The sequence below is a fragment of the Micromonospora sp. WMMD730 genome (assembly GCF_049178955.1).
GTDB classification, from domain to species: domain Bacteria; phylum Actinomycetota; class Actinomycetes; order Mycobacteriales; family Micromonosporaceae; genus Micromonospora; species Micromonospora wenchangensis.
On the sequence record NZ_JBMHML010000002.1, the window covers coordinates 6,472,097 to 6,529,432 of the forward strand.

The following is a 57,336-nucleotide window of genomic DNA, read 5'->3' on the forward strand; positions in this document are numbered from 1 at the left end:
GCTTCTGTCAACGGCGGAGTCGGTGGATTTCTCGGCCGTAGGCGGCTGAAAAAAATCGGGGCCCAGACCGCAAGCTTGGGATGGCGCACCATTGTCGGCAAGATCTCTGCCGTCGTGGACTGGCGCGACTGACCCCGAGCGGGGAGCATCAGTGGCTGGCAGTGAATAGACCGGTGTCCCGGGAGGAGGACGACGCCTTGGCGCTCGTGCGCGTGTACTGCGGTCTGGCCTCGGCAGATCCGACCGACCGACCGGCCTCGGCCGGATCGACGCTGACGTCCGCCGTGGTCGACGACGCAGGCCGTCTGCTGCATGTCCACGAGATCAGCGACGACGCGGCCGGTTACGCCCGGCTAGTCACGCTGTTCGTGGAGCGGTCGGGCGGGCCGAGCGGCGTGGCGATCGCGGCCGACAGCGACGACCACGCGGTCACCTCACTGCTGAGCGCGGCCGGCCGTCCACTCGCGATCGCCGACGACGACTCGGTCGACGACTTCGCCGAGCGGTTCGCCGACGACGACTCCCTGGAGGAGATGCAGTCCGCGCCGGCCGAGCGGCGGGCGGTGGGCCTGGCCCGTGCCCTCCAGGCGGGCGCGCTCTCCGCGGTCACCCTCCCGGCACCCCGGGACCTGGCCGGGTTCAAGCAGGTCCTCTCCGCCCACGCCGCCCTGTCCAGCGGCCGGCACTCCGCCGCCGTGGCCCTGCGCGAGGTGCTCCGCGAGCTCTACCCGGCGGCCCTGCGGGCCTACCCGGACCCGGCCGAGCCGGTGGCGCTGGCCGTCCTCGACGCGTTGCCCGAGCCGAACATGCTCACCGGCACGTCGGCCCGGGGCCGGGACATGTCGGTGGCCGCCGAGGCGGTCACCGCACGGCTCACCGCCGACGGGGTCGCCGAGGCCGGGGAGATCGAGGCGGCGGTCACCGCGCTGCGGGTGGCCGTCTCCGAGACCCCGCGCCGGGCCACCGTCAACCGTGCGCTCACCTCCGCCGTCGCCGAGACCGTCCGGCAGTCGGTCGCCGCGGTGCGCGCCTGTGACGCCGGATGCGAGGCCCTGGTGGGCGCGCTCGCCACCCGGGTCAGCGTCCCGAGCCCGTTGCCCGGTCGCCGCGCCGCCGCCCGTCGGGGCGAGCAGGTCGCCGAGCTGACCGGGATCAGCGGCACCGGCCCCGGGCTGCGTCCGGTCCGGCCCGCCGAGCCGGCGCCGCCGGTACCGACCGGCCGCCGTAGCCGTCCCGAGCCGGTCCCCGGCAGTGGCATGCCGGCCGCGCCCCGACCGCTCGGCCCGCCGCCGGTGGCACCCGCCCCGATCACGCCGCCGCCGGTAGCCCCGGCACCGGTCACCCCGGCCGCTGCGGCCGGCCTGCCGACCTCGGTGCCGCCCGCGCGTACCGACCCGGGCATGCCGGCGGCCCATCGCGGGTCGGATGCTCCGACCACCATGATCCCGCCGATCCGTCGCGGGATGGACGCCCCGACGAACCGGCCGGTCTCGGCTCCGCCGCCGCCTCCCCCGGGGATTACCCCGATCGCTCCGGCACAGCGCGGCACCGTGCCGCCCGCCGAGGCCGGTGAGCCGTTCCGGCCGACGCTGACCACCGCCGCGATCAACAACGCCCGCGCCGAGCGGCAGCGCACCGTGATCCCGCCCCGGCCGAAGACCGCCGGTGCGCTCTCCGCCCCCACCGGCGGATTCAGCGCCACCGACCTGAACGTCCCGGTGCCGGTCAGCCGGCCCGAGCCGGAGCAGCCCACCGCCCCGCCCGGCTCGCGGGCGAACTGGCCGCTGGTCAACAACCCGGAGGATCCGGCCGACAGCTCCGCCAACAACCCGGTGGTGCCGGCGTACGGCGAGCGGGGCGGCCGGTCGGCCGACGCGCCCACCGACGCCGGTGCCGGCCGTCGCATCACCCCGCCGTGGCTCGCCGACGACCTGCCGCAGGAGCCGCCGATGTTGCGGCTGGTGGAGCCGCCGCCGCTGGCCGACCGGGCCCTGCGCGACGGGCTGGACACCCCCGCCGACCCGCACCTGGACACCCCGCCGCTGCGGCTGGTGGACCGGGACGAGGCCGGCCGGGCCGGACGGCCCCACCGGGCCGACCGGGCGGAGCAGCTGGACCGCCCCACCCGGGCCGAGCGGCCGGGTCGGCTGGACCGCCCCGCCGACCGGCTGGACCGCACTGACCGCCCGGAACGTCTGGACCGGGCGGAGCGGCCGGAGCTGCTCGACCGGGTCGAGCGGCCGGCGCGGGGTGAACGGCCGGGCCTGGAACGGCGACCGGAGCCGGTCGAGCGCCGTCCCGCACCGATGGAGCACCGCCCGCCGCCCGTCTCCGACGAGGGCGACGGCGACCTGCTGATCTTCGCCCAGGCCAAGTCGGCCTGGTTCGTCGGGCACAGCGACGAGAGCGACCTGGAGTGGTCGTCGACCGCCGACACCGGCTGGCAGGCCGCCGAGAAGGTGGCGCAGCCGGCCGTCGGCGCGGAGACCTCCGCCGGGCTGCCCAAGCGGGTGCCGCAGGCCAACCTCGTGCCCGGGTCGCCGCTGCGCGAGGAGCGTCCGCTGCGGATCGTCCGGGACGCGGCGAGCCTCGCCGAGAACACCACCGGTTACTTCCGTGGTTGGCGTCGCGGCCAGGAGATCGGCGGTTTCGCCGTCGGCGGCCGGCCCGGCCGCGAAGCAGCCGGCGGCTGGGACTTCAGCCGCGACCCGACCGAGCGGGACGACGACCGGGAGTACGAGTTCCGCTCCGCCGGCTACCGGTCCTGACCCTCTGACGGCTCACCGCTGGCCCGACCGGTTCATCCGGTCGGGCCAGCGCCGTTGTGCGGCCCTCAACGCACCCGCCCCACCCCCAAGGGGTCCTCCCAGGCCTCGATCCGCGCAGCGGCCCGCAGAACCGGCCCGCAGAGCCAGGGCACCGGCTGGGGCGCCACACCTCTGCGCCCAGCCCCGGGCATCCCCACCACGCCATGCGGACACGACCGCCGGGGACCTGCCTCTCGTGGCGCGTGGGCCGCCAGCCGCGCGGGGCACGGAGAGCCGCCAGCCGGCTCCCGGCGTACCGGGCCGGGAAACACGGACGCGCCCGGTCGCGGCCGAAGCCGCCACCGGGCGCGTACGGAGTCGGTCAGGCCGGCGCGACCGCTCGCGAACGGCGCATGGTCAGCACATACTCGACCAACGAGATCAGCACGTGCTTGGTCGACTCCCGGTTACGGGCGTCGCAGGCGACCACCGGCACGTCGGTCGAGATCGCCAGCGCGTCCCGGACGTCCTGCGGATCGTGGTACTGCATCCCGTCGAAGCAGTTGATCGCCACCAGGTACGGCAGCCGCCGGTGCTCGAAGAAGTCGATCGCCGCGAAGCAGTCGGCCAACCGGCGGGTGTCGACCAGCACCACGGCACCGATGGCACCCCGGACCAGTTCGTCCCACATGAACCAGAACCGTGTCTGGCCGGGCGTACCGAACAGGTACAGGATCAGATCCCGGTCGATCGAGATACGGCCGAAGTCCATCGCCACCGTGGTCGTCGTCTTGCCCGGCACCTGCCGGGTGTCGTCGACGCCCACACCGGCAGAGGTCATGATGGCCTCGGTGGTCAGCGGCGTGATCTCCGAGACCGAGCCGACCAGCGTCGTCTTGCCGACGCCGAACCCACCGGCGATAACGATCTTCGCCGACGTCACGCGCCCGTTCGGGGCAGGCGGCCGCTGCGACATGTCAGAGCCTGCGAAGTCCACTCAGCACCCTCTCCAGCAGTTCAGTGCCCACCGCGTCGTCCGAGTCGTCCAAGATGGTCGGCTCGTGGACCGCGACCAGGCCGTCCGTCGCCATGTCGGCGATGAGCACCCGGGCCACGCCGAGCGGAAGCTGCATCCGCGCCGCGATTTCGGCGAGCGACTGCACACGTCCGTCACACAGCGCGGCGATGTACTGGTGCTCCCGGCCCTGACCGCCGTTGCCACCGGCAGCAGCGCGACCGCGCACCGTCGTCTCGACGAGCGCCTCCAAGGCGATGTCGAGCCGGGGACGGGTACGACCACGGGTCACGGCGTACGGTCGGACCAACGCCCCTGTCGGTTCGTCACGATCGACCATGTCGCCGCTCACCTCCTTCGTCCCCGGCACCGGCTCTCACCCGGTGGAACCCGTCGTTCTTGTCGTCCCGTGCCGACCAGGCGGTCAGCCCGGTCAGCCCATCATCCCGACAGCCGTACGGGCCTGCGGCGTGAGCGCGTCACCGACCCGGTCGACCAGTAGCGCCATCTCGTACCCGACCTGACCGACGTCGCAGCTGCGCGCGGCCAGGACGGCGAACGACGACCCGTCCGAGATGGACATCAGGAACAGGAAACCGTTGTCCATCTCGACGACGGTCTGCAACACCGCGCCGCCCTCGAAGCAGCGGGCCGCGCCCTGGGTCAGGCTGACCAGGCCGGACGCGATCGCGGCCAGCTGGTCGGCCCGGTCCCGGGGCAGGTCACGCGACGAAGCGAGGAGCAGGCCGTCGGCGGAGACCGCGACCGCGTGCGCGACACCCGGCACCCGGTCGGCGAAGTTGGCCAGCAGCCAACCCAGATCCTGCGTAGTTGTCATCCTTCATGCTCCTTCTGCCCGCTCCCGCCCGCCAGGCCGGAGCCAGACGACGAGGATTGCTGCCCGCCCGGAGTCGCGTCCGGGTTGGTGGGGTTGTCCGAGGTGGTCCGGCCGCGTTGCACACCTCGATGGTAGGCCGAGAGCAGACCCCTGACCGCTTCCGGCGTCCGCCGCTGCACCGACGTGGTCGGCTTCTCGATAGCCCCCGGCACGAGCTGCGCCATCGGCGTCCGCTTCGGCAGACCGGTCTGGGTGGTGCCGGAAACCGGTGCTTCGGTCGCAGCCACCGCGGCCCGCCAGCCCTCGTCGGCGGCGGTCTGCCAGCCGGCGGGCGGCGCGGCGGAACGTCGGTTCGCCGGGCCCTCGCCCCGACCGGGGAACCCGCCACCGTTCACTGTCGACCCGTTGTCACGCGGCACGCCCCCGGCCGGCGCAGTGTCTGCCATCGGTGCGCTACCTGTCGTCCCTGGTGCGGTGTACTGGGCCGGGTGACCGGCGGTGTCGACGGCTGCGTGGGCCGCCGTCGTGCCGTTGGCCGCCTGCTTGGCACCGGCCGCGTCCTCGGGGCCGGGCTTACGGGTACGGAACCAGGCCGACTCCAGCTCCCGGAAGATCGGCAGCTCCATCGTCTCGTCCGCGTACCGCTGCTGGGGAACCTGCTGCGGTGCCGACGGCCGGTTGGCCGGCGTCGTCTGGGCGGTCCGCACCGGCGGGGCGGGCTGCCGCGTGACCGGTGCTGCCGGCTCGGATCGGGGCACCCGGGGCAGCTCGGTGGTCATGTCCAGCGCGGCGGCGAGCCGCTCGGGAACCGGCGGGGTGGCCGTGTCCCGGTCCGGGTTCGCGACCGGCGGCCAGGCCGGCGGGGCGGCGGCGCCCGGCGCGGCCCCGCCCGAGGTGGGCCGGGACGGCAGCGGACCGGTGGGCGACCCGGAGACCGGCGCGACTGGGCCCGGCTGACCGGCGTACGGGGACGCCGACACCGGGTAGCCCGGGGCGGGCTGGCCCGACACCGGGTAACCGGACGTCGGCTGACCCGAGACGGGCTGACCCGAGACCGGTTGACCGGACACCGGGTAACCGGAGACCGGCTGGCCCGAGACGGGCTGGCCGGACACCGGGGCGACCGGGTACGCGGGCGGCAGCGGCGGGGCCGACACCGGCGGCACCGGCGGGGAGCTGTACGGACGGGCCTCGGGGCTGCTCGGCAGCTGGCGCGGAATGACCGGCTGCTGCCCGGTGCTGTCCGGGTCGTCGGTGCTCCGCCGCTGCGGCAGCGGGTCGATCGCGTGCCCGTTGGTGGCCCGTGGGTTGGTGAAGCCGTCGCCACCGTTGATCCCGCTGGCGCCGGTGAGGTCGGACCAGGCGGGCATTCCGCGCCCGCCGTTGGCGGGGGCGGGCGAACCGTTGCGCGGTGCCGGGTCGAAGGGCCGACCGCCGAGGGTGACCTGGTTGCCGGAGTCGCCCGCCCGGGGGGCCGGCGGCTGGCCGTTGCCGAGGGCGGGAAGCGCGCCGAAGGCCGGTGAGGTGCCGGCACCGCCGAAGGCCGGCGCGGCACCGGAGCCACCGAAGGCCGGGGCCGCACCACCGAAGGCCGGGGCGGACCCGCCGCCGAACTGCGGGCCGGCCGGCAGGCCCGGCGTGCCGGGGGCCCGGCCGGTGAGCGCACGGGGCACCAGCACCGACGTGGGCAGGACGACCTCGGCCACGGTGCCCCGGTCGGTGCCGGGACGCAGCTCGACCTTGACGCCGTGCCGGGACGCCAGCCGGGCCACCACGACCAGGCCCATCATCCGGGAGACGGCCACGTCGACCTGGGGTGGCGTGGCGAGCCGCTCGTTGAGGTCGGTCAGCTGCTCGGCGCTGATGCCGATGCCCCGGTCCTCCACGTAGAGCGACGCGCGGTCGCCGACCCGACGGGCCTCGACCATCACCTGGGAGTCCGGTGGGGAGAACGCGGTCGCGTTGTCGAACAGCTCGGCGACCAGGTGCACCAGATCGTTGACCGCGTGCGCGGAGACCTCGATGTCCCGGTCGATGACCCCGAACTCGATCCGGGTGTAGTGCTCGACCTCGGACTGGGCGGCGCGCAGCACGTCGATCAGGGCGGCCGGTTCGCGCTGCACGCGGGTCGAGTCGGCACCGGCGAGGACCAGCAGGTTCTCGTCGTTGCGGCGCATCCGGGTGGCCAGGTGGTCGAGCTGGAACAGCTCGGCCAGGCGGTCGGGGTCCTCCTCGCCGCGTTCCAGCCGGTCGAGGTGGCCGATCAGCCGGTCGACCAGGATCTGCGAACGGCGGGCGAGGTTGACGAACATCGTCGCGACCGAGGAGCGGAGCGCAGCCTGCTCGGCGGCCGTCCGGACGGCCTCCAGGTGGACGGCGTTGAACGCCTCGGTCACCTGGCCGAACTCGTCGCGGCTGCGGACCGGCAGCGGCTCGGCGATCTGGTTGGCCAGCTGGTCCGGGGACTGCTGACCGGTGAACTGCGGGTCGCGTAGCCGCGCCACGGCCTGCGGCAGGCCGAACTGGGCGATGGACAGGGCACCCTGGCGTAGTTCCCGCAGGGAGCGGGCCATCGACCGGGCGACCAGGTAGGCGAAGAGGATCGCCAGCAGCAGCATGCTCAGCAGCAGGCCGGTCTCCAGGAAGACCTGACGCTGCACGTCGGAGCGCAGCTCGTCGGCCTTGGCCACCACGTCGCTGTCCAGGCGCACCTCGACGGCCCGGTTGAGCTGGGCGTACGCGACCATGGCCGCGTCCCACTGGTCGGTGCTGAAGGTGATGCCGTCGAGCTTGTCGCCGTTGAGCGCGCTGACCTGGCCGGCGTAGATGTCGGCCTGCCGCCGGTCGGAGCCGGAGACGGTCTGGTCCTGGAACTCGCGTTCGGCGCGGCTCGCCACGGCCTGGAAGCTCTGCAGGGCCTGCTGCTCACCGGTGTTGCTGGAGATGTACAGCTCACGCAGGGCCGGGGTGTACGCCTTCTGGAGCAGCACCTGGTGCACCGCGATCCGGCGGACGGAGGCGTACTCCTTGGCGCGGGCCATCGCGGCGGCGGCGCGCATCTGGTCGCTGAGGTCGTTGTCGCCGGCGAGCTGGGTGGCCGAGTCACGGATGGTGATCAGATTGTTGATCAGGCCGGTGTACCGGCTGACCGCCTCGCTGAGCCGCAGCTTGCCGTTGTAGACCTGGCTGCGGATGCCGGGCATCTCGGTCAGGTCGCTGTCGATCCGGTCGAGCTGCGTCTCCAGGGAGGACGGCAGTCCCTCGATCTCGGCACGCTGCTGCGAGTACGGCGCCTTGGACTGGTCGACCCGCTGGTTGACCCGGTTGTACGCCTCCTGGTATTGGGCGCGGGCCTGCCCCTTGGGCGAACCGAGCAGGAGGACGGCGTTGGTGCGCTCGTCCTGGAGGGTGTTGACGAGGTCGCCTGAGTAACCCACCAGGTTGGCCAGGTCACCGGCCCGGTTGGCGTTGTTGAGCGTCTGCAGGTGGTCCACCAGTCCGCTGGTGCCCACGACGACCGTGGCGATGGTCGGCACGATCATGATCAGCCCGAGCTTGGACCAGATCGGCATGTCACGGAGCCGACCGGCCGGCCGACGCAGACGCGACAGGAAGGAGTTCGCCGTCGTTGGCCGTTTGCTCACGTCACCGCCCTCGCGATTACAGCGTCTCCGCGTTGCCACGGGCAACGCCCAGCGGCCGACCCGGCGGGTCGGACCTCCGAGATTCCATCACGCCTCCCCTGAAAGAGAAAGCCCAGGTTGTCGGTCGCCGGAGGTGTGATGAGATGTTGATGCAATTTGATCGCAATCCGTCTTTCCGGAGTTACCCAAAGTAATGGATTATCGCCACCGCGTCGTGCTCCTCGCCGGCCCCTCCGGGTCTGGAAAGTCGTACATAGCGCAACGAACCGGTCTTCCCGTGCTCTGCCTGGACGACTTCTACAAGAACGGTGATGACCCTACGTTGCCGAGACAGAACGGACTGGTCGACTGGGACGCGCCCGAGTCGTGGGACGCGGGAACGGCGGTGGAGACAATTGCCCGACTGGCCCAGCAGGGCCGGGCCGATGTGCCGGTCTATGCGATCGGTGCGGATCGACGGGTGGCCACCCGGCCATTCGAGGTGACCGGATCGCCACTCTTCATCGCCGAAGGGATTTTCGCCGCCGAGATCGTCGCGGAATGCCGACGCCGGGGACTGCTCGCCGGGGCGTACGCGCTGCGCCGGCCGCGCGGGGCGACCTTCGTCCGGCGGCTGGCCCGGGACCTGTCCGAACAGCGCAAGGCACCGAGGGTGCTGATCCGGCGCGGGCTGGCGCTGCTGCGCGCCGAACCGGCGGTGCTGCGCCGGCAGACCGGCCTCGGTGCCGAGGCCGCGCACGCGCGGGAGTTCCTGCGCCGGGTGGCCGACCTGGTCGCCGGCCACCCGCACCGCTGAGTCAGCCGATCAGCTTCGCGTACGCCGGCTTGATCACCTCGTCGATGATCGCCAACCGCTCGTCGAACGGGATGAAGGCGCTCTTCATCGCGTTGACCGTGAACCACTGGAGCTCCTTCCAGCCGTAGCCGAAGTTCTCCATCAGCAACGCCATCTCGCGCGACATCGAAGTGCCGCTCATCAGCCGGTTGTCGGTGTTCACCGTCACCCGGAACCGCAGCTCCCGCAGCAGCCCGATCGGGTGCTCGGCGATCGACGCCACCGCCCCGGTCTGCACGTTCGACGACGGGCACAGCTCCAGCGGGATGCGCTTGTCCCGCACGTACGCGGCCAGCCGGCCGAGCGTCGGCACCGGACCCGGGGTGATGTCGTCGACGATCCGCACCCCGTGGCCGAGCCGGTCCGCCCCGCACCACTGGATCGCCTGCCAGATCGACGGCAGCCCGAACGCCTCACCGGCGTGGATGGTGAAGTGGAAGTTCTCCCGCTGGAGATACTCGAAGGCGTCCAGGTGGCGGGTGGGCGGGAACCCGGCCTCGGCGCCGGCGATGTCGAAGCCCACCACCCCGGCGTCGCGGTGCCGGACGGCCAGCTCGGCGATCTCCTGCGACCTGGCGGCGTGCCGCATCGCGGTGAGCAGGGTGCCGACCCGGATCGGGTTGCCCGCCCCGGCGGCCTCCGCGCTGCCCTCCACGAACCCGGCGACGACCGCCTCGACCACCTCGTCCAGGGTGAGGTTCTGCTCCAGGTGCTGCTCGGGGGCGAACCGGACCTCGGCGTACACCACCCCGTCGGCGGCCAGGTCCAGCGCGCACTCCCGGGCCACCCGGCGCAGCGCCGGGGCGGTCTGCATGACCGCGACGGTGTGCGCGAACGTCTCCAGGTAGCGCTCCAGCGAACCGGAGTGCGCCGCCTCCGCGAACCACCGGCCGAGCGCCTCCGGATCGGTGCTCGGCAGCTCGTGCCCCACCTCGGCGGCCAGCTCGACGACCGTCGCCGGCCGCAGGCCGCCGTCGAGGTGATCGTGCAGCAGCGCCTTCGGGACCTTGACGATGTCCTCGTATCGGATTGCGACCATCCCCCGACCCTAGTCACGCCCCCCGACCGCCCGCGATCAGGCTCGCGCGGCCCGCGTTCGGCCCGCGGCCCGCGCCCCGGACGCGGGCCGGACGCGCAATGTCGCCGGTACAGCGGCATCAACGCGAACGGATACCGCTACATCGCCCCACCTGCGTCGGGCGGATGTGTCGACGGGCGGGCCGGCCGCGCGCCGTAGGCTGCTGCGGGTGACCGCGCCGCACCCGTTCGAGCAGCCCGTCGACGCGACGCACCCGCAGATCGTCGCCCGGCTGCGCTGCCCGGTCTGCACCCAGCCGCTGGCCGCCGCCACCGACACCCGCGCACTGCGCTGCCCCCGCCGGCACAGCTTCGACCTGGCCCGCCAGGGGTACGTCACCCTGCTCGCCGGCCGGGCCCCGCACGTCGGGGACACCGCCGAGATGGTCGCCGCCCGCGCCGACTTCCTGGCCGCCGGGCACTACGACATGATCTCGTCTGCCCTGGCCGAGGCGGCGGCATCCGCCCTGGCAACGCCCGCCGGCCCCGCCGACGCGAGCGGCCCGATCGAGGCGACCGAACCCACCAAGGCGAGCGAACCGGCCGAGGCGACCGGACCGGCCGAGGCGAGCGAACCGACCGAGGCGAGCGGACCGGCGGCCCAGATCGGATCGGCAGCCGCTGGCGAACCGGCTGAGGCGGGCAGGAGGGCGGACCGGGCGGCGGGCGGGTCGGAGGGGGTGGGCTTCGGGGCGTACCCGCTGGTGGTGGAGGCCGGGGCGGGCACCGGCCGGCACCTCGCGGCGGTGCTGGCGGCGTGGCCGGGCGCCGTCGGCCTGGCCCTGGACGTCGCCAAGCCGGCGCTGCGCCGCGCCGCCCGTGCCCACCCGCGCGCCGCCGCCGCGCTCGCCGACACCTGGCAGCGGTTGCCGCTGGCCGACCGGTCGGTGGCCGTGCTGCTCGACGTCTTCGCCCCGCGCAACGGCGACGAGTTCCACCGGGTGCTGCACCCGGCCGGGATACTACTGGTGGTCACCCCCACCGACGCCCACCTCGCCGAGCTGGTCGACGTGCTCGGGCTGCTGCGGGTCGACCCGACCAAGGCCGACCGGGTCGCGGACAGCCTCGCCGGGCGGTTCACCCCGGAGCACACCACCGTGCACACCGCCCGGCTCACCCTCGACCGGGCCGAGGTGGCCACCCTGGTCGGGATGGGGCCGAGCGCCTGGCACACCGACCCGGCGCGGCTCGCCGCCGCGATCGACGCGCTGCCCACCCCGGTCACGGTGACCGCCTCGGTACGTCTCACCGCCTGGCGACCCCGCTGACCACGGGGTAACAGGACGCGACCCCGCCGCCGGGCGAGGGACGCTCAGGTGGAGAGGTCGACCTCTTCCCAGCCGGGCGGCTCGTCGTGGTACGGGCCACGCAGCATCACCGCCCACTCCAACGCCCACCGGCGCTGGCCGATCGCGTTCGCGTCCACCAGGCCGGGCAGCCGGTGCCCCGACTTCTCCACCTCCAGGTACGCCCAGTCCAGGCAGTAGTGCAGGTCGAGCAGGGCGGCGGCGTCCGCCGGGTGCTGCGGGGCGGCCAGGATGCGGGCCCGCCACTGGCCGAAGGTCTCCCCCCCGGCCAGGTACGGCATCCGCTCCACCAGCCGTTCGTCCACCGGGATGGTCGGGTCGAGCTGCTTGCTCAGGCCCAGCACCCAGGACAGTGAGAAGAGCGCGTCGTGGTGCAGGACGAACGAGCGGTGGTCGCCCTTGCCGCCCACCACGAACTGCCACTCGGGCGGGGTGACCATGTCGACGAGGTGGGAGTCGAGCAGCCAGCTCATCGCCGTCTGCGCCGGCATCCCGAAGCACCGGGCCAGGATCAGGTGCAGCACCGCGATGCGGGCCTCGATCTCCACGGTGGGCCGCAGTTCGATCTCGTCGCCCGGCTCCCAGACCAGGGGAAACTGGGCCGGCGGCAGGGGCAGGCGCAACCGGGACAACTCGTCGAGGCTCGCCTCGCGGACCTCGCGGGGATCGGGCGCGGCTACCAGCACGATCGGATTCCCTGTCTGCTCACGCGGCGTCACCGCCGTTCGGTCCCCCTGACCAGGGAGGATAGCGTTCCGTCGCGACCGGCACCACGTCGGCCGGCCCCCGTCGCGCCGACCGCTGACCGGTGCCGCCGACCGTCAGCCGATCCGCTCGATGACCAGCGGCGACGCCGACGGCGCGGTGGCCGACACCCGGACCGCCAGGGCGGCCTCGGCGCGTGCGGCCGGCAGCCGTACCGTGTCGTCGGCGCGCAGCTCGTACAGCGGTTCGCCGACCCGGACCGGGTCGCCGGGCCGCTTGTGCAGCACCACCCCGGCGGCGGCGCTGACCGGGTCCTCCTTGCGGGCCCGCCCCGCGCCGAGCCGCCACGCGGCCACCCCGATCGCGTACGCGTCGACGGACTCGACGAAGCCGTCGGTGTCGGCGCGGACCACCTCCACCTCGTTGGCGGTGGGCAGCTTGGCGTCCGGGTCGCCGCCCTGGGCGCGGATCATCGTGCGCCAGGCGTCCATCGCCCGCCCGTCGCGCAGCGCGGCGGCCGGGTCGGCGTCGGGCAGGCCGGCCGCGTCGAGCATCTCCCGGGCCAGGGCCAGGGTCAGCTCCACCACGTCGGCCGGGCCACCGCCGGCGAGCACCTGCACCGACTCGGCCACCTCGACGGCGTTGCCGACGGTCAGGCCGAGCGGGGTGGCCATGTCGGTGAGCAGGGCGACCGTGCGCACCCCGTGGGCGTCGCCGAGCGCCACCATCGTCCGGGCCAGCTCGCGGGCGTCGGCCACGTTCTTCATGAACGCGCCGGAGCCGACCTTGACGTCAAGGACCAGCGCCCCGGTGCCCTCGGCGATCTTCTTGCTCATGATCGACGAGGCGATCAGCGGGATCGCCTCGACGGTGCCGGTGACGTCGCGCAGCGCGTACAGCTTGCGGTCGGCCGGGGCGAGCGCGGCGCCCGCCGCGCAGATCACCGCGCCGACGTCGCGGAGCTGGGCGATGAACTCGTCGTTGCTCAGCGACGCCCGCCAGCCGGGGATCGACTCCAGCTTGTCGAGGGTGCCGCCGGTGTGCCCGAGACCCCGGCCGGAGAGCTGCGGGACCGCGCCGCCGCAGGCCGCCACCAGCGGGGTCAGCGGCAGGGTGATCTTGTCACCGACGCCGCCGGTGGAGTGCTTGTCGACCGTCGGCCGGTCCACCGCCGACAGGTCCAGCCGCTCGCCGCTGGCGATCATCGCGGCGGTCCACCTGGCGATCTCCGGCACCGACATGCCGCGCAGCAGGATCGCCATGGCCAGCGCCGACATCTGCTCGTCGGCCACCAGCCCCCGGGTGTACGCGTCGACCACCCAGTCGATCTGGCCGTCGCTGAGCACACCCCCGTCCCGCTTGGCCCGGATGACGTCGACCGCGGTAAAAGCACTCACCGTTGAGTTCCCTCTGAAGTCGTTGCGGTAACCGGCGCGAGAACCGGACGGATCAGGACGTGGCCCAGCGGGCCGGGATCTCCACCGGCGGCTCGCCCTCGCCGGCCCAGAAGATGGTGCCCTCCGCGTCCACCACCACGACCCTCGGCGTCCGGGCCAGCCCCCAGGTGATCGCCTCCGCCGGGTCGCCCCAGCTCGGGCCCTCCTCCAGCACCCCGGGCCCGGCCTCGTCGCTGTCGCCCGCCGACCGTTCCCAGTACGCCGTCCAGACCTGTTGCCCGGCGGAGAGGTCCGGGTGTACGAAGACGGTGCCCCGCCCCCGCCAGGCGGCCAGCCGGTCCGGCACCACCGGCACCGGGTTCTCGCCGACGACCGCCTCGATGTCGGCCACGTCGAAGGCGTGCGGCAGCAGCTCCGCCATCCGCAGCGGGCCGGTCCTCGACTCGACCAGGCACTCCGGGCCGCCGTTCTCCCAGAGCAGTTGCCGGCACCGGCCGCACGGCATCAACGGCTCGCCGTTCGCGTCGACGCAGGACATCGCGACCAGCCGGCCGCCGCCGGTGGCGTGCAGCGCCGAGACCACCCCGCACTCGGCGCACAGGGTCACCCCGTAGCCGGCGTTCTCCACGTTGCAGCCGACCACCACCCGGCCGTCGTCGACCAGGGCCGCCGCGCCGACCGGGAACTTCGAGTACGGCACGTAGGCGTGCCGCATCACCTCGGTCGCGGCGGCCCGCAGGCGCTCCCAGTCGATCTCGCTCATCCCCTCATTCTGCCCAGGCCACCCCACCCGGGTGCGGGAAGGGTGCCGGTCGGCCGCCCGTCGCTTCCCGGCGGCCGGCCCGGGGCCGTACCCGGACGGCGTCCGTCGGGGACGACGCGGGCCCGGCAGGGAGGTCCCCGCCGGGCCCGCAGCGGGCCGGTCGTTCAGCCCTTGACGTACGGCTTGCCGTCGGCGGCGGGTGCCCGGACCCGACCGACCAGCCCCGCCACCGCCAGGATGGTCGCCAGGTAGGGCAGCATCGCCAGGAACTGGTTGGGGATGCTGCTGCCGATCGCCCCGAGGTAGGTGGCGAGCTGGTCGGCGAAGCCGAAGAACAGCGCGGCGAGCAGCGCGCCGGTCGGGCTCCACCGGCCGAAGATCAGCGCGGCCAGGGCGATGAAGCCCTTACCGCCGATCATGTTCTTGGTGAAGCTGTAGAGCGCCAGGGTGTACGACGCGCCGCCGATGCCGGCCACCACCCCGGCCAGCAGCACGTTGCGGTACCGCAGGCCCAGCACCTTGACCCCGAGGGTGTCGGCGGCGGTGGGGTGCTCGCCCACCGACCGGGTCCGCAGGCCCCACCGGGTGCGGAACAGCGCGAGGTGGATGACGAGCACCAGCAGCAGGCCGAGGTAGAGGAAGATGTTGCCCCGGAACAGCGCCGGGCCGAGCAGCGGGATGTCCTTCAGCAGCGGGATCTCCCAGTTGCCGAAGCGCGGCGCGCTGTTGTACTTGTCCGCGTCGGTCTGCATCAGCCGCTCGTAGAGGAAGCCGGTGACGCCGACCGCCAGCAGGTTGAGCACCACACCCATCACGACCTGGTCGACCAGGTAGCGGATGGCGAAGACGGCGAGCAGCAGCGAGATGAACGCGCCACCGACGGCCGCCGCCACCAGGCCCACCCAGACGTTGCCACTGAGGCTGCCGAAGAGCGCGCCGCTGAACGCGCCCATCAGCAACTGCCCCTCGATCGCGACGTTGACCACGCCGGACCGCTCGCAGAGCACCCCGGCCAGCGCACCGAAGATCAGCGGCAGGGCCAGGACGAAGGTGCCCCGGACGATGTTGACCATCGGCATGAAGTTGCGGCCCTCGGGGGCGGCGGAGACCTGCCAGCACAGGAAGCTCAGCACGAAGCCGACCAGCCCCACCCCGAGGACCAGGGTGAACCAGCGCTTCGGGACCCCGGCCAGCAGCGCGCCGCCGGCTGCGGCGGCGACGACCCCGAACAGGATCGCGCCGAGGGTGCCCTGGATCTCCAGCGCCGCGCCGCCCTCGGTCTCGCTGAGGGTGAACCGGGCCTGCTGGCCGGTGGCCAACGCCCCGAACAGCACGGTGGCGAGCACGCCCAGCGCCAGCAGGACCAGGCCCACCTTGCGGGGGCGGGTCCAGAAACCCTCGTCGACCGCGGCCACGGCGACGTCGGGGACAGCGGTGGTGGACATGCCTCACCAGCCCTTCGCGAGGCTCGTCTGCAACCGGGCGGCACGGGCGGCCCGGAGCTGGAAGATCGCCTTCACCAGGGCCGGCGCGGCGATGAAGATGACGATCAGCGCCTGGAGCACGGTGACCAGCTCCAGCGAGATCCCGGAGTACGACTGCATCCGGTTGCCACCGGCCTGGAGCGCGCCGAACAGCAGCGCGGCCAGCAGCACACCCCACGGCTTCACCCGGCCGAGCAGCGCCACCAGGATGCCGTCGAAGCCGATCTGCGCGATCACCAGCGGGGTGAGCGCGTTCGCGGTGGAACCCAGCACCATCTGGCTGCCACCGAGGCCGGCGAGCATCCCGGCGATCACCATCACCAGCACGTACGTCTTGGTGACGCTGATGCCGGCGGTCCGCGCCGCCTCCGGGTTGGCGCCGACGGCCCGCAGCTCGAAGCCGAGCGTCGAGCGGTTGAGCAGCCAGGCGATGGCCCAGGTGGCGAGTACCGCGAGCAGGATGCCGGCGTGCACCCGCAGGTTGTCGCCGAGCAGCCGGGGCAGCGCGGCCGAGGAGTCGACCGGGCGGCTGATCGCGTCCGCCCGGTCCGGGTTCTGCACGCCGTTCTGCACGATGATCCAGGACAGGAAGTAGACGGCGACGTAGTTGAGCATGATCGTGTTGATCACCTCGTGCGCGCCGGTCCGGGCCTTGAGGATGCCGGGGACGAACCCCCAGACCGCGCCGCCGGCCGCACCGGCGATCAATGCGACGACCAGGTGCACCACCGGGGGCAGCGGCAACGCGAAGCCGGCCACGGCGGCCAGGATCACGCCCATCGTCGCCTGGCCCTGGGCACCGATGTTGAACAGGCCGCCCCGGAAGGCGAGCGCCACCGACAGCCCGGTGAACACCAGCGGCGCGGTGTAGGTGAGGGTCTCCGAGATCGGGCTCATCGCGGCGGTGAAACCGGACGCCTCCGGGTCGAAGACCGCCCCCTTGAACAGGTTGGCGTACGCCTCGCTGACCACCGTCCAGCTCGCGTTCAGGGCGTCGGTCGGGCGGGCCGTGATGTAGCCGTAGGTGGCCAGCACGTCCGGGTCGGACACGATGATCAGGACCGCGCCGACCAGCATCGCCAGCACCAGGGCGAGGACCGTCACGGTCACCGTGTTGGCGGCCCACAGGTTGTCCAGGAAGAGCCGGCCCAGCGTGGGCCGGGGCCCCGGCGCGGGCTGCTTGGGTGAGGTCATCGTGGCGCCCCGGTCGGCCCTGCCGGTTCCGGCCAGCTCCGCCTCGGTCGCCGGTTCCTTGTCCGGGGAGCCGGACACCGGGTTGGGGTTGCTCATGCCTCGTCCTCGTTACCAGGGCTCTCGGGGGCCGGCGTCACACCGCCGGCCGTACCGCCCGGGGTGGCCGCGCCGTCGGTCGGGGCCGGTGCGGGGGCGTCGGGGGTGATGCCGGCCATCAGCAGGCCGATCTCCTCGCGCGGGGTGTCCGGGCCGACGATGCCGATGATCCGGCCCCGGTACATCACCGCGATCCGGTCGGCGAGGCCGATCACCTCGTCCAACTCGCTGGAGACGACCATGACGGCGGTGCCGACGTCGCGCTCGCGGATGACCCGGCTGTGGATGAACTCGATCGAGCCGACGTCCACGCCCCGGGTGGGCTGGGCGGCGATGAAGAGCTTCAGCGGCCGGGACAGCTCCCGGGCCACGATCACCTTCTGCTGGTTACCGCCGGACAGGGTGCCGACCGCCGCGTCCGCCGACGGGGTACGCACGTCGAACTGCTCGATCCGCTCCTTCGCCGAGGCGGCGATCGCGTCCGGCCGCAGCGCCAGACCCTTGCCGAACGGCGGCCGGTCGTAGATGTCGAGGACCAGGTTCTCGGCGACGCTGAACTCCTTGACCAGGCCGTCGACGCTGCGGTCCTCGGGGACGTAGCCGACCCCGGCGCGGAGCACCTTCTTGGTGGACCAGCCGTGGATCGGCTCGCCGTCGAGGGTCACCGTGCCGGCGAGCGTCGGGCGCAGCCCCATGATCGCCTCAATCAGCTCGGTCTGCCCGTTGCCCTGCACGCCGGCCACGCCGAGCACCTCACCGGCGCGTACGGTCAGGTCGACGCCGTCCACCGCGCGGACCTGCCGGTCGTCGTCGACGACCAGGCCGGCGACCTCCAGGATCGGCCGGCCCGGGGTGGCGGGCTGCTTGTCGACGGTGAGCCGGACGTTGCGACCGACCATCAGCGCGGCCAACTCGTCCCGGCTCGCCTCGGGGGAGGCGGTGCCGACGGTCCGGCCGCGCCGGATCACGGTGATCCGGTCGGCGATGGCCTTGACCTCGCCGAGCTTGTGGGTGATGAAGACGATCGACTTGCCGGCCGCCTTGAGCGACCGCATGACCGTGAGCAGTTCCTCGGTCTCCTGCGGGGTGAGCACCGCGGTCGGCTCGTCGAGGATCAGCAGGTCGACGTCGCGGGTGAGCGCCTTGACGATCTCGACCCGCTGCTGGATGCCGACCGGCAGGTCCTCGATCACCGCGTCCGGGTCGACCCGCAGGTTGTACCGGGCGGAGACCTCGGCCACCTCGCGGCGGGCCCGCCGCCGGTCGAGGAAGCCGACGATGCCGCCCCGGACCTGCTCCGCGCCGAGCATGATGTTCTCGGTGACGGTGAAGACCGGCACCAGCATGAAGTGCTGGTGCACCATGCCGATCCCGGCCCGGATCGCGTCCGAGGGGCCCTTGAGCTTCAGCGGCCGGCCGTCGACCAGGATCTCGCCCCCGTCGGGCTGGTAGAGCCCGTAGAGCACGTTCATCAGGGTCGACTTGCCCGCGCCGTTCTCGCCGAGCAGGGCGTGGATCTCTCCAGGCTCCACCGTCAGGTTGATGTGATCGTTGGCGACCAGATCACCGAACCGCTTGGTGATGCCGCGCAGTTCGAGTCTCAGCGCAACCTCCTGGAGTGCGAGCGATGGTGCAGCCTAGCTGCCGGTCGGCCGGTCACCGGGGTGCCGGCCGACCGGTGCGCGGACCGGCCGCCCCGACGCCGTGGGTTGCCCACGTACGCCGGGACGGCCGGTCGTCATGCCTGGTGCCCGCCGGCCGCCGCTGCCGATGATCCCATCGTGGCGGCCGACGCGGCGGTCACTTGGTCGGCTGGGCCTTCGAGGTGACCGTGATGGTGCCGGCGGCGATGTCCGCCTTGAGCTTCTCGACCTCGGCCTTGAGGTCCGCCGGGACCTTGCTGTCGAAGTCGTGGTACGGGGCGATCGAGACACCGTTGTTGGCGAGGTTGCCGACGAAGCCCGGGGTGGCGGCGAGCTTCTCGCCACCGGCGGCCTTGAGCACGGCGTCCTTGACGGCGTCCGGGATGTTCTTGACCACGGTGGTCAGCAGCGCCGCGCAGTCCGGGGTGCTCTCGCAGCCGTCGACGTCGACCCAGACGACCGAGTACTTGCCGCCCGACGCCTTCGCCGCGGCGGTGGTGCCGAGGCCCGCGCCACCGGCGACCGGCATGACGATGTCCGCGCCCTGGGCGACCAGCGCGTCGGAGACCTTCTTGCCCTCGTCCTGCTTGGCGAAGTCGTTGGTGAAGGAACCCTTCTGGGTCGCCTTGTCCCAGCCGAGCACCTGGACGTTCTTGCTCTTGGTCTTGTTGTAGTGCGCCACGCCGTCGGCGAAGCCGTCCATGAAGATGGTCACCGGCGGGATCGGCAGGCCACCGTAGGTGCCGACCTTGCCGCTCTTGGTCATCCCGGCGGCCAGGTAGCCGGCCTGGAAGGCGGCCTGGGCGGTGTCGAACTGCATCGGGTAGACGTTCGCCGTGGCCGGGTTCGCGTCCACGATGCCGAACTGCTGGTTCGGGTTCGCGGCGGCGATCTTCTTGGTGGCGTCCTGCATCAGGCCACCGACGGCCAGGATGAAGTCGCACTTCTGGTTGACGTACCCGGTCAGGTTGACCTCGTAGTCCGCCTCGGCCTTCGACGCGACGTACTTGATGTCGATGTTGTCGTTGGCCTTCTTGGCCTCCTCCAGGCCCTTCCAGGCGGAGGTGTTGAACGACTTGTCGTCGATGCCGCCGACGTCGGTCACCATGCAGGCGCTGTACTTCTTGTCGCCGCTGCCACCGGCGTTGTTGTCGTCGTCCGGCGCCTCACCACACGCGGCAGCACCCAGCACGAGCCCACCCGCCGCGATGGCAGAGGCGATCCGCATCCCACGCACAGAGCGCAAGACGTCTCCTTCCATTGCACACCGCCTCGTGCGGTGGCAGCCCTTGAACCGACGAGCGTTGTGCCGCCGGCATCCCACGTTACGGACGGGAGCGTAGCCCGACGTCCACCCACCGGCCGCCAATCGTGCACGACTGTTGAACGCTCGTTATCCCGGCGTAACCCTCGGGTGGGGCACATCACTCAGCATGCCGGTTCCGGCGGGCCGGGTGCGGCGAACGTCCCGTTCCCGGCGACCCCGACGGCTACCGCCAGAACACCGCCACAGCGGCCGTGACCAGGGTCAACCCGATGATCGCCAGGAAATGGCCACGGGCCACCTGCGCCCGCTTCCGGGAGAAGAAGACCATGACGAAGATGAGCAGGGCCAGCACCAACTTGGTAACAAGCTTGGCGGGGGCCGGCTCGTCGCCGTCGCGCAGCGGCGCGGACAGGCCCACGCCGGTCAGCAACTGGATCACCGAGCCCCAGAGCATGGCCGCGTTGATCCGCAGCCGGCCGCTGACGTACTGGGCGACGGCGCCGCCGAGCAGCAGCGCGAACCCGATCAGATGGACATAGAGAAGGACCAGTCGGAGAGCTTCCACGCCGGCCATCCTCCCCCATCAACGACAGTTTGTAGTAGGTGGCCCGCCGGCTGAGTTCAATCCGTGATCTCGCCGCCCCCGCCGACGGGCCGCCCGTCAGAGCCGCCAGACCTGGAAGGTCGGGCCGTCACCGGGCAGGGTGATCCCGCCGTCGGGGGCGGGCCGCAGGGCCGGGGCACCCCCGTGGAGGTTCTCCCCCGCCGGGCCGGAACCGGTGCTCCCGGTGGCCGGCAGGCCGGTCAGCCGCACCGGCGCGCCGGCCGCCCGGCGGGCCAGCACCAGCACCGTGCCGGTGGTCGCCTCGCGCAGGAAGACAAGCGTGTCGGCGTCGGCGTACACCCAGCGCAGGCCGCCGTGCCGCAGCTCCGGGGTGTCCCGACGCAGCGCCAGCAGCGCCCGGTACGCGGCGAAGGTGCCGGCGTCCCGGCGCTCCGGCCGGTGCCACGGCATCGGGGTGCGGGAGCCCTCGCCGTTGCCGCCGGTCAGCCCCCACTCGTCACCGGCGAAGACCACCGGGGTGCCGGGCAGCGTGGCGAGCAGGCCGGCGGCCACCTCCTGCCGGGCCGCGTCGCCGACCACGGTGCGGATGCGGGCCGAGTCGTGCGAGCCGAGCAGCTGCCACGAGTGGACGTACGACCGCCAGGAGATCAGCGACCGGAAGCTGTTCATGGTGGCGAGCACCGCGTGCGCGTCCCGCCGCCGCACCCCGCCCGGCGTGCCGAGGAAGTTCGGCAGCGGCGCGTGGTCCCCGGGCCCGGTGCGCAGCCAGGACCAGACCGGGTCGGTGAAGCCGACGTAGTTCATCGTGCCGTGCCAGCCGTCGCGGTCCAGGTCACCGGTGTGGTCGTGGCCGTGCTCGGCGAGCAGCAGCCCGTCGGCCCGGGTCTGCGCGACCACCTCGCGCAGCAGCCGCGCCACCTCGTGGGTGTACGCGTCCGCGCCCCGCCGCCCGGTCATGTTGGCCACGTCGACCCGCCAGCCGTCCAGCCCGTACGGCGGGCGCAGCCAGCGGCGCAGCAGCGAGTCCGGGTCGGTGGCGAAACGGCGGCGCAACTCGGCGCTGCCCCAGTTCAGCTTCGGCAGCGACCGCACCCCGTTCCACGACTCGTACGTCGGCTCCCCGCCGCCGGTGGGCACGTCGAAGTAGTATATCTCCCGCTCGGGGGCGTCGACGTCGGCTAGGGCGCGGGTGAACCACTCGTGCGCGTCTCCGGTGTGGTTGCTGGTGATGTCGCCGATCAGCCGCCAACCCCGGGCCCGGACGGCGTCGGCCAGCCGGACCAGGGCCGCGTCGCCGCCGAGCAACGGGTCGACGGTGTCGAAGCCGGCGGCGTCGTAGCGGTGGTTGGAGCGGGCCGGGAAGATCGGCGTCAGGTAGACGGTGTTGACGCCGAGCCGGTCCAGGTGGTCGAGGCGTTCGGTGATGCCGTCGAGGTCGCCGCCGTAGAACTGGCGGGGGGTCTGCGGGCCGTACCCGATGACCGGGGTGTCCCAGTCGCACGGGACCGCCCAGTCCGGCGGGGTGCGCCCGTCGGCGGCGGCGGACCGGGCGAACCGGTCGGGGAAGATCTGGTAGACCAGCGCGTCCCGCGCCCAGGCCGGCGGCGGGGCGTGGCTGACCAGCCTGAAGTCGCCGTGGTCGGGCACGTCGTGGTCGACCGTGCCGGCGGCGTTGAGCCAGCGGTAGCCGGTCGTCCCGGTGAGCATGAACCGGTAGTTGCTGACCGGGTTGCGGACCTCGACGTCGGCCCGCCACCACACGTCGTGGCCGTCCCGGCGGTCGACGGTGGCCTCGACGAAACGCGGCTCACCGTCGCCGGTGGTCCGCACGTGCACCTGCCGGACGTCGGTGCCCTCGGGCACCCGGACGAAGACCGGCACGGTCTGACCGAGGGTGGGTTCCTGCTCGGGTACGTAGAGTTCTGAGCCGTCGTGGTGCGGCGACAGGGACATGGGGTGCCTTCCGATTCATCCCTTGACGGCCCCGGCGGTGAGGCCGGAGACGATGTAGCGCTGGAGGAGCTGGAAGACCAGCACGGTGGGGATCGCGGTGAGCAGGGTGCCCGCCGCGAAGATGCCGAAGTTGTTGTTCCGCTCCCCCGCCACCAGGCCGAACATGCCGACCGCGAGGGTCTTGGACCCGGTGTCGGTGAGGAACACGTTGGCGATCATGAACTCGTTGATCGTGCCGATGAACGACAGCAGCGCGGTCACCGCCAGGATCGGCGCCACCAACGGCAGCATGATCCGGAAGAAGACCTGCGCGTGGCTGGCGCCGTCCATCGTGGCCGACTCGTCCAGCTCGCGGGGCAGGGTGTCGAAGAACCCCTTCATCAGCCAGGTGTTCATGCCCAGCGCGCCGCCCATGTAGAGCAGGAACAGGCCCCACGGGGTGTTGAAGCCGATCGACGGCCACAGGTCGGTGACCCGGGTGAAGATCAGGAAGATCGCCACGATCGCCAGGAACTGCGGGAACATCTGGATCAGCAGCAGCGTCAGCAGCCCGAACCGCCGCCCGGCGAAGCGCATCCGGGAGAACGCGTACGCCGCCAGCGAGGACAGGAAGATCGACGCGAAGCTCGCCCCGCCCGCGACGAGCAGCGAGTTGAGGAACCAGCGGCCGAACTCCGTACGCTCGAACAGGTCGCCGAAGTTCGACAGCGACGCCCCGGTGGGCAGCAGCTCGGTCGACGAGAGGGTGCCGAGCGGGTTGAGCGCGGCGGAGAGCACGAACAGGATCGGGAAGAGGCTGAACGCCACCGCCAGCACGCCGACCACGTGCCGCCAGCCGACCTGGGTGAACCACCGGCCAGGACGCCGGCCACCGCGTACCGCGGCACCCGGCCGACCGGCACGCGGGCCGGCGGCATCCGATCCGACGACGGGTGCGGCGGGGGTCGCCGGCCCGGCGGTGTGGGGACGGGTCGTCACGAGTAGACCTCCTCCTGCCGGCGGGTGCGCCGGAAGCTGACCGCCGAGACCGTGGCCACGATCGCGAAGATGAAGATCGACACCGCGGCGGCCAGGCCGAACTCGGCGCCCTGCGCGCCGAAGGCCAGCCGGTAGGTGTACGTGATCAGCAGGTCGGTGGCCCCGTTGGTCGGGTTGTCCGGCGCGAACGGGCCACCCTCGGTGGTCAACCAGATCGCGTTGATGTTGTTGAAGTTGTACGCGAACGACGCGATCAGCAGCGGCGAGAGCGCGACCAGCAGCAGCGGCAGGGTGACCGCCCGGAACGACTGCCAGGGCGACGCGCCGTCGACCGAGGTGGCCTCGGTCAGCTCCTTGGGGATCGCCTGGAGCGCGCCCGTGGTCACCAGGAACATGTACGGGTACCCGAGCCAGAGCTGCACCAGCAGCACCGCCAGCCGGGCCGACCAGGCCTCGCCGAACCAGTCGACGCCGAGCCCGAACAGGTTGTTGACCAGGCCGAAGTCGGTGTTGAACATGTCCCGCCAGACCAGCAGCATCGCGAACGACGGCATCGCGTACGGCAGGATCAGGAAGACCCGGTAGAGGTTGGTACCCCGCATCCGGGGCGAGTGCAGGGCCAGCGCGATCGCCATGCCGAGTCCGAAGGTGAACCCGGTGGAGCCGATCGCGAAGGCGAAGTTCCACAGCAGGGTGCCGAAGAACGGGCCGGAGATGTTCGGGTCGGTGAGCACCCGGGCGAAGTTCTTCAACCCCACCCCGACCTGCCAGCCCTGGGCGAGCCGTTCGCCGTCGGCGGCGACGAAGGAGCCGGTGTCCGGGTCGGCCGTCCAGGTCCTGCCGGTCTCGCCGTCGGTGACGCAGTCGCAGCCCCGGTCGTACGCCCGGACGGCCCTGCCCTCGTAGGCACGGGACAGGCCGTTGGAGCGCACCGCGCCCCCGGAGGTCGGCACCACCAGGGCGGTGATCTCCTCGCTGCGGACGCTGGCCTGGCCGACGTTGAGCACGGTGTAGCCCTTGGCGGCGGTGACCCTGCCGCTGCCGGCGACGGTCACGTCGGCGGCGTCCAGCGGGCGTAGCCCGTCGGCGTTCCCGGCGGAGACCCGACCGGTCGCCGGGTCGGTGAGCAGGAAGATCAGCGGCCCGGTGGCCGGGTCGCCGGTGGTGGCGATGGCGAGGGCGTACTCGGCGGAGCCAGGGACCTGCTTGACCGAGGAGGTCTCGATGGCGACGATCGCGTCGTCCTTGGAGCCCCGGTGGCCGTCGCCGAAGTTGGTGAACGCGGTGCTCGCGGTGTAGAGCACCGGAAAGACCTGGAAGGCGATCAGGAAGATCGTTCCTGGCACCAGGTACTTGGCCGGGATGTGCCGGCGGGTGAGGTAGAGGTAGCCCAGGCCGACGGTGGTGGCCACCAGGATGGCGAGACCGACCCAGAGCCGGGCGGCGATGAGCGGGAAGGCCGCCCAGATCGCGATCCCGGCCACCAGGCCGAGCAGGACCACCTTGACGACGAGACCGGTCGCGGTGATCGGCGCGTGGGAGCGCGCGGTACGGGAGGTTTCCGGGGGCCCGGAACGCGCAGGCCCCCGGCCCGGGGCCTGCGGGGCAGGTCCCGGGCCGGACAGCGTGCTCATTACTTGATCTGACCCGAGATCGTCTTGCCGGCGGCGGTGACGGTCTTCGCCGGGTCGGCCCCACCGATGACGGCCGCTTCCGCCTTGCCGAACGGGTCCCAGATCGCGGCCATGGCCGGGATCGCCGGCAGCACCTGCCCGCCCTTGCCCGCCTCGGAGAACTTGGCCAGGTCCGGGTCGGCACCCTTGACCTGGTCGAACGCGGCGGTCAACGCCGGCGGGCGGGGCTCGGCCTGGTAGAGCGCCACGGCCAGCTCGGGGGTGGTGACGTAGTTGGTGACGAACTCCTGGGCCAGCGCCTTGTTCCTGCCCTTGGCGGCGACGTAGAACGCCTGGACGCCGACGAACGGCTGGGCCTGCTTGCCACCGGCGAAGCCGGGGACCGGGGAGATGTCGTAGGAGATGCTTGCCTTCTTGGCGTCGGCGATCGCCCACGGGCCGGAGACCAGGAAGGCACACTTCTTACCGGTGAAGGTGGCGATCGAGTTCTCGCCGGTGATGGAGCGCTTGAGCGCGCCGTCGCCCTTCTCGCCGAGCTTGCCGATCTTCTTGAACGCCTCGATCGACTCCGGCTTGCCCACGCCCAGGTCCTTCGGGTCGTAGTCGCCGTTGGCGGCGGTGCCGAAGAGGTAGCCGCCGGCCGAGGTGTACAGCGGGTAGATGTGGTACGCGTCGCCGTTCTGTCCGGACTGGAGGCAGAGGATCTCGCTGGCCTTCTTGTCGGCCTTGAGCTTCTTGCCGGTGGCGACCAGGTCCTCGATCGTCTTGGGCGCCTCGGGGGCCAGCGCGGTGTTGCGGATCAACGCGACGTTCTCGGTGGCGTAGGGGACACCGTAGAGCTGCCCGTTGAAGGTGACCGCCTTGATCGCGGTCTCGTTGAAGCCGGACTTCTGCTCGGCGGCGAGCTGCACCGGGTCGATGGCCCCGTTCTGCACGAGGTTGCCGATCCAGTCGTGCGCGCCGACCACCACGTCCGGGCCGCTGCCCTGCTGGGAGGCCGTGACGAAGTTGGTCTGGAGGTCCTTGGAGACGGCCTGCACCTCGACGGTGACGCCGTTGTCCTGGCCGAACTTCTCGGCGAACGGCTTGAGCGCCGCGGTCCGCTTGTCGTCCGCCCAGATGACGAGCTTGCCGCTCGCGGCCGGGGAGGTGGCCTTGGCGGCCGGTTCGTCCTTGCTGTTGTCGCCGCCGCAGCCCGAGGCGGCGAGCGCCAGGCCGAGAACGGTGACCACACCCGCGGTACGGATGCGCATCGGTACTCCTGTCGTCATGACGGGTCGCCGGGGGACGGGCGACCACACCGGGGAAACACTGAAAGTTCTTGCCAACCGACGCCGGGAAGGCCGCGTCGCTGCTGTCACGTGTTGCCGGGACGTTAGCAAGAGGTTGCATGCAATGGAAGGGCTTGCAGAGGCGTACGCAAGAACTTGCCCGTGAGCTAGAGTGCCGCCATGCGCGCTCGACTGTCCGACATCGCCCAACAGGCCGAAGTCAGCGAGGCCACGGTGTCGCGGGTGCTCAACGACCGCCCCGGTGTGGCCCCCGAGACCCGACAGGCGGTACTGACCGCCCTCGACGTGCTCGGCTACGAGCGTCCGGCCCGGCTGCGCAAGCGCAGCGCCGGCCTGGTCGGGCTGGTGGTGCCGGAGCTGGACAATCCCATCTTCCCGGCGTTCGCCCAGGTCATCGAGTCGACGCTGGCACAGAGCGGGTTCACCCCGGTGCTGTGCACCCAGACCCCGGGCGGGGTCACCGAGGACGAGTACGTGGAGATGCTGCTCGACCGGCAGGTCTCCGGCATCGTCTTCGTCTCCGGCCTGCACGCCGACACGGCCGCCAACCACGACCGGTACCGCGCGCTGATCGCCCGGCCGCTGCCGGTCGTCATGATCAACGGGTACGCCCCCGGCATCGCCGCGCCCTTCGTCTCCTGCGACGACCGGGAGGCCACCGAGTTGGCCGTGGCGCACCTGGTCGCGCTCGGGCACCGGCGGATCGGCCTGATCACCGGGCCGGACCGGTTCGTGCCGGTGCAGCGTCGGGTGGCTGGCTTCCGGGCCGCGATGACCCGGCTCGGCACCACCGGCGGCGACCTGGACGCGCTCGCCGAGCTGTCGCTGTTCGGCGTCGAGGGCGGCGAGGCCGCCGCCGGCCGGCTGATCGGGCGCGGGGTCACCGGGATCGTCTGCGGCTCCGACCTGATGGCGCTCGGCGCGGTCCGGGCCGCCCGGCAGCGCGGCATGTCCGTGCCGGGCGACCTGTCGGTGGTCGGCTACGACGACTCGCCGTTGATGGCCTTCACCGACCCGCCGCTGACCACCATGCGGCAGCCGGTGGCCGCGATGGCGGTGGCCGCGGTCCGGGCCCTGGTCGACGAGATCAACGGGCACGCCGCGCCGCACTCGGAGTACCTGTTCCGCCCCGAGCTGGTGGTACGCGGATCGACCGCGGTCGTCCGACCGGCGGACGCCGGCCGGCAGCGCCCGGTGCCGCCCGCCCTCGCCGTCCCCGCCTGACACCCCCGCCACCTCCCGGGCCGCGCCGGCCCGTCGACCGGGTCCACCTCCCGGTGGACGGGACGCGCCCACGAACGACCTGCCCTGGCCACCGGTGACGGACGTCATTTCTTGCGCAAGGCATGCTTGACTCTTGCAGCATCTGGCCGGCATTCTCTCCACACACCCGCGTCGTCACCCACCGCCGCGCGGGTGCCGCCGTCCCGCCACAGAACGGGGATCTCCGCCGATGACCGCCACCGACCCCACGCCGCTGGCCTCCGACGACGACTGGTGGCGCGCCGCGGTCGTCTACCAGGTGTACGTCCGCAGCTTCGCCGACTCCGACGGTGACGGCGTCGGCGACCTCGGGGGCATCCGGCAGCGGCTGCCCTACCTGCGCGACCTCGGGGTGGACGCGCTCTGGCTCACCCCGTTCTACACCTCGCCGCAGATCGACGCCGGCTACGACGTGGCCGACTACCGCGACGTCGACCCGCTCTTCGGCGACCTCGCCGACTTCGACGCCATGATCACCGACGCGCACGCGCTGGGCCTGCGGATCATCGTGGACCTGGTGCCCAACCACACCTCCAGCGCACACCCCTGGTTCACCGCCGCCCTCGCCGCCGGCCCCGGCTCCCCCGAGCGGGAGCGTTACCTGTTCGCCGACGGCCAGGGCGTCGACGGCGAACTGCCCCCCAACGACTGGGAGAGCATCTTCGGCGGCCCCGCCTGGACCCGGCTGCCGGACGGCCAGTGGTACCTGCACCTGTTCGACCCGGCCCAACCCGACCTGAACTGGCGGCACCCGCAGGTGCGTGCCGAGTTCGAAGACGTCCTCCGCTTCTGGCTCGACCGGGGGGTCGACGGGTTCCGCATCGACGTGGCCCACGGCATGATCAAGGCCGAGGGGCTGCCGGACGTCGGCTTCAGCTCGATGACCACCGGCCGCCGCCAGTCGGAGCTGCTCGGCAAGGGCCGGCTGCCCTACTTCGACCAGGACGAGGTGCACGACATCTACCGCGCCTGGCGACCCATCCTGGACAGCTACCCCGGCGGCCGGATGGCGGTGGCCGAGGCGTGGGCGGAGACCCCGCAGCGGCTCGCCCGCTACATCGGCCCTGACGAGCTGCACCAGGCGTTCAGCTTCGACTTCCTCGACGCCACCTGGTCGGCCGACTCGTTCCGCAAGGTGATCGACACCGCGCTGGCCGAGGCGACGATCGTCGGCGCGCCGACCACCTGGGTGCTGTCCAACCACGACCGGCAACGGCACGTCACCCGGTACGGCGACGGCGAGGTCGGCCTGCGCCGGGCCCGTGCCGCCGCTCTGCTGATGCTGGCCCTGCCCGGCTCCACCTACCTCTACCAGGGCGAGGAGCTGGGCCTGCCGGAGGTGCTGGACCTGCCCGACGCGCTCCGGCAGGACCCGGCGTTCCTGCGGACCGGGGAGAGCCGGGACGGCTGCCGGGTGCCGATCCCGTGGGGCGGTGAGCTGCCCCCGTACGGCTTCGGGCCGCAGGGCGGCGAACTGAGCTGGCTGCCGGCCCCGGCCACCTGGCGGGCCCTCTCGGTGGCCGCCCAGACCGGAACGCCCGGCTCGACGCTGGAGCTGTACCGGGCCGCGCTGCGGGTCCGGCGCACGCACCCGGCGCTGTCGGCCACCGCCGGCCCGGTGCTCTGGCAGCAGACCGAGCCGGGGGTGCTGGCGTTCCGCCGCGACGGCGACGCCGCCGCGCTGACCTGCGTGGTCAACCTCAGCGGCGCCCCGGTCCGGATCGACGGGTACGGCCGTCCCCTGGTGGCCAGCGCCGACCTCACCGAGCAGGACGCCGGACACGTCCTGCCGGTGGACGCAGCCGCGTGGTTCGAACGGCGCTGAGCCGGGTAACCCGCCTTTGACCTGGTCGTCCGTTGTGCCCCGCGCCGACGGGCGACTGGGGCTGCCGACCCCTTGTGGTGGGGGGTGAAGGTGGCACCGGCGTCCCGGGAAGTCCGCTTCCCGGGACGCCGGTGCACCACCGCGTACCGGCGTCGCCCGACCCGTCACCGCCCGCGCAGCAGCCCCGCGATCCGCCCGAAGCCCGCCCGCACCTGTGCCTCGGTCGGCACGGGCGGCGGCTGCGGCCGGTCGGCCCCGACGGCGGCCTCGTCCTCCTGCTCGTCGAGGACGTCGTCGAAGTCCCCGTAGAGGTCGGCCGCCTCGATCCGGGCCTCCTCGTCGGCGGCGGCGAGCTGCGACGCGGCGATCTCGCCCCGGATCTCCTCGGCCGACAGCGCCGGCACCAGCGGCTCGACCACCGCCATGAACCGTTCGTCGGCCACCACCGCCTCGGCCAGGGCCAGCGCGTGCGGTCGCTCGTACGGGCCGCAGACCACGGGTTCCCACTCGGCCGGATCGGCGAGCGGGCCGAACGTGATGATCCAGGGCAGGGTGAGCAGCGGCGAGTCGTCCGGCAGGTCCAGCGTCACGAGTGCGCCCACCGGCTCATCATGGTCGTTCAGGCCGGCGCGACGGGCGGCATTTGCCCCATTCATCTTTTCCGACGACTGTCGGCATCCCGCTTTCCTCCCCGGACCGGTCCTGCCGTCAGCCGGCCCGACCGTCGTCCCGGCCCGGTGCCGGCCCCGGCCGGCCGGGGCCGGCACCGGGCCGGGCGGCGACGGTGCGGGCTCAGGCCGGGGGTGACCCGCCCAGGGCGGCGCGGACCAGGGCCAACGCGCGGTCCGGCGGCACGCCCAGCCGGGTCGCCTCCTCGGCGTAGCGGGCCGCCGCCCGCTGCAACCGGTCGGCCGCGTCGTCCCGCCCCGGGGCGACGAAGCTGCCGTGCCGGCCCCGGGTCTGCACCAGCCCGGCCGACTCCAGCTCCCGGTAGGCGCGGGCCACCGTGTTCACCGCCAACCCCAGCTCGGCGGCGAACTGCCGGACCGGGGCCAGCCGGGTGCCCACCGCCAGCCGGCCGTCACCGATCATCGCGGCGAGCTGCGCCCGCACCTGCTCGTACGGGGGCACCGGGGAGCCCGGATCGATCTCGACAGGCATCAGCCCGCCCCTCCCGGCGTACCTGGATCGGTCTCGGTGTCGACGTCGGCCTCGACGTTGACCTGCCGCATCACCGCCCCCTCCGACAGGTCGACCACCCGGCCGTGCCGGCTGGTGGCGGCCAGCGCCGCACCGAAGAGCACCAACTGGTTGAGCAGGTAGAGGTAGAGCAGCACGGCCACCGCGCCGGCCACCACGGCGTACGCCGGGTTGCGCTCGGTCCGCACGATGTAGAACCGGCCGACCGTGTTGAGCAGGGTGATCCCGACCGCGACCAGCAACACCACCGGGCGCAGCCGGCGGCGGCTCATCCGCAGCCGGGGCACCGCCACCAGCAGCGCCGTCGCCAGCACCGCGTTGACCAGCACGCTGAGCACCGCGCTGATGGTGGTCAGCCCCACCGAACCGGTGGCCCGCAGCAGGAACCGCAGCACCGACTCCAGTGCGTCCACCGCCGCCACCGAGATGCCCAGCATGACGAAGACCAGCAGCAGCACACCCAGGTCCACCAGCCGGCGGACCACCAGGTTGCCCGGCTGCTGGTTGAAGCCGTACATCAGCCGCTGCGACGACCGGATCGCCTCCACCCAGCCGATCCCGGTGAAGAACAGGATGACCAGGCCCACCACGCCTACCGCGTTGCTGCTCTCGGCGATCTGCTGCGGGTCGAGGAAGGGCAGGTTGTCCCGCAGGAACTCCGCCACCGCGTCGGAGACCTCGTCGTTGTCCTCCAGGATCGCCCCGAAGACCGAGTAGGCGACCAGGGCGAGGGCGAACACGGCGAAGAACCCGTAGTAGGCGATGGCGGCGGCCAGCCGGCCGCCCAGCACCTCGCCGTAGAGGTCGACCGCCCGCCAGAGGTGGTCGAGCCGGGGCCACCGGTGCCGGGCCACGGTGAACCGGCGGTCGATGCCGGCCGTCCACCGGCCCCACGCGTCCACCACGTCATCCTCGCCGATCTGTCGTCACCGGTGCCGGCCAACCGGCGGTCGGCGGGAGCGGGTGCCGGCCACCAGCGTGCCACCGGCAGGCGAGGTGCCGCGCCGGGGGCCCCTCCGACCGGCCACGGGACGGGTCAGCCGCCGAGCCGGAAGTCCCGGCGCGGCTGCCACCGGGTCGCGCCGCTGTGCGAGAAGAGGGTGAAGCCCTCCACCTCGAACATCGCCGAGAAGTCGGCGAGATCCTCGTACGCCCGGTCCAGCGCCTCCGGGGCGACGTCCTGCGCCACGGTGACGTGCGGGTGGTACGGGAAGCGCAGCTCCCGGTGCAGGTGCGGGGCGGCGCTGATGGCGGCGGCGAGCAGCTCGCACTCGCTGATCCCGGCCGCGACGGCGACGAAGACCACCTGGGTCACCGGCCGGAAGGTGCCGGTGCCCCGCAGGTGCAGGGTGAACGGCAGGTGGGCGGTGGCCACCTGCGCCAGGTGCGCCTCGACCGACTCCAGCGCGGCCAGGGGGATCTCGGTCGGGCCGAGCAGGGTCACGTGCGCGGGGACGACCTGCGGGTCACCCGTCTGCATCCGGCGTCGGGTCAGCAGCCCACCCCACGGCTCCGGGATGTCCACCGCGATCCCGATCTGGATGGTGTCGCCGGCCACCGGTATCCCGTCGCTGCGATCCACGCTCCGCGCCACCCCTCCGGCCATCGTCTCGACCCGTACCGCCGACCCGCCCACCGTTACGCCACGGGGGCCGACGCCAGGAACCCGACCCGCTCGTACGCTGTGCGCAGCGTCGGCACGGTCACCGCACGGGCCTTCTCCACCCCGACGGCGAGCAGCTTGTCGAGCTGCGCGGGGTCGTCGAGGTAGGCCCGGGTGCGTTCCTGGATCGGGGTGACGAACTCGCGGACCACCTCGCCCAGCTCCTTCTTGAGATCGCCGTAGCCCCGGCCCGCGTACGCCGCCACCAGGTCGTCGATGCTCCGGCCGGACAGGGCGGAGTGGATGGTGAGCAGGTTGGACACCCCGGGCTTGGTCTCGGTGTCGAAGACGATCTCCCGGCCGGTGTCGGTGACCGCCGAGCGGATCTTCTTGGCCGAGCGGGCCGGGTCCTCCAGCAGGTCGATGATGCCGGTCGGGGAGGACGACGACTTCGACATCTTCGCCGTCGGCTCCTGGAGGTCGGTGATCTTTGCAGTGTCCTTCACGATGTGCGGGGCGGGCACCGTGAAGGTCGGCCCGAACAGCGAGTTGAACCGCTGGGCCAGATCCCGGGAGAGCTCCAGGTGCTGCCGCTGGTCCTCGCCGACCGGCACCGCGTCGGCCTGGTAGAGCAGGATGTCGGCGGCCTGGAGGATCGGGTACGTGAACAGGCCGACGCTGGAGCGGTCGCTGCCCTGCTTCTGCGACTTGTCCTTGAACTGGGTCATCCGGCTCGCCTCACCGAACCCGGTGATACAGCCCAGCACCCACGCCAACTGCGCGTGCTCGGGCACCTGCGACTGGACGAACAGGGCGCTGCGCTCCGGGTCGATGCCGACCGCGAGGAGCTGCGCGGCGGCCACCCGGGTGCGCTGGCGCAGCACCGCCGGATCGTGCCCGGCGGTGATCGCGTGCAGGTCGACCACGCAGTAGAACGCCTCGTGGGTGTCCTGCAACGCCACCCAGTGCCGCACCGCGCCCAGGTAGTTGCCGAGGTGGAACGAGTCGGCCGTCGGCTGGATGCCGGAGAAGACGCGGGGGCGGGCGGGAGCGTCGGACATGCCGGCAATTCTGTCAGCAACCCCCGGCGCCCGTCATGACGGGCCGGCGGGTCGACTCGCCGCCGGTTGCGCCGGGGCGGTGACCTCGCGTACCGACACCCGCGCGGCGTCCACCGGTGCCGCGGCAGCGGCGGCCTCCCGGCGCGGCTCCGGCAGGCGGGCGGCGGACACCGCGACCCGGGACACCCGACGCCCGTCGAGGGCGAGCACCCGCAGCAGCCACCCCTCAGCCGGGGACGGCTCGTCTCCCGGGGTGACCGGCACCTCGTCGCCGGCCACCGGGAGCCGGCCGAGCGCCGCCATCACGTACCCACCGACCGTCTCGTACGGGCCGGCGGGCAGCGGCACCCCGGTCCGCTCGGCGAAGTCGGCCAGGTTGAGCCGGCCGTCGACCACGGCGGGCAGGCCGGCCGACGCCGGCTCGGGTGGGCCGGCATACTCGTCGTGGATCTCCCCGACCAGTTCCTCGATCAGGTCCTCGCAGGTCACGATGCCGGCGGTGCCGCCGTACTCGTCGACCACCACGGCGAGGTGGTGGCCCTCGCGGCGCATCTCGGTCAGCGCGGCGAGCACCCGCTTGCTGCCGGGCAGCCGCTTGACCTCCCGGCTCAGCCGGCCCACCGTGGTCGCCGGGTCCAGGTCGGGGCGGAGCAGCACGTCCCGCAGGTGGACGAAGCCGACCACGTCGTCGTGGGTGCCGTCGACCACCGGGTACCGGGTGTGCGGGTCGATCCGGACCAGGCGTTCGGCCTCGGCGAGGGTCAGCCCGGCGGCGAGGAAGACCACCTCGGTGCGGGGCATCATCACCTCGCGCACCAGGCTGGCCCCGGCGACCAGCACCTCGTCGATGATCCGCCGTTCGTCCGGGTCGAGGACGGTGTTCGCGGCGACCAGGTCGCGTAGCTCGTGCTCGCTGATCCGTTCCCGGCCGGCGGCCGGGCTGGCGCCGAGCAGGTCGGTGACGAGCCGGGTCGCGCCGTCGGCGGCCCGGACGACCAGCCGCGCGACACTACGGGCCACCGGCCCGGGTACGCGTCGGCTCCGCCCCGGCGCGCGTCTCCGGGGCCCGGGACCACCCGCTTCCCGCATGGAAGTGATGGTAGGGCCGGCGGACCCGGCCGGTGGGCAATGTGCGGATCTGTTCAATCATGAAGGTTCATGATGGAATAAGGGTGACCCCACGACGCACAGCGCGGCGACAGCACCCGGCCGTAGGGTGATCACGAACGGCCGCAGCGGGCGCGGCCAGGCAGGAGGACCGACGTGAAACTGCTCGTCACCGGCGGTGCCGGGTACATCGGCAGCGTGGTGACCCGGATGCTGCTCGACGCCGGCCACCGGGTGACCGTCCTGGACGACCTGCGTACCGGGCACCGGGCGGCGCTGGCCCCCGACGCCACCCACGTCGAGCTGCCCGTGCACGAGGCCGCCCGGGTGCTCACCCCCGACGCCGGCTTCGACGGGGTGCTGCACTTCGCCGCGCTGATCGCCGCCGGCGAGTCGATGGTCCACCCCGAGCGGTACTGGCACGCCAACACGGTCAGCTCGATCGCGCTGATCGACGCCGTCCGGGCCGCCCGGGTGCCGCGCCTGGTCTTCTCCTCCACCGCCGCCGTCTACGGCAACCCGGTCGAGCTGCCGATCCCGGAGACCGCCGTCAAGGCCCCCACCAACACGTACGGCGCCACCAAACTCGCCGTCGACCTGGTGCTCACCTCCGAGGCGACCGCACACGACCTCGCCGCCGTGTCGCTGCGCTACTTCAACGTCGCCGGGGCCTACCTGCGCGACGGCCTCGCCATCGGCGAACGGCACGACCCGGAGACCCACCTCATCCCCATCGCCCTCGACGTCGCCGCCGGCCGCCGGGAGAAACTCCAACTCTTCGGGGACGACTACCCCACCGTCGACGGCACCTGCGTACGCGACTACATCCACGTGGAGGACCTGGCCCGCGCCCACCTGCTGGCGCTCACCGCCGCCGTGCCCGGCCGGCACCGCATCTACAACCTCGGCAACGGCAGCGGCTTCACCAACCGGCAGGTCGTCGACGTGGTCCGCGAGGTCACCGGGCACCCGGTGCCGGTCGAGACCGCCCCCCGCCGCGAGGGCGACCCGGCCGAACTCGTCGCCTCCTCGGCGCTGGCCCGCCAGGAACTCGGCTGGGTGCCCGAGAAACCCACCCTCACCGACATGGTCGGCGACGCCTGGGCGTTCTACCGCGCGCACGTGCTGGAGCAGTCGTGACGGGCCGCCCGGACGTCGCCGACCGCGCCACCGCCGGCTTCTCCTGCGGGTACGACGCGACGCCCGCCGGACGCTGGGCGGCACCCGGGCGGGTCAACCTCATCGGCGAGCACACCGACTACAACGACGGATTCGTGCTCCCCTTCGCCCTGCCGCTGCGTACCGTGGTCGCCGCCGACCCGCAGCCCGGCGAACGCTGGACGGCCCGCTCGGAGATCGCCGACCGGCCCGTCGACTTCGGGGCCGCCGAGGCCGACTCCCCCGGCCGGGTCACCGGCTGGGGCGGCTACGTCGCCGGAGTGGTCTGGGCCCTGCGCGAGGCCGGGTACGCCGTCCCCGGCGCCCGGCTGGCCATCGCCTCGGACGTGCCGCTCGGCTCCGGGCTCTCCTCGTCGGCGGCCCTGGAGGCGGCGGTGCTCGCCGCCCTGGCCGACCTGGGCGGGCTGGACCTGCCCGCCGAGCGCCGGCCCCGGCTGGCCCAACGCGCCGAGAACGGCTACGTCGGTGCGCCGACAGGCATCATGGACCAGTCGGCGGTGATCCGCTGCCGCGCCGGCCACGCCCTGTTCCTCGACTGCCGGGACGAATCCGTCGACCACGTCCCGTTCGACCTCGACGCCGCCGGCCTGGCCATCCTGGTGATCGACAGTCGTGCGCCGCACCGGCACGCCGACGGCGAGTACGCCTCCCGCCGCGCCGCCTGCGAACGGGCCGCCGACCTGCTCGGCGTGCCCGCCCTGCGCGACGTGCCGGTCGCCGACCTCGACGCCGCGCTGGCGCGGCTGCCCGACGACGAGACCCGACGCCGGGTCCGGCACGTGGTCACCGAGAACCAGCGGGTGCTCGACACCGTCGCCCTGCTGCGCGCCGGCCGGGTCGCCGAGATCGGACCGCTGCTGACCGCGTCGCACGCCTCCATGCGGGACGACTTCGCGATCACCGTCCCCGAGGTCGACACCGCCGTCGAGGCGGCGCTCGCGGCCGGCGCGCTGGGTGCCCGGATGACCGGCGGCGGCTTCGGCGGCTGCGTCCTCGCCCTGGTCGAGGCGGCGGCTGCGGAACCGGTGGCGGCAGCTGTCCGGAGCGCCTACGCCGAACGCGGCTTCGCCGCCCCCGACACCCTCACCGCCCTCCCCGCCCCCGGTGCCACCCGCCTCCCCTGACCCGCCTCACCCCGGCCTACCCCGCTCACGCCCCGGGTCCGGCCTGCCCCGGTCCGGCCTGCCCGGGTCCCGCTCCTGCGCCCGGTGATCAAGAGGTTTGCGTCAATCCGCCAGCGAAACCTGACGCAAACCTCTTGATCACCGAGCAACAGCCGGGCGGCCGGGCGAGTGGGCGTGCTGGGTGGCGGTGATCAAGAGCTTTGCGTCATCCGTCGGGCGGAAACTGCCGCAAAGCTCTTGATCACCGAGAGCCGACGGGGCGGGGAGGGGCGGGCGGCGGCGGGAGGAGAAGGAGAGTGGGGTGGGTCAGGCGGTGTCGACGATCATGCCGGCGGCCACGGTGCGGTTCGTGGCCTCGTCGATGATGATGAAGCCGCCCGTGGTGCGGTTACGGCGGTACTCGTCGGCCAGCAGCGGGACGGTGGTCCGCAGCCGTACCCGGCCGATCTCGTTGAGCCGCAGTTCGCTGGCGGTCTCGTCCCGGTGCAGGGTGTTGACGTCGAGGCGGTAGTACAGGCCACGCACGATCGTCCGCGCCGAACGCGTCGTGTGCTTGATCGTGTACTTGCCGCCGACCTGGAGCGGGCGGGTCTCGTCCATCCAGCAGACCATCGCCTCGATGTCCTGCGAGACGGTCGGGGCGTTGTTCGGCCGGCAGATCATGTCGCCGCGCGAGATGTCGATCTCGTCGTCGAGGCGGACGGTGACCGACATCGGGGGGAACGCCTCGTCGACGGGTCCGTCGGCGGTGTCGATGGCGGCGATCCGGCTGGTGAACCCGGACGGCAGGACCATCACCTCGTCGCCGGGCTTGAGCACCCCGGAGGCGACCTGCCCCGCGTAGCCCCGGTAGTCGGTGACGGTGGTGGACTGGGGGCGGATCACGTACTGCACCGGGAACCGGACGTCGACCAGGTTGCGGTCCGAGGCGATGTGCACACGCTCCAGGTGGTGCAGCAGCGACGGCCCGTCATACCACGGCATGTTCTCCGACCGGGTGACGATGTTGTCGCCGCGCAGCGCCGAGATCGGCACCACCGTCAGGTCCGGCGCGTCGAGTTTGGCCGCGAAGGCGGTGAACTCGTCGGCGATGCGTTCGAAGACCTCCTGGGAGAAGTCGACCAGGTCCATCTTGTTGACGCACAGCACCAGGTGCGGCACCCGCAGCAGCGAGCACAGGAACGCGTGCCGCCGCGACTGCTCCACCAGCCCCTTACGCGCGTCCACCAGGATCAACGCCAGATCGGCGGTGGACGCGCCGGTGACCATGTTGCGGGTGTACTGGGTGTGGCCGGGGGTGTCGGCGATGATGAACTTGCGCCGGGGAGTGGCGAAGTACCGGTACGCCACGTCGATGGTGATGCCCTGTTCCCGTTCGGCCCGCAGGCCGTCGGTGAGCAACGCCAGGTTGGTGTACTCGTCACCCCGGGCCGCGCTGACCGCCTCCACCGCGGCCAACTGGTCGGTGAACAACGACTTCGTGTCGTAGAGCAGCCGACCGATCAGGGTCGACTTGCCGTCGTCCACACTCCCGGCCGTGGCGAACCGCAGCAGGTCCATCGGCCGGGCCTCGACCTCGGGCGACACCGTTTCGGTGCTCATCAGAAGTAGCCCTCCCGCTTGCGGTCCTCCATGGCGGCCTCGCTGACCCGGTCGTCGCCCCGGGTGGCACCCCGCTCGGTGATCCGCGTCGCGGCCACCTCGTCGATCACCTTCTCCACCGTGTCCGCGTCCGAACGCACCGCCGCCGTGCACGACGCGTCGCCCACCGTCCGATACCGCACCCGGGCCTTGAACTGCTGCTCGCCGGCCCGGGGCCGGAAGAACTCGTTGACGGCGTAGAGCATGCCGTCGCGTTCGACGACCTCACGGTCGTGCGCGTAGTAGATCGACGGCAACGGCACCCGCTCCCGGGCGATGTAGTGCCAGATGTCCAACTCGGTCCAGTTCGACAACGGGAACACCCGGATCGACTCACCCGGATGATGCCGACCGTTGTACAACGACCACAACTCCGGCCGCTGGTTCTTCGGATCCCACTGCCCGAACTCGTCCCGGAACGAGAACACCCGCTCCTTCGCCCGCGCCTTCTCCTCGTCCCGCCGCGCCCCACCGAACAACGCGTCGAACCGGTGCTTCTCCACCGCGTCCAACAACACCGGCGTCTGGATCCGGTTCCGCATCCCGTCACCCGACTCACGGACCGTGCCGGCCGCCAGGGCGTCGGGCACGCTCGCCACGACGAGGTGCAGACCCAGTTCCGCGACCCGCTGGTCGCGGTAGTCGAGCACCTCGGGGAAGTTGTGCCCGGTGTCGACGTGCATGACCGGGAACGGGATGTTGGCCGGGGCGAACGCCTTCTGCGCCAGCCGCAGCATCACGATCGAGTCCTTGCCACCGGAGAAGAGCAGCACCGGCCGCTCCATCTCGGCGACCACCTCACGCATCACGAAGATGCTCTCCGCCTCCAACTCGTCGAGGTGGGAGACCTGGTAAAAGCGGCCGGGGGCGGTCATGCCACGGGCTCGATCGGCGCGGATCCGTACATGGATTCCAGACCTTTCCGGTCGGACAAATCAAAAACAGCGCTCAGGTTACCCGGAATGCCTCTGCAGCGCTGCAAGCAACCGGCTGGCGAGATCCTTGCGGCAGACCAGCAGGTCAGGCAGGCGCGGATCCGCCTCGTTGTATCTCAGCGCAGAACCGTCGATTCGGGAAGCGTGCAGTCCGGTGGCCGTCGCCACAGCGATCGGCGCCGCCGAGTCCCACTCGTACTGGCCGCCCGCGTGGATGTAGGCGTCCACGTCACCGGTCACCACCGCCGCGATCTTCGCCCCCGCCGAACCCATCGGCACCAACTGTGCGCCCACGTCCTCGGCCAGCGCGGTCAGGAACGCCGGCGGCCGGCTCCGGCTCGCCGCCAACCGCAGCGTCCGGTCGCCCGTCGTGGCCGCCTCCACCGTCATCGGCGGGTACGCGGGCGGGTAGTCCGTGCCCAGCACCCGGTGCTGTGCCGGCAACCCCACCGCCCCCGCCACCAGACCGTGCGGCGTCGGCGCGTTACGCGCCCAGAGCGCGACGTGCACCGCCCAGTCGGCGCGCCCCTCCTCGGAGAACTCCCGGGTCCCGTCCAACGGATCGATGATCCACACCCGGTCGGCCGTCCGCCGGGACACCCCGCCCGTGGTGTCCACCAGCCGCGACCCCTCGTCCTCCTCGGAGAGGACCGCGTCACCGGGCCGCCACTTCGCCAGCTCGCTGCGGATCAGATCGTGCGAGACCTTGTCCCCGGCCGACTTCAACGCCGCCGCGTCCGCGAACCCCATCTCGGCGCGCAGCTCCAGCAGGGCCTGCCCGGCCCGGTCCGCCAACCAGCGGGCGAACGCGCCGTCGATCATCGGAGGACTGCCCACGAACTCGCTCCCGTCGCCTACCACGGCCCGCGCGCGGTCGCGCCACGCCAGAACGCGCAGACTACCGCCAACGCGGGCGCGCCACGAGTACGCCCCCGCGACTCAGACCCCGTGGTACGCGTTCTGGGTCGGCTCGACGCCCTTGGTGACCACCGACTCCACCACGTCAGCGGCCCGGTCCACCAGAAACTCCAACTCCTTGCGCTCCGCGGTGCTGAAATCCGACAGCACGAAATCCGCCGGATCCTGCCGCCCCGGCGGCCGGCCGATGCCGAAGCGCACCCGCACGTAGTCCTTCGTCCCCAGCGACTTCGACATCGACCGCAGACCGTTGTGCCCGCCCTCGCCGCCGCCCAGCTTCACCCGCAACTGCCCGTACGGGATGTCCAGCTCGTCGTGCACCGCGATCACCCGTTCGGCCGGGATCTTGTGGAACTGCGCCAGCGCGGCCACCGGCCCACCCGACAGGTTCATGTACGTCTGCGGCTTGAGCAGCACCAGCTTCGGCCCACCGAAACCGATCCGCCCCTCGGCGACGTCCGCCACCACCCGCTTGTACCGACCGAACCGCCCACCCAGCCGTACGGCGAGCAACTCGGCGACCATGAAGCCGACGTTGTGCCGGTTCCCGGCGTACTCCCGACCCGGATTGCCCAGGCCGACCACCAGCCACGGCCCCGTCTCGTCCGTCACGTCCCGTACCTCCCGCTCGCCGTCTGCGCGCCGACCGTGCCCCGATACGCCGGCAGGCGCCCCCGCGACGGGAGCGCCTGCCGTGAACGATGCGACCGGTCAGGCCTCGGTCTTCGCCTCGGTGCTCTCCTCGCCCTCGGCGGCCGGAGCCTCGGCGCCCTCGGCGGCCTCCGCACCCTCGGCCTCCTCGGCCTCCGCAGCCGGGGCCTCGACCTCCGGCAGGGTGGCCTCCAGCTGCTCGGCGGTCGGGGCGGCGGTCACCGAGGCGACCGTCTGCTCCGCGTCGGCGGCAAGCTCCACACCCGAGGGCAGCTCGACGTCGGCGGCGGTGACCTGGCTGCCGGCCTCCAGGCCCTCGATCGACGCCTCCAGGTGGTCCGGCACCTTGGTGGCGTCGGCGGTCACCGAGAGGGTGTCGTGGTCGTGCACGATCAGGGTGTCCCGCGCGGCCTCACCGGTCAGCTGGACCGGGACCTCGACGGTGACCTTCTCGCCCCGACGGACCAGCAGCAGGTCAACGTGCTCGAAGCTGTCCCGGATCGGGTCACGCTGGATCGCCTTCGGCAGCGCCAGCACCTGGGTGCCGTCGCTGACCTCGATCGCGAAGAGCTGGTTGGCGCCGCCCTTACGGATCGCGGCGGCGAACTCCCGCGCCGGGAGCGCGATGTGCTTGGGCTTCTCGCCGTGACCGTACAGCACGGCGGGCACCTTGCCGGCCCGACGGGTACGACGGGCACCACCCTTGCCGAACTCCGTACGGGGCTCGGCGCTGATCTTTACCTCGGACACGGGAAAACTCCTGATGCTCAACGCTACGGCGGCTTGTCGTCTGGCGGTGCTGGGGCGAGGGGCTCGCTTGGGGCTCATGCGTCATGAACGACTGCCCGGAGCACCGCGTCGATGACGGTGCCTCCGTGCGGCGCTCGATCAGCGGCCCGCCGGGCACCCTCGCCGTGGCAACCGCACCAGTCTACCCGAGGTCTTTCCGCGCCTTCCGGCAGTCCCCGCCATGCGCCGCCGCCCCGCGCGTCGGACCCGGCGACGCGCGGGCCGGTCGCACCCGACCGGCCCGCGCGTTCCCCGGGGCGGGCGTCAGCTCAGGCCACCGAAGAGGGTGGTCACCGACCCGTCGTCGAAGACCTCCCGGATCGCCCGCGCCAGCAACGGCGCGATCGACAGCACGGTGAGCTTGTCCAACTGCTTCTCCGGCGGCAGCGGCAGCGTGTTCGTCACCACCACCTCGGTGATCGGGCTGTTCTTCAACCGCTCCGTCGCCGGGTCGGAGAGCAGGGCGTGGGTGGAGGCCACCACGATCTCCGCCGCACCGGACTCCTTGAGGATGTCCGCCGCCTTGGTGATCGTCCCCCCGGTGTCGATCATGTCGTCGACGATCAGGCAGACCCGACCCTCGACCTCACCGACCACCCTGTTCGCCACCACCTGGTTGGGCTTCAACGGGTCGCGGGTCTTGTGGATGAACGCCAACGGACAACCACCGAGGCGGTCCGTCCACCGCTCCGCCACCCGTACCCGGCCCGAGTCCGGCGCCACCACCGTCATCGGCCGGCCGGCGAACTTGTGCTCCACGTACTCGGCGAGGATGTCCATCGCGAACAGGTGGTCCACCGGGCCGTCGAAGAAGCCCTGGATCTGCGCGGTGTGCAGGTCGACGGTGAGGATCCGGTTCGCGCCGGCCGTCTTGAGCAGGTCGGCCACGAGCCGCGCCGAGATCGGCTCCCGGCCGCGGTGCTTCTTGTCCTGCCGGGAGTACGGGTAGAACGGCAGGACCACGGTGATCCGCTTCGCCGAACCCCGCTTCAACGCATCGATCATGATCAGGGTCTCCATGACCCAGGTGTTGACCCCGTGCGTGACGGACTGCACCACGAAGGCGTCCGAACCACGCACCGAGTCCCGGAACCGTACGAAGATCTCACCGTTGGCGAACTCGTACGCGTCGGAAGGGGTCGGCGCTACACCGAGCACCTCACCGATCTCCTTGGCCAACTCCGGAAAGCCACGTCCGGAAAAGAGCATCAGGCTCTTGCGGTTTTCGGCGACGATGCTGCCCATGGGCCCGTCTGCTCCCGTTGGTCGGTGGTGCCCGGCGGCGGTGGGCCGGGGCTGCTCGGTTGCAGTATGCCCCGACCACGGCGACCCTCACACCGTCTCGGCACCCCCGTGGATTGCCTCACCTTCACTTGCCGACGCCGGCCCACCCGACGCATCCTCACCGGCCGTCCGGGCCTGCTCGGCGGCCCGCGCGGAGACCGTGCCCGGCCGGTTACGCAGCACCCACCCCTCGATGTTGCGCTGCGGCGCCCGGGTCACCCCCAACGCCCCCGGCGGCACGTTCTGACTCAACGCGCTACCCGCCGCCACGTACGCCCCCGCACCCACCTCGACCGGCGCGATCAGGTTCGTGTCACAGCCGACGAACGCACCGTCACCGACCACCGTGCGGTGCTTGTTCACCCCGTCGTAGTTCACGAAGATCGTCGCCGCGCCGATGTTCGCCTTCGCCCCGATCGTCGCGTCCCCCACGTACGACAGGTGCGGCACCTTCGCGCCCGGTCCGACCTCGGAGTTCTTCACCTCGACGAACGTGCCCACCTTCGCCTTCTCGGCCAGCCGCGCCGCCGGGCGCAGGTAGGCGTACGGGCCGACGCTCGCCCCCGCGCCCACCTCGGCGCCGGTGGCGTGGCTGCGCAGCACGGTCGCCGCCGGCCCCACCACCGTGTCGATCAACGTGACGTCCGGCCCGACCACCGCCTCGGCCCCCACCACGGTGGCCCCGCGCAACTGGGTGTTCTGGTCGAGCACCGCGTCCCGTTCGACGGTGGCGGTCACGTCGATCCAGGTGGTCGCCGGGTCCAGGATCGTCACCCCGGTCCGCATCCACGCCTCGTTGACCCGGTCGCGCAGCAGCCGGCGCAGCCCGGCCAGCTCCACCCGGTCGTTGCAGCCCAGGGTCTCTACGTGGTCGGCGGCCACGTGCACCCCCACCGGCTCGCCGGCCGAGACGAGCAGCCCGAAGACGTCGGTGAGGTACTCCTCGCCCTGGTCGTTGTCGGTGGAGAGTTTGCCCAGCGCGGCCCGCAGCCGGGCCAGGTCGAAGGCGTAGATGCCGGCGTTGATCTCCCGCAGCGCCCGCTGGGCGGGGCTCGCGTCACGCTCCTCGACGATCTGCTCCAGCCGGCCGGCGGTGTCCCGGACGATCCGGCCCAGGCCGGTCGGGTCGGGCACCTCGGCGGCGAGCACCGTGGCCGCCGCGCCCTCACCCTCGTGCGCCGCGACCAGCGCGTCCACCGTCTCGGTGCGCAGCAGCGGCACGTCCCCGTTGATCACCACGACGGTGCCGGTGGCCTCCGGCACCGCGTCCAACGCGATCCGTACGGCGTGCCCGGTGCCGAGCTGCTCGGCCTGGAGCACCGCGGTGGCGTCCGGGGCGACCTCGGCCAGGTGGGCACGGACCTGATCGGCCCCGTGGCCGACCACCACCACGGTCCGGTCCGCGCGCAACGGCCCGGCCGCGGCCAGCACGTGCCCGAGCAGCGTCCGGCCGAGCAGTGGGTGCAGCACCTTGGGCAGCGCCGACTTCATCCGCTTGCCCTCCCCCGCGGCGAGCACGACGACGGTACGGCGGTGGGGCTGGGACACGGGTGGGCTCCCGTCGGGGAAGGTGACAGTCTCGCCGCCATGCTAACCAGACTTCGGGGGCGGATCAGCGGAAGCTCCCGGGAGAGGACTCGAACCCCTACAATCAGGACCAAAACCTGACGTCCTGCCATTAGACGACCCGGGAAGGTCTAAAACGTGCAAACCGAATAGCTTGGCAGACCTCCTACACCTTAGCGCCCCTCGCCAGCCGCGCCATCGCCCATTCCCTTCATGATCCCCTCTATCCGCCAGTACAACTGCCGGGACCTGGGCACCTCGACGATCAGACAACCTCGATACTCCTCGCCCGTGTTGCGCCGCACCGTGGTCGGCCGGTGGCGCTTGAACGACGTGGGGCGGAACGTTTCGGCCGGAACAGCCACCCGCTCCGCCCACCACCGCACGGCTGCTTCAGCGTCGGCGGTCTCGTGGATGCTCACCCGGAAGCGCAGGGCCTCGCGGGACACACCCATCGCCTCGACGAAGCGGACGAAGATACCGACCAGCCCGGGATCACTGTTGATGAACCTGACCCGGCACTCGTGAGGCCGCCATGGCTTGGTCTTCTCCCCCTCCGCCCAGTAGAGCGCCGCCCCCACCATGACCAGCTCGCGGTGTTCCATCGACCCCACCCATGCCGCGGCGTCCGCCACAGCCGCCGCCCGGGCGGCGTCCCGTGCCTGCTGGTGGGCCGACCACCGGGCATCCGTCATCACCTTGGAGTGCGCCCGTCGACGCTCGCGGGCGACCTCCTCGTCCGGGTCGAGAGGGAGGTGGCGCACCCAGAGGTAGGCGGTGGACTTCGCGACGCCCAACCGGGCCGCGATGTCGCCGACCGAGCGGCCCTCGCCGCGCAGTGCCACCGCCGCCGCGCGCAGCTCGTCGCGGGCGGCGGGTCGGCGGGTGCCGGCCGGGGGCGCACCGACGCCCGGCCGGGGCACCTCGGCGGCCGTCGGATCGGTCATGACCGGCAGGTTAAGACAACCGTATGACACTTGACTCATTCACGTGCGCCACTGTTCACTCCACTGTGGCCGGACCGTAGGTTACGGTGACGTAGGCGTATCCGACCGCTGCGAGGTGCCATGTCGACCACCCTGCGGAACGCCGGTGCCGCCGGCCCGAAGCCGCTCACCCAGGGCCCCCAGTCGCGAGGCATCCTGATCGCCCTCTGGGCGTTCGTGGTGGTGCCGTTCCTGGCCCTGCTCGCCGCCGTGCCGGTGGCCTGGGGTGGCTGGCTACACCCGACCGACGTGCTCGTCGCGGCCCTCTGGTACGTGGTGTCCGGGCTCGGCATCACCGTGGGTTACCACAGGTACTTCACCCACGGCGCGTTCAAGGCCCGCCGCCCGGTCCGGGTGGCCCTGGCGGTCGCCGGGTCGTTCGCGGTGCAGGGCGAGATCATCCAGTGGGTGGCCGACCACCGGCGGCACCACGCCTTCGCCGACCTCGACGGCGACCCGCACTCCCCCTGGCGGTACGGCGAGAGCGTGCGGGGCCTGGCCAAGGGGCTGTTCCACGCGCACCTGGGGTGGTTGTTCGGCCGGGAGCTGTCCAACCGGGAGCGGTTCGCGCCGGATCTGCTCGCCGACCCGGACACCCGCCGGGTGGACCGGCTCTCGCCGCTGCTGGTGGCCGTCTCGCTGCTCGGCCCGGCGCTGATGGGCGGGCTGCTGACCTGGTCGTGGGCCGGCGCGCTGAGCGGGTTCTTCTGGGGCGGGCTGGTCCGGATCGCCCTGTTGCACCACGTGACCTGGGCGATCAACTCGGTCTGCCACGTCTACGGTGAGCGTCCGTTCGCGATGCGGCCGGGCGACCGGGCGGCCAACTTCTGGCCGCTGGCCCTGCTGTCGTTCGGGGAGAGCTGGCACAACCTGCACCACGCCGAGCCGACGAGCGCCCGGCACGGGGTGCTGCGTGGGCAGTGGGACCCGTCGGCCCGGGTGATCTGGTTGCTGGAGCGGGCCGGCGCGGTGCACGACGTGCGGTGGCCGAAGCCGGAACGGGTGGCGGCGAAGCGGGTGCGGGAGCCGCTGGGGCGCTGAACCCGGCGGTGCCCCGGGGTGCCACCTGGCAGGATGGCCGGGTGACCGAGACAGACGGGCACGACCGGAGCATTCCACGACAGGGCGTCACCGAGCGCCGGCGAGGTGACGAGATGGCGCAGCCCCCGACTGGGGAGAACACCGGCACACGACGGGCGGTGCCGGCGGCGGGCCCGAAGCCGGCCGCCCGGGTACGGATGTCGGCCGCGCAGCGGCGCGAGCAGTTGATCGCGATCGGCCGGCAGGTGTTCGCCGAGAAGGGCTTCGACGCGACCTCGATCGAGGAGGTGGCGGCGCGGGCGCGGGTCTCCAAGCCGGTGGTCTACGAGCACTTCGGCGGCAAGGAGGGCCTGTACGCGGTGGTCGTCGACCGGGAGGTGCGGGCCCTGCTGGACCGGATCGCCGCGGCGTTGACCGCCGGTCATCCGCGGGAGTTGCTGGAGCAGGCGGCGCTGGCGTTGCTGGGCTACATCGAGGAGGAGACCAGCGGGTTCCGGGTGCTGGTGCGGGAGTCGCCGTTGATGTCGGCGGCCGGCAACTTCAGCAGCGTGATGAACGACGTGGCGCACCAGGTGGAGCACATCCTGGGTGCCGAGTTCTCCAGCCGGGGTTACGACCCGAAGCTGGCCGAGCTGTACTCCCAGGCGCTGGTGGGGATGGTGGCGTTGACCGGGCGCTGGTGGTTGGAGGTCCGCCAGCCGGGCAAGGAGACGGTGGCGGCGCACCTGGTGAACCTGGCCTGGAACGGTTTGTCGCACCTGGAGGCGGGGCCGGGCCTGACCACCGTGCGTCCGGGCGGCTGAGCGGCGGGTCAGCGGGCCGGGTGGAGCCGGTCGGCGCGTTCCTGGGCGGCGTGCTCGTCGGTGCCGATCTTGTCGTAGAGACCGGTGGCGAGGAGCAGCAGGCCGAACAGCAGCGAGACGATCACCGTCGACATCGAGAAGTTGAGGATGTTGGCGCGGGTCTGGAGCACGCTCATCATCGCGATGCCGGTGACCATGAAGACCACCCCGGCGGTGAGGTTCATGACGTGCCCGAGGTTGCCGCGCCGGGACGCCCCGATGATCAGGACGACCCCGAAGACGACCGAGACCAGCGAGAACGCCAGGTTGGTGCGCAGACCCAGGGCCCAGTGGCTGCCCCGGGCGAACAGCGGTTCACCCCAGGTCTGCACGACGCCGAACGCGCCGAAGACCAGGATGTAGAGGCCGACGAGGCCGGCGAAGACCCGGTACAGCGGGCGGGCCGGGTGGTTGACCGGAAAGTGCGCCATGGCCCCTCCTGCGCGGACGACGTGTCGGGACGATTGTCTCCCGTCCCGCCGTACGGTGTCGGAGAAACGCCAGGTCACGCCACAGCCCGGCCCGCGCGCCGCGGAGCGGGTCAGAGCACCAGGCGGGCCTTCTGCCAGGCTTCCTTCTCGTCCTCGGTGCCGACCTTGCCGTACATGCCGACCATCAGCAGGACGAGGCTGAGGGTCATCAGCACGATCACCGTGAGGATGCTGAAGTTGGCGACGTTGGCGTCGGTCTGGAGGAAGGCCAGGCCGGCGAGGGTGATCACCATCAGGGTGTAGGCCAGCCACTGGTTGATCGCCACGTCGAGGTTGCGGCCGATCACCGTGCCGACCAGGATGACCACCCCGAACAGCACGGACAGCAGCGAGAACCCGAGGTTGGTGCCCTGGCCGAGGACCTTGGTGTCGTCCTGGGCGAAGATGTCGTTGCCGGCGCTGGCGATGACGCCGAGCGCGCCGAAGACCACGAGGTAGAGACCGATGAGCCCGCCGATCGCCCGGTAGACCGGCCGCGCGGGGTGGTTGACGGGGGTGTGGGCCATGACTGTGTCTCCAACGCCGTTCGAGGTGAGGGTCGCCGACGATTGTCCCGTACGGCGCGGTGTGACGCCGCACACGGGGTCGTCCCTGGTCTACAGGGGCGGGATCTCGTCGGCGAGGGTCAGCCAGGTCTCCTCGGTCCGTTCCCGTTCGGCGCGTACCTCCTTGAGCTGCGCGTCGAGGTCGGCGACCCGGGCGTAGTCGGTGGCGTGCGTGGCGAGCTGGTCGAGGAGGGTGGCCTCCTTCTGGTCGAGCTTGCCGATCTGCCGTTCCAGCCGGGTCAGCTCCTTGCGGGCCTGCCGGGCGTCGGCGGCGGACATGCCACCCGTGGCCGGGGCCTCGGGGCTTTCGGCGGGGCCGGTCGTGGTGCGGGCCGGACCCGGGCCGGCGGCGCGGGCCAGGTACTCGTCGACGCCGCCGGGCAGGTGCACCAGCCGGCCGTCGCCGAACATCCCGTACGCGGCGTCGGTGACCCGTTCGATCAGGTACCGGTCGTGGCTGGCCACGATGATCGTGCCGGGCCAGGAGTCGAGCAGGTCCTCCAGCGCGGCGAGGGTGTCGGTGTCCAGGTCGTTGGTGGGCTCGTCGAAGAGCAGCACGTTGGGTTCCCCGGCGAGCAGCCGGAGCATCTGCAGCCGGCGGCGTTCCCCACCGGAGAGGTCGCCGACCGGGGTCCAGAGCCGCCGGTCGTCGAAGCCGAACACCTCGGCGAGCTGGGCGGCGGAGATCTCCCGGTCGCCGAGCTGCACCCGCCGGGCGACCTCCTCGACGGCCTCCAGGACGCGCAGGTGGCCGGGGAGTTCGGCGAGTTCCTGGGAGAGGAACGCCGGTTTGACGGTGGAGCCGGTGTGGAACCGGCCGCCGTCGGCGCGGGTGATGCCGGCCAGCAACCGCAGCAGGGTGGTCTTGCCGGCGCCGTTGCGCCCGAGGATGGCGATCCGGTCGCCGGGGCCGACCTGCCAGGTGGTGTCGTGCAGGATCTCCTTGGGGCCGGCGTGCAGCCGGACGTGTTCCAGGTCGTACACCTGCTTGCCGAGCCGGGCGGTCGCCATCCGCTGCAACGACATGGTGTCGCGCGGCGGCGGCACGTCGTCGATGAGCGCGTTGGCCGCGTCGATGCGGAACTTCGGCTTGGAGGTGCGGGCGGGCGGGCCGCGCCGCAGCCAGGCGATCTCCTTGCGGAGGAGGTTCTGCCGGCGGGCCTCGGTGGCGGCGGCGACCCGTTCCCGTTCGGCGCGGGCCAGCGTCCAGGCGGCGAAGCCGCCCTCGTAGGCCCGGACGGTCTGGTCGGCGACCTCCCAGGTGGTGGTGCAGACCGCGTCGAGGAACCACCTGTCGTGGGTGACCACGACGAGCGCGCCCCGGCGGCCGACGAGGTGCCGGGCGAGCCAGTCGACGCCGCCGACGTCGAGGTGGTTGGTGGGTTCGTCGAGGATGAGCAGGTCGGATTCGCGGACCAGCAGGGCGGCCAGCGCCACTCGGCGGCGCTCGCCACCGGACATCGGGCCGACCGGCTGGTCGAGGCCGAGGTGGGGCATGCCGAGGCCGTCGAGGATGGCGCGGACCCCGGCGTCGCCGGCCCACTCGTGTTCGGCGCCCATCCCCTCGGCGAGCCAGGCGGTGCCGAGCACCACGTCCCGCACGGTGGCCTCGGGGGTCAGGGTGAGGGCCTGCGGCAGCCAGAGCACCCGCAGGTCGCGGCGGTGGGTGACCCGGCCGTCGTCGGGGTCCTCCTGTTTGGTGAGCATCCGCAGCAGGGTGGACTTGCCGGCGCCGTTGAGGCCGACCACGCCGATCCGGTCGGCGTCGTCGAGGCCGAGCGAGACGTCGGTGAGCAGCGGCCCGGCGGCGCCGTACCCCTTGGACACCCGGTCCAGGTTGACGATGTTGGCCACGGTCCCACCTTTCATGATCAAGGCGTCCCGGTGCCGGCGGGCACCTCGGGACGCCTGGGGCAAGGGTACGCGGACATCCGCGCCGCCCCACCCGCCCGTGCCGCAACCGGGGCCGGGCCGCCCCGGACAGCAGGTCGAGACGGGTTGATCAACTCATCGGGGCCGATGTTGCGGGTTCCCGGTCGCCGGATACCGCAACCCCGGCCCACGGGAGTCGATCTCCACCCGGGGACAGCTCAGCCGACGCGGGCCCCGGGCACCGGGCCGTGGGCGACCCGGGTCTCCCGGCACACCCCGGCGGCCTGCACCTCGGTGGCGATCCGCTGCGCGTCGGCGGCGTCGCGGGCGAGGAAGACGCAGGTCGGGCCGGAGCCGGAGACGATCCCGGCGAGCGCCCCGGCGGCCTCCCCGGCCTTCAACGTGTCGGCCAGGGCCGGGCGCATCGACAGGGCGGCGTCCTGCAGGTCGTTGCCGAGGCAGCCGGCGAGCACCCGGGGGTCCCGTTGGCGCAGCGCGCCGAGCAGGCCGTCGGTGCTGCCCAGCGGCGTACCGGCGGTACCGGCGGCACGCAGCCGGTCGAGTTCCCGGTAGGCGGCGGGGGTGGACAGGCCGCCGTCGGCGACGGCCACCACCCAGTGCCAGGAGGTGGGGCGGGCCAGCACCGGGCTGACCGCCTCGCCCCGGCCGGTGCCCAGCGCGGTGCCGCCGTGGATCAGGAACGGCACGTCGGAACCGAGGTCGGCGGCGATCCCCGCCAGTTCGTCGCGGGACAACCCGGTGCCCCACAGGGCGTCACAGGCGACCAGCGCGGCGGCGGCGTCGGCGCTGCCCCCGGCCAGCCCACCGGCGAGCGGGATCTGCTTGCGCAGGTGCAGCCGGGCGTGCGGCAGCACCCCGGCGTAGCCGGCGAGCGCGTGGGCGGCACGGATGGCCAGGTTGGAGTCGTCCAGGGCCAGTTCGCCGGCGCCCTCACCCTCCATGGTCAGGGTGAGGGTGTCACCCCGACGGGCGGTCAACTCGTCGTAGATCGAGATCGCATGGTAGACGGTGTTCAGCTCGTGGTAACCGTCCCGGCGCAGCGGGCCCACCCCGAGGTGCAGGTTGACCTTCGCGGGGACCCGGACCCGTACCGGGCCGCTGCTGCCCCGACGCTGGTCGTCATCGTCGTCCGGTCGCCAGGCCTCGGTCACCGGGTGACGTCCCACCGGCACGGGCGGATGTCGAACGGCATCTCCACGATCAGCTCCTCGGCGGCGTCGGCGGCCGGCGGCGTACCGGCCGGCAACCAGGTCGTACGCGCAGGTGCGGCGTGTTCCTCGGCGGGCACGGCGTCAGCCTACTGTGCGACCGGCGCGACGGTCGGAGCCGACGCGGCGATCGCGGCGAACTGCTCCACGGTGAGTGACTCCCCGCGTGCGCCGGGGTCGACCCCGGCGGCGGTGAGCGCCGCGGCGGCCCGGTCGGGGCCACCCGCCCAACCCGCCAGCGCGGCCCGCAACGTCTTGCGGCGCTGGGCGAACGCGGCGTCGACCACGGCGAAGACGGCCTGCCGGGGCACGTCGTCGCGGGGTGGTTCGCGGCGGGTGAAGGCGACCAGTCCGGAGTCGACGTTCGGCACCGGCCAGAACACGTTCGGTGGCACCCGACCGGCGGCGCGGGATCGGGCGTACCAGGCGAGCTTGACCGACGGGATGCCGTACACCTTGGAGCCGGGCCCGGCGACCAGCCGGTCGGCGACCTCCTTCTGCACCATCACCAGGCCGTGCCGCAGGGTGGGCAGCTCGGCGAGCAGGTGCAGCACCACCGGCACGGCCACGTTGTAGGGCAGGTTCGCCACCAGCGCGGTGGGCGGCGGGTCGGCCAGGGCGGCGGCGGTGATCCGCAACGCGTCGGCCCGGTGCACGGTGAGCCGGGCGGCGTCCGGGCCGGCGTGGGTGGCGGCGGTCTGCGGCAGCGCGCCGGCCAGCACCGGGTCGATCTCCACCGCGTGCAGGTGCGCGGCGGCCGGCAGCAGGGCCAGGGTGAGCGAGCCGAGGCCGGGGCCGACCTCCAACGCCACGTCGTCTCCGGTGAGCCCGGCCGCGGTGACGATCCGGCGGACGGTGTTCGGGTCGTGCACGAAGTTCTGGCCGAGCTTCTTGGTCGGGTTGACGCCGAGGCGCGCGGCGAGTTCCCGGATCTCCGCCGGGCCGAGCAGGCCGGTCACGCCCCGAAGCGTAGTCGCGGGTCGCGGGTCGGTCACCACGGCCCGAAGACCCGGTCGCCGGTGGCGGAGATGGCGGCGCACAGCTCGTCGAGGTCGGCCCCGGTGGTCTCGGCCAGCGACCGGACCGTCAGCGGGATCAGGTACGACGCGTTGGGCCGGCCCCGGTGCGGCATCGGGGTCAGGTAGGGCGCGTCGGTCTCGACGAGGATCTGGTCGATCGGGGTGAGCGCGGCGGCCTCGCGCAGCGCGGCGGCGCTGCCGAAGGTGACGGTGCCGGCGAAGCTGAGCAGGTGACCCCGGCGGACGCACTCGCGGGCGAAGTCGGCGTCGCCGGAGAAGCAGTGCAGCACCACCGTGTCCGGGGCGCCCTCGTCGTCGAGGATGCGCAGCACGTCGGCGTGGGCGTCCCGGTCGTGGATGACCAGGGCCTTGCCGTACCGCTTGGCGATGGCGATGTGGGCCCGGAAGCTCTCCTCCTGGGCGGCCCGGCCGTCGTCGCCGGTGCGGAAGAAGTCCATCCCGGTCTCGCCGACGCCCCGGACCCGGTCCCGGGCGGCCAGCGTCTCGATCTCGCGCAGCGCGGCGTCCAGGTCGGCCAGCCGGGGTGCCTCGTTGGGGTGCAGCGCCACGGTGGCGAGCACCGCCGGGTACCGGTCGGCGACGTCGGCCCCCCAGCGGGACGAGCCGACGTCCACGCCGACCTGCACGAGCCGGTCCACGCCGACGGCGGCGGCCACCTCGATCGCGGCGGCCACCGGGTCGGCGGCGTCGCCTCCGCCGGGCACGCCGGCCTCGCTGACGGTGATGTCGAGGTGGGTGTGGCTGTCCAGCACGGGGCGGGGCAGCGGCGGCGGGGCGGGCGGGAACTCACCGGCCCGGCGGGCGGCACGCTGCTTGCGGGATTCGGTCCGTTCGGTCATCGCGGCCAGCATCACACACCGGGGACGGCCGGGGGCACCGACCCGTACGGGGTGGGGTGTTCCCGGGCGGCCACCGGACGTTCACCGGGGTGGAACCTGGCCGGCCTAGCCTCGCCGGGATGAGCGTCACCGATCGGGCCAGCGGCGCGGCCTCCGGGCGGACCGCGTTGCGCGTGACGTACGGCGGGGTGGTCCACCCGGCGGAGGAGCTGGCCCGGGGCGCGGCCTACGAACTGTTCAGCGCCGAGGCGGCACCCGGTTTCGAGTGGGCGCCCCGGCCGGGCGTGAGCTGGCCGTGGCGGCGGTTCGTGCACGTGACCGAGGTCACCGAGGTGAGCGGGGGCGGGCCGCCGGTCGAGGAGCCGGAGGCAGCGCTGCTGATGCCGGTGCACCGCGACCGGGGCTGGTCGTACGTGCACCAGCTCAGCCAGCAGCCCACGGCCGCCGGCGATCCGACGCTGACCGCGGTGCGCGCCTCGGCGGTGCTGCGGCGCGGCACCCGGATGGTCAAGGTGCTCTCCGCCCGGCAGCTCGCCGGGTACGTGCGGGGGTGGTTGCCGCACGGATTCTGCTACCGCGAGCACGACGTGGCGCACCTGCGCACGCCGGCCGCGCTGGCGGTGCTGCGCGGCGACGGCACCAGCGGCGACGGCACCGACGTCGGGTACGCGCTGCGCTGGCGGGTCGCCGACCCGGGCGACTACGACGTGCCGGTCGGCGGGACGCACCGGGGCCTGCTGGAGCTGCCGCCCCGGGACCGGCTGGGCCCCCCGGTGCTGGGTACCGGGTTCGTGCCGAGTTCGGCGCAGTTGATCCCGGAGTTCGTCACCCGGGACTTCGCCGACCTGCCGATGCCCGCCAACGCCAGCCTGCTGGCGTACACCGCTGACGGGGCCGAGGTGGTGCTCTACAGCTACCAGGCGGAGCAGCGGGGCTGGTTGCGGATGGTGGGGCCGCAGTGGCGGCACCTGCTGGCGGCGGTGCCGGGGCTCTCACCCGACCAGGAGTACGTGCCGACCGGCGAGGTGCCGCGGTCGACGCAGCTGGTCGGCGGGTTGGCCGGCGGGGAGTACGAGGCGGTGGCGGACCTGCCGGGCGGGTTCCGGGTGCTGGCGATGACCCGGGCGGCCCGCTATCCGGTGGAGTCGGTCGGCCGGCGGCTGCGCCACGCCCGGTGGCGGGGCGTGGCGTGCCTGGTGCTCCGGGAGGAGGCCGGCTGGCTGCGGTTGCGCCTGCGGCAGCCCGATCCGGACGGGGTACGCGACACCGGGGCACAGTGCCACGAACGGGGCGTGTACGAGACGTGGGCACCGGTCGCCGAGGTGACCGACGACCGGGTGGTGGACCTGCCGTACGCGCTGTGAAGGCATGACGGGAGCCTGCCGGGGAAAGCGCGACGGGTCCGACACCGACGGATCAGGAGAAGAGCATGCCCTTCATCACCGTGGGTACGGAGAACTCCGCCCCGATCGACCTGTACTACGAGGATCACGGGCAGGGTCAGCCGATCGTGCTGATCCACGGCTTCCCGTTCAACGGGGCGACCTGGGAGAAGATGTCGGGTCCGCTGCTCGCGGCCGGGTACCGGGTGATCACCTACGACCGGCGGGGGTTCGGCAGTTCGGCCCAGCCGGCCATGGGCTACGACTACGACACCTTCGCCGCCGACCTCGACGTGCTGATGACCGAGTTGGACCTGCGTAACGCGATCCTGGTGGGCCACTCGATGGGCACCGGTGAGGTGACCCGCTACCTCGGCACGTACGGGTCGAGCCGGGTGGACCGGGCGGTGCTGATGGCGCCGCTGGCGCCGTACCTGTTGCAGACCAAGGACAACCCGGAGGGCGTCGAGAAGAGCCTCTTCGACGGGTTCCAGCAGGCGATCCTCGCGGACCGGTTCGCCTACCTGACCCAGTTCTGCGACGCGTTCTTCAACTACAGCGAGAACAGGGGCAGGTGGGTCAGCGAGGAGGCGTACCGGGCGCACTGGCAGATCGGCGCGCAGGCGTCGGCGAAGGGCACCCACGACTCGGTGGACGCCTGGCAGACCGACTTCCGGGGCGACGTGCCGAACATGGACGTCCCGGTGCTGATCATCCAGGGCGACAAGGACAACGTGCTGCCGTTTGCGAAGACGGGTCAGCGGTTGGCGTCGATGCTGCCCAACGGCACGCTGGTCACCCTGAAGGGGGCGCCGCACGGTATCCCGTGGACGCACCCGACCGAGGTGAACCGGGCGCTGATGGAGTTCATCGGCGCGCCGGCGATGGCCCGCGCCTGACGTACCGCGCACTGCGGCCCCGGGGGGTTCCCCCGGGGCCGCCCGCGTTTCGGTCAGCTCTCCAGCCGGGCGAGTTCCTCGTCGACGATCGACGGGTCGAGCTTGCGGAAGACCGGCTTCGGCGCGGCGAGCGGCCGGCCGGCCGGCAACGGTACGGACTCCCAGCGCGCGCCGACGGTGTAGTCCCCGGTGAGCACCGGGTAGCCGGGCCCGCCGTCGAGGTCGTCGACCTCCTTGAGGACCGGCATCGGGGCGTGCACGCCGGTGCCGCCGAGCAGTTCGTGGATCTTTTGCGCGGAGTGCGGCAGGAACGGGGTGAGCAGCGTGTTGGCGTCGCTGACCACCTGGAGGGCGACGTGCAGGATGGTGCCCATCCGGGGCTTGTCGGCCTCGGTCTTGAGCTTCCACGGGGCCTGCTCGGACAGGTAGCGGTTGGCCTCGGCGACGACCTTCATGGCCTCGCCGATGGCCTGCTTCTGCCGGTGCCGGGCGATCAGGTCGCCCACCGTGGCGAAGCCGGCGCGGGCCACCGCGAGCAGCGCCTCGTCGGCCTCGGTGAGCCCGGCCGGGTCGACCGGCGGGATCGCGCCGAAGTTCTTCGCCGCCATGGAGACCGACCGGTTGACCAGGTTGCCCCAGCCGGCGACGAGTTCGTCGTTGTTGCGGCGGAGGAACTCGGCCCAGGTGAAGTCGGTGTCGTTGCTCTCCGGGCCGGCGACGGCGATGAAGTAGCGCAGCGCGTCGGCGTCGTAGCGTTCCAGGAAGTCCCGGACGTAGATGACCACCTTGCGGGAGGAGGAGAACTTGCGTCCCTCCATGGTCAGGTACTCGCTGGAGACGACCTCGGTGGGCAGGTTGAGCCGGCCGAGGTCGCCGGGCTGGCCGTCGCGGCTGCCCGCGCCGGAGTAGCCGCCGAGCAGGGCCGGCCAGATCACCGAGTGGAAGACGATGTTGTCCTTGCCCATGAAGTAGTAGCCCGGGGAGTCCTTGCCCTCCCCGTCGGCCGACCACCACCTGCGCCACGCGTCCGGGTCACCGGTGCGCCGGGCCCACTCGATGGACGCGGAGAGGTAACCGATCACCGCGTCGAACCAGACGTAGATCCGCTTGTCGCCGCGCTCCTGCCAGCCCTCCAGCGGGATCGGCACACCCCATTCGAGGTCCCGGGTGATGGCCCGGGGCTGGAGGTCGTCGAGCAGGTTGCGGGAGAAGCGCAGCACGTTGGGCCGCCAGCCCTCCCGGGCGTCCAGCCACTGGCGCAGCGCGTCGGCGAGGGCGGGCAGGTCGAGGAAGAAGTGCTCGGTCTCGACGAACTCCGGCGTCTCGCCGTTGATCTTGGACTTGGGGTTGATCAGGTCGATCGGGTCGAGCTGGTTGCCGCAGTTGTCGCACTGGTCGCCGCGCGCGCTGTCGTAGCCGCAGATCGGGCAGGTGCCCTCGATGTAGCGGTCGGGCAGGGTCCGCCCGGTGGACGGGGAGATCGCCCCGGTGGTGACCTTGGGGACGATGTAGCCGTTGCGGTGCAGCCCGGTGAACAGCTCCTGCACCACCGCGTAGTGGTTGCGGGTGGTGGTGCGGGTGAACAGGTCG

The 57,336-nt window shown here is 72.5% G+C and carries 51 protein-coding genes and 1 tRNA gene (2 of these 52 only partly in view); 12 read left to right on the plus strand and 40 right to left on the minus strand.

Annotated elements, in window-relative coordinates; translation table 11 throughout:
- Positions 1-132, plus strand: partial view of a DNA primase gene (locus tag ACN265_RS27475; protein ID WP_421410520.1) — the end only. 924 nt of this gene lie to the left of the window's left edge; 132 of the gene's 1,056 nt are visible here — the last part of the coding sequence; the start codon falls outside the window, past its left edge; it ends in the stop codon at positions 130-132.
- Positions 133-173: 41 nt separating this feature from the next.
- Positions 174-2,768 (plus strand): transposase, encoded by a 2,595-nt coding sequence (locus tag ACN265_RS27480; protein WP_421410522.1) that lies wholly within the window; start codon positions 174-176, stop codon positions 2,766-2,768.
- A gap of 361 nt (positions 2,769-3,129) precedes the next feature.
- Here the strand turns inward: ACN265_RS27480 and ACN265_RS27485 are convergent, their stop codons facing one another.
- The 4 genes from ACN265_RS27485 to ACN265_RS27500 form a co-directional block, all read right to left on the minus strand.
- Positions 3,130-3,723 (minus strand): GTP-binding protein, encoded by a 594-nt coding sequence (locus ACN265_RS27485; protein WP_088643912.1) that lies wholly within the window; start codon positions 3,721-3,723, stop codon positions 3,130-3,132.
- A gap of 1 nt (position 3,724) precedes the next feature.
- Complete coding sequence (locus tag ACN265_RS27490) at positions 3,725-4,102, minus strand: DUF742 domain-containing protein (protein ID WP_088643989.1); 378 nt, start codon at positions 4,100-4,102, stop codon at positions 3,725-3,727.
- Positions 4,103-4,195: 93 nt separating this feature from the next.
- Positions 4,196-4,600 carry a roadblock/LC7 domain-containing protein gene (locus ACN265_RS27495; RefSeq protein WP_067304724.1) on the minus strand — a complete coding sequence of 135 codons (405 nt, stop codon included), beginning with the start codon at positions 4,598-4,600 and terminating at the stop codon, positions 4,196-4,198.
- Positions 4,597-8,244, minus strand: coding sequence for a nitrate- and nitrite sensing domain-containing protein (locus tag ACN265_RS27500; RefSeq protein WP_421410525.1), 3,648 nt, complete (start codon positions 8,242-8,244; stop codon positions 4,597-4,599). The genes ACN265_RS27495 and ACN265_RS27500 overlap by 4 nt, the downstream gene beginning before the upstream one ends.
- A 322-nt stretch (positions 8,245-8,566) precedes the next feature.
- Here ACN265_RS27500 and ACN265_RS27505 point away from each other — a divergent pair, with 322 nt between their 5' ends.
- Positions 8,567-9,040, plus strand: coding sequence for an ATP-binding protein (locus tag ACN265_RS27505; RefSeq protein WP_232378532.1), 474 nt, complete (start codon positions 8,567-8,569; stop codon positions 9,038-9,040).
- A 1-nt stretch (position 9,041) separates the two neighbouring features.
- Here the strand turns inward: ACN265_RS27505 and ACN265_RS27510 are convergent, their stop codons facing one another.
- Positions 9,042-10,118, minus strand: coding sequence for an adenosine deaminase (locus tag ACN265_RS27510; protein ID WP_421410527.1), 1,077 nt, complete (start codon positions 10,116-10,118; stop codon positions 9,042-9,044).
- A gap of 259 nt (positions 10,119-10,377) precedes the next feature.
- Here ACN265_RS27510 and ACN265_RS27515 point away from each other — a divergent pair, with 259 nt between their 5' ends.
- On the plus strand, positions 10,378-11,424 hold the full coding sequence (locus ACN265_RS27515) for a putative RNA methyltransferase (protein WP_421411650.1): 1,047 nt from the start codon (positions 10,378-10,380) through the stop codon (positions 11,422-11,424).
- A 44-nt stretch (positions 11,425-11,468) separates the two neighbouring features.
- Here ACN265_RS27515 and ACN265_RS27520 read toward each other — a convergent pair whose 3' ends face one another.
- The 12 genes from ACN265_RS27520 to ACN265_RS27575 all read right to left on the minus strand — a co-directional run bounded on the left by ACN265_RS27520 (position 11,469) and on the right by ACN265_RS27575 (position 26,395).
- On the minus strand, positions 11,469-12,149 hold the full coding sequence (locus ACN265_RS27520) for a DUF4272 domain-containing protein (protein ID WP_204927424.1): 681 nt from the start codon (positions 12,147-12,149) through the stop codon (positions 11,469-11,471).
- A gap of 135 nt (positions 12,150-12,284) precedes the next feature.
- Complete coding sequence (locus ACN265_RS27525) at positions 12,285-13,565, minus strand: thymidine phosphorylase (RefSeq protein ID WP_357929034.1); 1,281 nt, start codon at positions 13,563-13,565, stop codon at positions 12,285-12,287.
- 52 nt (positions 13,566-13,617) lie between these two features.
- On the minus strand, positions 13,618-14,328 hold the full coding sequence (locus ACN265_RS27530; protein WP_204927422.1) for a cytidine deaminase: 711 nt from the start codon (positions 14,326-14,328) through the stop codon (positions 13,618-13,620).
- 164 nt (positions 14,329-14,492) lie between these two features.
- Positions 14,493-15,773 carry an ABC transporter permease gene (locus ACN265_RS27535; protein WP_421410530.1) on the minus strand — a complete coding sequence of 427 codons (1,281 nt, stop codon included), beginning with the start codon at positions 15,771-15,773 and terminating at the stop codon, positions 14,493-14,495.
- 3 nt (positions 15,774-15,776) lie between these two features.
- A complete protein-coding gene (locus ACN265_RS27540; protein WP_420119201.1) occupies positions 15,777-17,102 on the minus strand; it encodes an ABC transporter permease in 1,326 nt (441 codons plus the stop codon).
- Positions 17,099-18,706 (minus strand): ABC transporter ATP-binding protein, encoded by a 1,608-nt coding sequence (locus ACN265_RS27545; protein ID WP_421411652.1) that lies wholly within the window; start codon positions 18,704-18,706, stop codon positions 17,099-17,101. Before ACN265_RS27545 ends, ACN265_RS27540 begins: the two co-directional genes overlap by 4 nt.
- Positions 18,707-18,902: 196 nt before the next feature.
- Positions 18,903-19,973, minus strand: a complete 1,071-nt coding sequence (locus tag ACN265_RS27550) for a BMP family lipoprotein (protein WP_420119206.1) — start codon at positions 19,971-19,973, stop codon at positions 18,903-18,905.
- A 262-nt stretch (positions 19,974-20,235) separates the two neighbouring features.
- The gene (locus tag ACN265_RS27555) at positions 20,236-20,577 is read right to left on the minus strand and encodes a hypothetical protein (RefSeq protein ID WP_145917841.1); all 342 of its coding nucleotides are present in this window, start codon (positions 20,575-20,577) and stop codon (positions 20,236-20,238) included.
- Positions 20,578-20,673: 96 nt separating this feature from the next.
- Entirely contained in the window at positions 20,674-22,530 is a 1,857-nt protein-coding gene (locus tag ACN265_RS27560) for a glycoside hydrolase family 13 protein (protein WP_421410532.1), read from the minus strand.
- Positions 22,531-22,545: 15 nt separating this feature from the next.
- The gene (locus ACN265_RS27565) at positions 22,546-23,355 is read right to left on the minus strand and encodes a sugar ABC transporter permease (protein WP_204927529.1); all 810 of its coding nucleotides are present in this window, start codon (positions 23,353-23,355) and stop codon (positions 22,546-22,548) included.
- A 149-nt stretch (positions 23,356-23,504) separates the two neighbouring features.
- The gene (locus ACN265_RS27570; RefSeq protein ID WP_421410533.1) at positions 23,505-25,142 is read right to left on the minus strand and encodes an ABC transporter permease subunit; all 1,638 of its coding nucleotides are present in this window, start codon (positions 25,140-25,142) and stop codon (positions 23,505-23,507) included.
- Positions 25,142-26,395 carry a sugar ABC transporter substrate-binding protein gene (locus ACN265_RS27575; RefSeq protein ID WP_421410534.1) on the minus strand — a complete coding sequence of 418 codons (1,254 nt, stop codon included), beginning with the start codon at positions 26,393-26,395 and terminating at the stop codon, positions 25,142-25,144. Before ACN265_RS27575 ends, ACN265_RS27570 begins: the two co-directional genes overlap by 1 nt.
- Positions 26,396-26,593: 198 nt before the next feature.
- Between ACN265_RS27575 and ACN265_RS27580 the strand changes: the two genes are divergently transcribed.
- Positions 26,594-27,658, plus strand: a complete 1,065-nt coding sequence (locus tag ACN265_RS27580) for a LacI family DNA-binding transcriptional regulator (RefSeq protein WP_204927416.1) — start codon at positions 26,594-26,596, stop codon at positions 27,656-27,658.
- Positions 27,659-27,887: 229 nt separating this feature from the next.
- Positions 27,888-29,522, plus strand: coding sequence for a glycoside hydrolase family 13 protein (locus ACN265_RS27585; protein WP_420119197.1), 1,635 nt, complete (start codon positions 27,888-27,890; stop codon positions 29,520-29,522).
- A gap of 164 nt (positions 29,523-29,686) precedes the next feature.
- Here ACN265_RS27585 and ACN265_RS27590 read toward each other — a convergent pair whose 3' ends face one another.
- From ACN265_RS27590 to ACN265_RS27615, 6 genes are all read right to left on the minus strand, one after another.
- Entirely contained in the window at positions 29,687-30,124 is a 438-nt protein-coding gene (locus ACN265_RS27590; protein ID WP_204927414.1) for a hypothetical protein, read from the minus strand.
- 190 nt (positions 30,125-30,314) lie between these two features.
- Positions 30,315-30,683 carry a GntR family transcriptional regulator gene (locus ACN265_RS27595; RefSeq protein WP_377685897.1) on the minus strand — a complete coding sequence of 123 codons (369 nt, stop codon included), beginning with the start codon at positions 30,681-30,683 and terminating at the stop codon, positions 30,315-30,317.
- Complete coding sequence (locus ACN265_RS27600; protein WP_302746607.1) at positions 30,683-31,594, minus strand: YihY/virulence factor BrkB family protein; 912 nt, start codon at positions 31,592-31,594, stop codon at positions 30,683-30,685. The genes ACN265_RS27595 and ACN265_RS27600 overlap by 1 nt, the downstream gene beginning before the upstream one ends.
- Before the next feature lie 164 nt (positions 31,595-31,758).
- Entirely contained in the window at positions 31,759-32,328 is a 570-nt protein-coding gene (locus ACN265_RS27605; protein WP_377685899.1) for a 2'-5' RNA ligase family protein, read from the minus strand.
- Positions 32,329-32,360: 32 nt separating this feature from the next.
- On the minus strand, positions 32,361-33,386 hold the full coding sequence (gene trpS / locus ACN265_RS27610) for a tryptophan--tRNA ligase (protein ID WP_204927410.1): 1,026 nt from the start codon (positions 33,384-33,386) through the stop codon (positions 32,361-32,363).
- A gap of 33 nt (positions 33,387-33,419) precedes the next feature.
- The gene (locus tag ACN265_RS27615; protein WP_421410537.1) at positions 33,420-34,475 is read right to left on the minus strand and encodes a hemolysin family protein; all 1,056 of its coding nucleotides are present in this window, start codon (positions 34,473-34,475) and stop codon (positions 33,420-33,422) included.
- Positions 34,476-34,703: 228 nt separating this feature from the next.
- Between ACN265_RS27615 and galE the strand changes: the two genes are divergently transcribed.
- A complete protein-coding gene (gene galE / locus ACN265_RS27620) occupies positions 34,704-35,633 on the plus strand; it encodes a UDP-glucose 4-epimerase GalE (RefSeq protein WP_232378560.1) in 930 nt (309 codons plus the stop codon).
- The gene (gene galK, locus ACN265_RS27625) at positions 35,630-36,796 is read left to right on the plus strand and encodes a galactokinase (RefSeq protein ID WP_421410539.1); all 1,167 of its coding nucleotides are present in this window, start codon (positions 35,630-35,632) and stop codon (positions 36,794-36,796) included. The genes galE and galK overlap by 4 nt, the downstream gene beginning before the upstream one ends.
- A 306-nt stretch (positions 36,797-37,102) precedes the next feature.
- Here galK and cysN read toward each other — a convergent pair whose 3' ends face one another.
- The 9 genes from cysN to ACN265_RS27670 all read right to left on the minus strand — a co-directional run bounded on the left by cysN (position 37,103) and on the right by ACN265_RS27670 (position 45,527).
- On the minus strand, positions 37,103-38,398 hold the full coding sequence (gene cysN / locus ACN265_RS27630) for a sulfate adenylyltransferase subunit CysN (RefSeq protein WP_204927406.1): 1,296 nt from the start codon (positions 38,396-38,398) through the stop codon (positions 37,103-37,105).
- Positions 38,398-39,312, minus strand: a complete 915-nt coding sequence (gene cysD, locus ACN265_RS27635; RefSeq protein WP_204927405.1) for a sulfate adenylyltransferase subunit CysD — start codon at positions 39,310-39,312, stop codon at positions 38,398-38,400. The genes cysN and cysD overlap by 1 nt, the downstream gene beginning before the upstream one ends.
- A gap of 78 nt (positions 39,313-39,390) precedes the next feature.
- Complete coding sequence (locus ACN265_RS27640) at positions 39,391-40,194, minus strand: 3'(2'),5'-bisphosphate nucleotidase CysQ (RefSeq protein WP_421411656.1); 804 nt, start codon at positions 40,192-40,194, stop codon at positions 39,391-39,393.
- A gap of 117 nt (positions 40,195-40,311) precedes the next feature.
- Positions 40,312-40,902: an aminoacyl-tRNA hydrolase gene (gene pth / locus ACN265_RS27645; RefSeq protein ID WP_204927404.1), complete on the minus strand. Its 591-nt coding sequence runs from the start codon at positions 40,900-40,902 to the stop codon at positions 40,312-40,314.
- Between the two features lie 99 nt (positions 40,903-41,001).
- On the minus strand, positions 41,002-41,691 hold the full coding sequence (locus ACN265_RS27650) for a 50S ribosomal protein L25/general stress protein Ctc (protein ID WP_204927403.1): 690 nt from the start codon (positions 41,689-41,691) through the stop codon (positions 41,002-41,004).
- Positions 41,692-41,994: 303 nt separating this feature from the next.
- Positions 41,995-42,975, minus strand: a complete 981-nt coding sequence (locus tag ACN265_RS27655; RefSeq protein WP_145917824.1) for a ribose-phosphate diphosphokinase — start codon at positions 42,973-42,975, stop codon at positions 41,995-41,997.
- Positions 42,976-43,062: 87 nt separating this feature from the next.
- A complete protein-coding gene (glmU, locus tag ACN265_RS27660) occupies positions 43,063-44,562 on the minus strand; it encodes a bifunctional UDP-N-acetylglucosamine diphosphorylase/glucosamine-1-phosphate N-acetyltransferase GlmU (RefSeq protein WP_421410543.1) in 1,500 nt (499 codons plus the stop codon).
- 74 nt (positions 44,563-44,636) lie between these two features.
- Positions 44,637-44,707: transfer RNA gene (locus ACN265_RS27665), tRNA-Gln, on the minus strand.
- Positions 44,708-44,753: 46 nt separating this feature from the next.
- Entirely contained in the window at positions 44,754-45,527 is a 774-nt protein-coding gene (locus ACN265_RS27670; protein ID WP_421410545.1) for a helix-turn-helix domain-containing protein, read from the minus strand.
- Positions 45,528-45,647: 120 nt separating this feature from the next.
- On the opposite strand from ACN265_RS27670, the gene ACN265_RS27675 reads away from it, so the two are divergent.
- Together ACN265_RS27675 and ACN265_RS27680 are read left to right on the plus strand one after the other, a co-directional pair.
- Entirely contained in the window at positions 45,648-46,607 is a 960-nt protein-coding gene (locus tag ACN265_RS27675; RefSeq protein ID WP_421410547.1) for an acyl-CoA desaturase, read from the plus strand.
- A 113-nt stretch (positions 46,608-46,720) separates the two neighbouring features.
- Positions 46,721-47,410, plus strand: coding sequence for a TetR family transcriptional regulator (locus tag ACN265_RS27680; protein ID WP_421410549.1), 690 nt, complete (start codon positions 46,721-46,723; stop codon positions 47,408-47,410).
- Between the two features lie 8 nt (positions 47,411-47,418).
- Here the strand turns inward: ACN265_RS27680 and ACN265_RS27685 are convergent, their stop codons facing one another.
- The 7 genes from ACN265_RS27685 to ACN265_RS27715 all read right to left on the minus strand — a co-directional run bounded on the left by ACN265_RS27685 (position 47,419) and on the right by ACN265_RS27715 (position 53,477).
- The gene (locus ACN265_RS27685; protein ID WP_204927398.1) at positions 47,419-47,880 is read right to left on the minus strand and encodes a DUF4383 domain-containing protein; all 462 of its coding nucleotides are present in this window, start codon (positions 47,878-47,880) and stop codon (positions 47,419-47,421) included.
- A gap of 110 nt (positions 47,881-47,990) precedes the next feature.
- The gene (locus ACN265_RS27690) at positions 47,991-48,446 is read right to left on the minus strand and encodes a DUF4383 domain-containing protein (RefSeq protein WP_204927397.1); all 456 of its coding nucleotides are present in this window, start codon (positions 48,444-48,446) and stop codon (positions 47,991-47,993) included.
- 90 nt (positions 48,447-48,536) lie between these two features.
- On the minus strand, positions 48,537-50,339 hold the full coding sequence (locus ACN265_RS27695) for an ABC-F family ATP-binding cassette domain-containing protein (protein ID WP_421410550.1): 1,803 nt from the start codon (positions 50,337-50,339) through the stop codon (positions 48,537-48,539).
- A 236-nt stretch (positions 50,340-50,575) separates the two neighbouring features.
- Positions 50,576-51,529, minus strand: a complete 954-nt coding sequence (locus ACN265_RS27700; protein WP_420118364.1) for a 4-(cytidine 5'-diphospho)-2-C-methyl-D-erythritol kinase — start codon at positions 51,527-51,529, stop codon at positions 50,576-50,578.
- Positions 51,526-51,666: a hypothetical protein gene (locus ACN265_RS27705; RefSeq protein WP_204927394.1), complete on the minus strand. Its 141-nt coding sequence runs from the start codon at positions 51,664-51,666 to the stop codon at positions 51,526-51,528. Before ACN265_RS27705 ends, ACN265_RS27700 begins: the two co-directional genes overlap by 4 nt.
- A 9-nt stretch (positions 51,667-51,675) precedes the next feature.
- On the minus strand, positions 51,676-52,545 hold the full coding sequence (gene rsmA / locus ACN265_RS27710) for a 16S rRNA (adenine(1518)-N(6)/adenine(1519)-N(6))-dimethyltransferase RsmA (protein WP_204927393.1): 870 nt from the start codon (positions 52,543-52,545) through the stop codon (positions 51,676-51,678).
- Positions 52,546-52,577: 32 nt separating this feature from the next.
- Positions 52,578-53,477, minus strand: a complete 900-nt coding sequence (locus tag ACN265_RS27715) for a TatD family hydrolase (protein ID WP_420118362.1) — start codon at positions 53,475-53,477, stop codon at positions 52,578-52,580.
- 107 nt (positions 53,478-53,584) lie between these two features.
- Here ACN265_RS27715 and ACN265_RS27720 point away from each other — a divergent pair, with 107 nt between their 5' ends.
- Together ACN265_RS27720 and ACN265_RS27725 are read left to right on the plus strand one after the other, a co-directional pair.
- Positions 53,585-54,829 carry a hypothetical protein gene (locus ACN265_RS27720; protein ID WP_421410553.1) on the plus strand — a complete coding sequence of 415 codons (1,245 nt, stop codon included), beginning with the start codon at positions 53,585-53,587 and terminating at the stop codon, positions 54,827-54,829.
- Between the two features lie 65 nt (positions 54,830-54,894).
- Positions 54,895-55,746 (plus strand): alpha/beta fold hydrolase, encoded by an 852-nt coding sequence (locus ACN265_RS27725; RefSeq protein WP_204927390.1) that lies wholly within the window; start codon positions 54,895-54,897, stop codon positions 55,744-55,746.
- 53 nt (positions 55,747-55,799) lie between these two features.
- On the opposite strand, the gene metG is transcribed toward ACN265_RS27725, so the two are convergent.
- On the minus strand, positions 55,800-57,336 hold the 3' portion of the coding sequence (gene metG / locus ACN265_RS27730; RefSeq protein ID WP_421410555.1) for a methionine--tRNA ligase. 266 nt of this gene lie beyond the right edge of the window; only the last 1,537 of its 1,803 coding nucleotides appear in the window; its start codon lies off the right edge, out of view — the gene reads right to left on this strand; it ends in the stop codon at positions 55,800-55,802.

Excerpts from the sequence above, each read along its gene's own strand:
- galE (WP_232378560.1), top strand. The coding sequence starts at position 34,704 with ATGCTGCTCGACGCCGGCCACCGGGTGACCGTCCTGGACGACCTGCGT.
- ACN265_RS27720 (WP_421410553.1), top strand. The coding sequence starts at position 53,585 with ATGAGCGTCACCGATCGGGCCAGCGGCGCGGCCTCCGGGCGGACCGCG.
- ACN265_RS27585 (WP_420119197.1), top strand. The coding sequence starts at position 27,888 with ATGACCGCCACCGACCCCACGCCGCTGGCCTCCGACGACGACTGGTGG.
- ACN265_RS27575 (WP_421410534.1), bottom strand. The coding sequence starts at position 26,395 with ATGCGCATCCGTACCGCGGGTGTGGTCACCGTTCTCGGCCTGGCGCTC.
- ACN265_RS27615 (WP_421410537.1), bottom strand. The coding sequence starts at position 34,475 with ATGCGGGAAGCGGGTGGTCCCGGGCCCCGGAGACGCGCGCCGGGGCGG.
- ACN265_RS27640 (WP_421411656.1), bottom strand. The coding sequence starts at position 40,194 with ATGATCGACGGCGCGTTCGCCCGCTGGTTGGCGGACCGGGCCGGGCAG.
- cysD (WP_204927405.1), bottom strand. The coding sequence starts at position 39,312 with ATGACCGCCCCCGGCCGCTTTTACCAGGTCTCCCACCTCGACGAGTTG.
- ACN265_RS27530 (WP_204927422.1), bottom strand. The coding sequence starts at position 14,328 with ATGAGCGAGATCGACTGGGAGCGCCTGCGGGCCGCCGCGACCGAGGTG.
- ACN265_RS27570 (WP_421410533.1), bottom strand. The coding sequence starts at position 25,142 with ATGAGCACGCTGTCCGGCCCGGGACCTGCCCCGCAGGCCCCGGGCCGG.
- ACN265_RS27680 (WP_421410549.1), top strand. The coding sequence starts at position 46,721 with ATGGCGCAGCCCCCGACTGGGGAGAACACCGGCACACGACGGGCGGTG.
- ACN265_RS27690 (WP_204927397.1), bottom strand. The coding sequence starts at position 48,446 with ATGGCCCACACCCCCGTCAACCACCCCGCGCGGCCGGTCTACCGGGCG.
- trpS (WP_204927410.1), bottom strand. The coding sequence starts at position 33,386 with ATGTCCGACGCTCCCGCCCGCCCCCGCGTCTTCTCCGGCATCCAGCCG.
- ACN265_RS27580 (WP_204927416.1), top strand. The coding sequence starts at position 26,594 with ATGCGCGCTCGACTGTCCGACATCGCCCAACAGGCCGAAGTCAGCGAG.
- ACN265_RS27485 (WP_088643912.1), bottom strand. The coding sequence starts at position 3,723 with ATGTCGCAGCGGCCGCCTGCCCCGAACGGGCGCGTGACGTCGGCGAAG.
- ACN265_RS27655 (WP_145917824.1), bottom strand. The coding sequence starts at position 42,975 with ATGGGCAGCATCGTCGCCGAAAACCGCAAGAGCCTGATGCTCTTTTCC.
- ACN265_RS27495 (WP_067304724.1), bottom strand. The coding sequence starts at position 4,600 with ATGACAACTACGCAGGATCTGGGTTGGCTGCTGGCCAACTTCGCCGAC.
- ACN265_RS27715 (WP_420118362.1), bottom strand. The coding sequence starts at position 53,477 with ATGCTGGCCGCGATGACCGAACGGACCGAATCCCGCAAGCAGCGTGCC.
- ACN265_RS27670 (WP_421410545.1), bottom strand. The coding sequence starts at position 45,527 with ATGACCGATCCGACGGCCGCCGAGGTGCCCCGGCCGGGCGTCGGTGCG.
- ACN265_RS27550 (WP_420119206.1), bottom strand. The coding sequence starts at position 19,973 with ATGCGGATCGCCTCTGCCATCGCGGCGGGTGGGCTCGTGCTGGGTGCT.
- ACN265_RS27675 (WP_421410547.1), top strand. The coding sequence starts at position 45,648 with ATGTCGACCACCCTGCGGAACGCCGGTGCCGCCGGCCCGAAGCCGCTC.
- ACN265_RS27560 (WP_421410532.1), bottom strand. The coding sequence starts at position 22,530 with ATGTCCCTGTCGCCGCACCACGACGGCTCAGAACTCTACGTACCCGAG.
- cysN (WP_204927406.1), bottom strand. The coding sequence starts at position 38,398 with ATGAGCACCGAAACGGTGTCGCCCGAGGTCGAGGCCCGGCCGATGGAC.
- ACN265_RS27535 (WP_421410530.1), bottom strand. The coding sequence starts at position 15,773 with ATGTCCACCACCGCTGTCCCCGACGTCGCCGTGGCCGCGGTCGACGAG.
- ACN265_RS27540 (WP_420119201.1), bottom strand. The coding sequence starts at position 17,102 with ATGAGCAACCCCAACCCGGTGTCCGGCTCCCCGGACAAGGAACCGGCG.
- ACN265_RS27685 (WP_204927398.1), bottom strand. The coding sequence starts at position 47,880 with ATGGCGCACTTTCCGGTCAACCACCCGGCCCGCCCGCTGTACCGGGTC.
- ACN265_RS27605 (WP_377685899.1), bottom strand. The coding sequence starts at position 32,328 with ATGGCCGGAGGGGTGGCGCGGAGCGTGGATCGCAGCGACGGGATACCG.
- ACN265_RS27725 (WP_204927390.1), top strand. The coding sequence starts at position 54,895 with ATGCCCTTCATCACCGTGGGTACGGAGAACTCCGCCCCGATCGACCTG.
- ACN265_RS27595 (WP_377685897.1), bottom strand. The coding sequence starts at position 30,683 with ATGCCTGTCGAGATCGATCCGGGCTCCCCGGTGCCCCCGTACGAGCAG.
- ACN265_RS27510 (WP_421410527.1), bottom strand. The coding sequence starts at position 10,118 with ATGGTCGCAATCCGATACGAGGACATCGTCAAGGTCCCGAAGGCGCTG.
- ACN265_RS27490 (WP_088643989.1), bottom strand. The coding sequence starts at position 4,102 with ATGGTCGATCGTGACGAACCGACAGGGGCGTTGGTCCGACCGTACGCC.